This is a genomic window from Phaeobacter piscinae (genome assembly GCF_002407245.1).
Classification (GTDB): Bacteria; Pseudomonadota; Alphaproteobacteria; order Rhodobacterales; family Rhodobacteraceae; genus Phaeobacter; species Phaeobacter piscinae.
This window is the reverse complement of sequence record NZ_CP010681.1, coordinates 2,726,871-2,783,028: the sequence shown is the minus strand read 5'-3', so window position 1 is coordinate 2,783,028 and position 56,158 is coordinate 2,726,871. Positions and strand designations below refer to the sequence as shown.

52 protein-coding genes, 1 tRNA gene, 1 rRNA gene and 1 pseudogene (1 of these 55 running past the window's edge) are annotated in these 56,158 nt (G+C 60.9%); 31 read left to right on the top strand and 24 right to left on the bottom strand.

Features of this window, described 5'->3' with window-relative positions:
• The first annotated feature begins 30 nt into the window (after positions 1 to 30).
• Positions 31 to 145 (top strand): 5S ribosomal RNA (gene rrf / locus phaeop14_RS13055).
• A 145-nt stretch (positions 146 to 290) separates the two neighbouring features.
• Positions 291 to 367 (top strand) — tRNA-Met (locus tag phaeop14_RS13050).
• A 73-nt stretch (positions 368 to 440) separates the two neighbouring features.
• Here the strand turns inward: phaeop14_RS13050 and phaeop14_RS13045 are convergent.
• From phaeop14_RS13045 to phaeop14_RS13035, 5 genes are all read right to left on the bottom strand, one after another.
• Positions 441 to 1,511 carry a recombinase family protein gene (locus phaeop14_RS13045; RefSeq protein ID WP_244905771.1) on the bottom strand — a complete coding sequence of 357 codons (1,071 nt, stop codon included), beginning with the start codon at positions 1,509 to 1,511 and terminating at the stop codon, positions 441 to 443.
• A gap of 141 nt (positions 1,512 to 1,652) precedes the next feature.
• On the bottom strand, positions 1,653 to 2,039 hold the full coding sequence (locus tag phaeop14_RS19905) for a recombinase family protein (protein WP_244905770.1): 387 nt from the start codon (positions 2,037 to 2,039) through the stop codon (positions 1,653 to 1,655).
• A gap of 78 nt (positions 2,040 to 2,117) precedes the next feature.
• Entirely contained in the window at positions 2,118 to 2,276 is a 159-nt protein-coding gene (locus phaeop14_RS19695) for a hypothetical protein (RefSeq protein WP_158524515.1), read from the bottom strand.
• 186 nt (positions 2,277 to 2,462) lie between these two features.
• Entirely contained in the window at positions 2,463 to 2,903 is a 441-nt protein-coding gene (locus phaeop14_RS13040) for a hypothetical protein (protein WP_096789797.1), read from the bottom strand.
• 56 nt (positions 2,904 to 2,959) lie between these two features.
• The gene (locus phaeop14_RS13035; RefSeq protein WP_145957409.1) at positions 2,960 to 3,463 is read right to left on the bottom strand and encodes a type II toxin-antitoxin system PemK/MazF family toxin; all 504 of its coding nucleotides are present in this window, start codon (positions 3,461 to 3,463) and stop codon (positions 2,960 to 2,962) included.
• Between the two features lie 436 nt (positions 3,464 to 3,899).
• Here phaeop14_RS13035 and phaeop14_RS13030 point away from each other — a divergent pair, with 436 nt between their 5' ends.
• The 8 genes from phaeop14_RS13030 to phaeop14_RS13000 all read left to right on the top strand — a co-directional run bounded on the left by phaeop14_RS13030 (position 3,900) and on the right by phaeop14_RS13000 (position 10,395).
• Positions 3,900 to 4,760, top strand: a complete 861-nt coding sequence (locus tag phaeop14_RS13030; RefSeq protein ID WP_096789795.1) for a phosphoribosyltransferase-like protein — start codon at positions 3,900 to 3,902, stop codon at positions 4,758 to 4,760.
• Positions 4,750 to 5,118 (top strand): hypothetical protein, encoded by a 369-nt coding sequence (locus phaeop14_RS19645; protein ID WP_145957408.1) that lies wholly within the window; start codon positions 4,750 to 4,752, stop codon positions 5,116 to 5,118. Before phaeop14_RS13030 ends, phaeop14_RS19645 begins: the two co-directional genes overlap by 11 nt.
• 330 nt (positions 5,119 to 5,448) lie before the next feature.
• On the top strand, positions 5,449 to 6,405 hold the full coding sequence (locus tag phaeop14_RS20085; protein ID WP_096789794.1) for a reverse transcriptase family protein: 957 nt from the start codon (positions 5,449 to 5,451) through the stop codon (positions 6,403 to 6,405).
• Positions 6,406 to 6,714: 309 nt separating this feature from the next.
• On the top strand, positions 6,715 to 7,167 hold the full coding sequence (locus phaeop14_RS13020; RefSeq protein WP_158524514.1) for a YiiX/YebB-like N1pC/P60 family cysteine hydrolase: 453 nt from the start codon (positions 6,715 to 6,717) through the stop codon (positions 7,165 to 7,167).
• Between the two features lie 123 nt (positions 7,168 to 7,290).
• Positions 7,291 to 7,701: a hypothetical protein gene (locus phaeop14_RS13015; protein ID WP_096789792.1), complete on the top strand. Its 411-nt coding sequence runs from the start codon at positions 7,291 to 7,293 to the stop codon at positions 7,699 to 7,701.
• A 680-nt stretch (positions 7,702 to 8,381) separates the two neighbouring features.
• Positions 8,382 to 8,675, top strand: a complete 294-nt coding sequence (locus phaeop14_RS13010) for a hypothetical protein (protein ID WP_096789791.1) — start codon at positions 8,382 to 8,384, stop codon at positions 8,673 to 8,675.
• A 21-nt stretch (positions 8,676 to 8,696) separates the two neighbouring features.
• Positions 8,697 to 9,746 carry a plasmid recombination protein gene (locus phaeop14_RS13005; protein ID WP_096789790.1) on the top strand — a complete coding sequence of 350 codons (1,050 nt, stop codon included), beginning with the start codon at positions 8,697 to 8,699 and terminating at the stop codon, positions 9,744 to 9,746.
• Positions 9,747 to 9,903: 157 nt separating this feature from the next.
• Entirely contained in the window at positions 9,904 to 10,395 is a 492-nt protein-coding gene (locus phaeop14_RS13000) for a hypothetical protein (protein WP_096789789.1), read from the top strand.
• A 175-nt stretch (positions 10,396 to 10,570) separates the two neighbouring features.
• Here the strand turns inward: phaeop14_RS13000 and phaeop14_RS12995 are convergent, their stop codons facing one another.
• Positions 10,571 to 11,455, bottom strand: a complete 885-nt coding sequence (locus phaeop14_RS12995) for a LysR family transcriptional regulator (protein ID WP_096789788.1) — start codon at positions 11,453 to 11,455, stop codon at positions 10,571 to 10,573.
• A gap of 106 nt (positions 11,456 to 11,561) precedes the next feature.
• On the opposite strand from phaeop14_RS12995, the gene gstA reads away from it, so the two are divergent.
• Genes gstA through phaeop14_RS12980 form a run of 3 tightly spaced genes read left to right on the top strand, consistent with a single transcriptional unit; the run spans position 11,562 to position 12,775 of the window.
• Positions 11,562 to 12,173 (top strand): glutathione transferase GstA, encoded by a 612-nt coding sequence (gstA, locus tag phaeop14_RS12990; RefSeq protein WP_096789787.1) that lies wholly within the window; start codon positions 11,562 to 11,564, stop codon positions 12,171 to 12,173.
• Entirely contained in the window at positions 12,170 to 12,550 is a 381-nt protein-coding gene (locus tag phaeop14_RS12985) for a nuclear transport factor 2 family protein (protein ID WP_096789786.1), read from the top strand. Before gstA ends, phaeop14_RS12985 begins: the two co-directional genes overlap by 4 nt.
• A 3-nt stretch (positions 12,551 to 12,553) precedes the next feature.
• Positions 12,554 to 12,775, top strand: a complete 222-nt coding sequence (locus tag phaeop14_RS12980; protein ID WP_096789785.1) for a tautomerase family protein — start codon at positions 12,554 to 12,556, stop codon at positions 12,773 to 12,775.
• 62 nt (positions 12,776 to 12,837) lie between these two features.
• Here the strand turns inward: phaeop14_RS12980 and phaeop14_RS12975 are convergent, their stop codons facing one another.
• Positions 12,838 to 13,704: an NADP-dependent oxidoreductase gene (locus tag phaeop14_RS12975; protein ID WP_096789784.1), complete on the bottom strand. Its 867-nt coding sequence runs from the start codon at positions 13,702 to 13,704 to the stop codon at positions 12,838 to 12,840.
• 97 nt (positions 13,705 to 13,801) lie between these two features.
• Here phaeop14_RS12975 and phaeop14_RS12970 point away from each other — a divergent pair, with 97 nt between their 5' ends.
• Complete coding sequence (locus phaeop14_RS12970) at positions 13,802 to 14,392, top strand: TetR/AcrR family transcriptional regulator (RefSeq protein WP_244905769.1); 591 nt, start codon at positions 13,802 to 13,804, stop codon at positions 14,390 to 14,392.
• Between the two features lie 71 nt (positions 14,393 to 14,463).
• On the opposite strand, the gene phaeop14_RS12965 is transcribed toward phaeop14_RS12970, so the two are convergent.
• Together phaeop14_RS12965 and phaeop14_RS12960 are read right to left on the bottom strand one after the other, a co-directional pair.
• On the bottom strand, positions 14,464 to 14,841 hold the full coding sequence (locus phaeop14_RS12965) for a nuclear transport factor 2 family protein (protein ID WP_052465747.1): 378 nt from the start codon (positions 14,839 to 14,841) through the stop codon (positions 14,464 to 14,466).
• 48 nt (positions 14,842 to 14,889) lie between these two features.
• Positions 14,890 to 15,846 (bottom strand): glutathione S-transferase family protein, encoded by a 957-nt coding sequence (locus tag phaeop14_RS12960; protein ID WP_096789782.1) that lies wholly within the window; start codon positions 15,844 to 15,846, stop codon positions 14,890 to 14,892.
• A gap of 114 nt (positions 15,847 to 15,960) precedes the next feature.
• On the opposite strand from phaeop14_RS12960, the gene phaeop14_RS12955 reads away from it, so the two are divergent.
• Positions 15,961 to 16,884, top strand: coding sequence for a LysR family transcriptional regulator (locus tag phaeop14_RS12955; protein ID WP_096789781.1), 924 nt, complete (start codon positions 15,961 to 15,963; stop codon positions 16,882 to 16,884).
• A 718-nt stretch (positions 16,885 to 17,602) separates the two neighbouring features.
• On the opposite strand, the gene phaeop14_RS12950 is transcribed toward phaeop14_RS12955, so the two are convergent.
• Complete coding sequence (locus phaeop14_RS12950; RefSeq protein ID WP_096789780.1) at positions 17,603 to 20,737, bottom strand: transporter substrate-binding domain-containing protein; 3,135 nt, start codon at positions 20,735 to 20,737, stop codon at positions 17,603 to 17,605.
• Positions 20,738 to 20,972: 235 nt separating this feature from the next.
• Here phaeop14_RS12950 and phaeop14_RS12945 point away from each other — a divergent pair, with 235 nt between their 5' ends.
• On the top strand, positions 20,973 to 21,380 hold the full coding sequence (locus phaeop14_RS12945; protein WP_096790313.1) for a response regulator transcription factor: 408 nt from the start codon (positions 20,973 to 20,975) through the stop codon (positions 21,378 to 21,380).
• Between the two features lie 112 nt (positions 21,381 to 21,492).
• On the opposite strand, the gene phaeop14_RS12940 is transcribed toward phaeop14_RS12945, so the two are convergent.
• The 3 genes from phaeop14_RS12940 to phaeop14_RS12930 form a co-directional block, all read right to left on the bottom strand.
• Positions 21,493 to 22,593: a M24 family metallopeptidase gene (locus phaeop14_RS12940; RefSeq protein ID WP_096790312.1), complete on the bottom strand. Its 1,101-nt coding sequence runs from the start codon at positions 22,591 to 22,593 to the stop codon at positions 21,493 to 21,495.
• A 150-nt stretch (positions 22,594 to 22,743) separates the two neighbouring features.
• Positions 22,744 to 24,330, bottom strand: a complete 1,587-nt coding sequence (locus tag phaeop14_RS12935) for an ABC transporter substrate-binding protein (RefSeq protein WP_096789779.1) — start codon at positions 24,328 to 24,330, stop codon at positions 22,744 to 22,746.
• Between the two features lie 78 nt (positions 24,331 to 24,408).
• Positions 24,409 to 25,026, bottom strand: coding sequence for a helix-turn-helix domain-containing protein (locus phaeop14_RS12930; protein WP_040175608.1), 618 nt, complete (start codon positions 25,024 to 25,026; stop codon positions 24,409 to 24,411).
• Between the two features lie 166 nt (positions 25,027 to 25,192).
• Between phaeop14_RS12930 and phaeop14_RS12925 the strand changes: the two genes are divergently transcribed.
• From phaeop14_RS12925 to phaeop14_RS12905, 5 genes are read left to right on the top strand one after another with little or no spacing between them, the layout of a single operon-like run.
• Positions 25,193 to 26,236, top strand: a complete 1,044-nt coding sequence (locus phaeop14_RS12925) for an ABC transporter permease (RefSeq protein ID WP_096789778.1) — start codon at positions 25,193 to 25,195, stop codon at positions 26,234 to 26,236.
• On the top strand, positions 26,236 to 27,138 hold the full coding sequence (locus phaeop14_RS12920; RefSeq protein ID WP_040175607.1) for an ABC transporter permease: 903 nt from the start codon (positions 26,236 to 26,238) through the stop codon (positions 27,136 to 27,138). The genes phaeop14_RS12925 and phaeop14_RS12920 overlap by 1 nt, the downstream gene beginning before the upstream one ends.
• On the top strand, positions 27,135 to 27,980 hold the full coding sequence (locus phaeop14_RS12915; protein WP_096789777.1) for an ABC transporter ATP-binding protein: 846 nt from the start codon (positions 27,135 to 27,137) through the stop codon (positions 27,978 to 27,980). Before phaeop14_RS12920 ends, phaeop14_RS12915 begins: the two co-directional genes overlap by 4 nt.
• Entirely contained in the window at positions 27,977 to 28,723 is a 747-nt protein-coding gene (locus phaeop14_RS12910) for an ABC transporter ATP-binding protein (protein WP_040182716.1), read from the top strand. The genes phaeop14_RS12915 and phaeop14_RS12910 overlap by 4 nt, the downstream gene beginning before the upstream one ends.
• Positions 28,724 to 28,752: 29 nt before the next feature.
• Positions 28,753 to 29,265: a GAF domain-containing protein gene (locus phaeop14_RS12905; RefSeq protein WP_096789776.1), complete on the top strand. Its 513-nt coding sequence runs from the start codon at positions 28,753 to 28,755 to the stop codon at positions 29,263 to 29,265.
• 108 nt (positions 29,266 to 29,373) lie between these two features.
• Here phaeop14_RS12905 and phaeop14_RS12900 read toward each other — a convergent pair.
• Positions 29,374 to 29,843: pseudogene (locus phaeop14_RS12900) on the bottom strand (hemerythrin domain-containing protein).
• Positions 29,844 to 30,051: 208 nt separating this feature from the next.
• On the opposite strand from phaeop14_RS12900, the gene phaeop14_RS12895 reads away from it, so the two are divergent.
• From phaeop14_RS12895 to phaeop14_RS12885, 3 genes are all read left to right on the top strand, one after another.
• Positions 30,052 to 30,666, top strand: coding sequence for a LysE family translocator (locus tag phaeop14_RS12895; RefSeq protein WP_096789775.1), 615 nt, complete (start codon positions 30,052 to 30,054; stop codon positions 30,664 to 30,666).
• Between the two features lie 126 nt (positions 30,667 to 30,792).
• A complete protein-coding gene (locus phaeop14_RS12890) occupies positions 30,793 to 31,812 on the top strand; it encodes an amidoligase family protein (RefSeq protein WP_096789774.1) in 1,020 nt (339 codons plus the stop codon).
• A complete protein-coding gene (locus phaeop14_RS12885; protein ID WP_096789773.1) occupies positions 31,809 to 32,507 on the top strand; it encodes a gamma-glutamyl-gamma-aminobutyrate hydrolase family protein in 699 nt (232 codons plus the stop codon). Before phaeop14_RS12890 ends, phaeop14_RS12885 begins: the two co-directional genes overlap by 4 nt.
• Before the next feature lie 108 nt (positions 32,508 to 32,615).
• Here phaeop14_RS12885 and phaeop14_RS12880 read toward each other — a convergent pair whose 3' ends face one another.
• From phaeop14_RS12880 to phaeop14_RS12860, 5 genes are all read right to left on the bottom strand, one after another.
• Positions 32,616 to 34,832 carry an NADP-dependent isocitrate dehydrogenase gene (locus phaeop14_RS12880; protein ID WP_193438275.1) on the bottom strand — a complete coding sequence of 739 codons (2,217 nt, stop codon included), beginning with the start codon at positions 34,830 to 34,832 and terminating at the stop codon, positions 32,616 to 32,618.
• A gap of 338 nt (positions 34,833 to 35,170) precedes the next feature.
• Complete coding sequence (locus phaeop14_RS12875) at positions 35,171 to 36,022, bottom strand: ABC transporter permease (protein WP_096789771.1); 852 nt, start codon at positions 36,020 to 36,022, stop codon at positions 35,171 to 35,173.
• On the bottom strand, positions 36,015 to 36,782 hold the full coding sequence (locus tag phaeop14_RS12870; protein ID WP_096789770.1) for an ABC transporter ATP-binding protein: 768 nt from the start codon (positions 36,780 to 36,782) through the stop codon (positions 36,015 to 36,017). The genes phaeop14_RS12875 and phaeop14_RS12870 overlap by 8 nt, the downstream gene beginning before the upstream one ends.
• 51 nt (positions 36,783 to 36,833) lie before the next feature.
• Complete coding sequence (locus tag phaeop14_RS12865; RefSeq protein ID WP_096789769.1) at positions 36,834 to 37,853, bottom strand: ABC transporter substrate-binding protein; 1,020 nt, start codon at positions 37,851 to 37,853, stop codon at positions 36,834 to 36,836.
• 77 nt (positions 37,854 to 37,930) lie between these two features.
• Positions 37,931 to 38,611 (bottom strand): GntR family transcriptional regulator, encoded by a 681-nt coding sequence (locus phaeop14_RS12860; protein ID WP_096789768.1) that lies wholly within the window; start codon positions 38,609 to 38,611, stop codon positions 37,931 to 37,933.
• A gap of 191 nt (positions 38,612 to 38,802) precedes the next feature.
• Here phaeop14_RS12860 and phaeop14_RS12855 point away from each other — a divergent pair, with 191 nt between their 5' ends.
• Together phaeop14_RS12855 and phaeop14_RS12850 are read left to right on the top strand one after the other, a co-directional pair.
• Positions 38,803 to 39,936: a metallophosphoesterase family protein gene (locus phaeop14_RS12855; protein WP_096789767.1), complete on the top strand. Its 1,134-nt coding sequence runs from the start codon at positions 38,803 to 38,805 to the stop codon at positions 39,934 to 39,936.
• Entirely contained in the window at positions 39,933 to 42,545 is a 2,613-nt protein-coding gene (locus phaeop14_RS12850; protein ID WP_096789766.1) for an AAA family ATPase, read from the top strand. The genes phaeop14_RS12855 and phaeop14_RS12850 overlap by 4 nt, the downstream gene beginning before the upstream one ends.
• Positions 42,546 to 42,557: 12 nt before the next feature.
• Here phaeop14_RS12850 and phaeop14_RS12845 read toward each other — a convergent pair whose 3' ends face one another.
• On the bottom strand, positions 42,558 to 43,043 hold the full coding sequence (locus tag phaeop14_RS12845) for an SH3 domain-containing protein (protein WP_241770631.1): 486 nt from the start codon (positions 43,041 to 43,043) through the stop codon (positions 42,558 to 42,560).
• Between the two features lie 272 nt (positions 43,044 to 43,315).
• Between phaeop14_RS12845 and phaeop14_RS12840 the strand changes: the two genes are divergently transcribed.
• The 4 genes from phaeop14_RS12840 (at position 43,316) to phaeop14_RS12825 (ending at position 50,811) form a co-directional block, all read left to right on the top strand.
• On the top strand, positions 43,316 to 44,302 hold the full coding sequence (locus tag phaeop14_RS12840; protein WP_040175585.1) for a 2-hydroxyacid dehydrogenase: 987 nt from the start codon (positions 43,316 to 43,318) through the stop codon (positions 44,300 to 44,302).
• Between the two features lie 41 nt (positions 44,303 to 44,343).
• Positions 44,344 to 46,134: a gamma-glutamyltransferase gene (ggt, locus tag phaeop14_RS12835; RefSeq protein ID WP_096789765.1), complete on the top strand. Its 1,791-nt coding sequence runs from the start codon at positions 44,344 to 44,346 to the stop codon at positions 46,132 to 46,134.
• 119 nt (positions 46,135 to 46,253) lie between these two features.
• Positions 46,254 to 47,657: an FAD-binding oxidoreductase gene (locus phaeop14_RS12830; protein WP_096789764.1), complete on the top strand. Its 1,404-nt coding sequence runs from the start codon at positions 46,254 to 46,256 to the stop codon at positions 47,655 to 47,657.
• Between the two features lie 643 nt (positions 47,658 to 48,300).
• Positions 48,301 to 50,811 (top strand): GcvT family protein, encoded by a 2,511-nt coding sequence (locus tag phaeop14_RS12825; protein ID WP_096789763.1) that lies wholly within the window; start codon positions 48,301 to 48,303, stop codon positions 50,809 to 50,811.
• Positions 50,812 to 51,538: 727 nt separating this feature from the next.
• Here phaeop14_RS12825 and phaeop14_RS12820 read toward each other — a convergent pair.
• The 3 genes from phaeop14_RS12820 to phaeop14_RS12810 are packed head-to-tail and all read right to left on the bottom strand — an operon-like array spanning position 51,539 to position 54,290.
• A complete protein-coding gene (locus phaeop14_RS12820; protein ID WP_096789762.1) occupies positions 51,539 to 52,216 on the bottom strand; it encodes a DUF938 domain-containing protein in 678 nt (225 codons plus the stop codon).
• The gene (locus phaeop14_RS12815) at positions 52,216 to 53,328 is read right to left on the bottom strand and encodes an NAD(P)/FAD-dependent oxidoreductase (protein ID WP_096789761.1); all 1,113 of its coding nucleotides are present in this window, start codon (positions 53,326 to 53,328) and stop codon (positions 52,216 to 52,218) included. The genes phaeop14_RS12820 and phaeop14_RS12815 overlap by 1 nt, the downstream gene beginning before the upstream one ends.
• Positions 53,325 to 54,290, bottom strand: coding sequence for an aldo/keto reductase (locus tag phaeop14_RS12810; RefSeq protein WP_096789760.1), 966 nt, complete (start codon positions 54,288 to 54,290; stop codon positions 53,325 to 53,327). Before phaeop14_RS12810 ends, phaeop14_RS12815 begins: the two co-directional genes overlap by 4 nt.
• Positions 54,291 to 54,431: 141 nt before the next feature.
• On the opposite strand from phaeop14_RS12810, the gene phaeop14_RS12805 reads away from it, so the two are divergent.
• A complete protein-coding gene (locus phaeop14_RS12805; protein ID WP_096789759.1) occupies positions 54,432 to 55,043 on the top strand; it encodes a CDP-alcohol phosphatidyltransferase family protein in 612 nt (203 codons plus the stop codon).
• 175 nt (positions 55,044 to 55,218) lie between these two features.
• Here the strand turns inward: phaeop14_RS12805 and phaeop14_RS12800 are convergent, their stop codons facing one another.
• Positions 55,219 to 56,158: the 3' portion of a BMP family ABC transporter substrate-binding protein gene (locus tag phaeop14_RS12800; RefSeq protein WP_040175572.1), read on the bottom strand. Its footprint extends 137 nt past the window's final position; 940 of the gene's 1,077 nt are visible here — the last part of the coding sequence; the start codon falls outside the window, past its right edge; the stop codon is at positions 55,219 to 55,221.

Sequence of the window (56,158 nt, the reverse complement as noted above, 5' to 3'; positions counted from 1 at the left end):
CGAAACGTCGCGAATATGGATTTTCCTCGGTTTGGTGGTCATAGCGCAAGTGAAACACCCGGTCCCATCCCGAACCCGGAAGTTAAGCACTGTTGCGCCGATGGTACTGCGTCTTAAGGCGTGGGAGAGTAGGTCACCGCCAAACCTAGAAAAATCCATAAACATAAACGATACCAATAAAATATACCTTCAGACAAAAACATCTGAAGAAAAAACGCCCAGTCACAACACGCGTGATCAAGCAGCGGCAGCCTCAAGCAACAAAACGCAATGAGGCAAAACAAAAATGTCGCGGGATGGAGCAGCCCGGTAGCTCGTCAGGCTCATAACCTGAAGGTCGTAGGTTCAAATCCTACTCCCGCAACCAGCTTTAGCGAACAGGCCGCAGTCGAAAGACTCTCGGCCTTTTTGCTGTCTGCAATACTCAACAGTTCCAAAAGCTAACCTTGAATCTCAAGCTCATTATGTTCCTTCTGCTCATCCCAGCTCACCACCACCGTGTCGATCAATGAGTGAAGTTCGTCAGCCGCCGGACCTGCCACCGCCTCATCCGATAGCGTTCTTGCAAGGTCAGCCACGTAGGTTTTGTAAAGACCGGGCAGGTCGTCCGGCAGGACGATCGGAGTGGGAACAAGGGCCTCCCGTTCGGCCTGCAGGGCCTTCAGCTCGGTATCCACCGCATTCAGCCGCTCGATCAGCGCCTCTGAGAAGGTACCACCCTCGACCGCGCGCATGAGGTTGGCGTGGGTCTTCTCTGTTTCCTGGATCCGCTCATCGTGGCGACGCAGGGTCTCGCCAGTCTCGTGCTCTTTGGCTCGCATCTTCTCGACAAACTTCTTCCGAAAATCCTCATAGGCGGCGTCTTGCATCAGGCCTGTGCGAAGACCGCTCAGGATGCTCTCGGCGGCGTCGGTCTCGGCCAGGCCGGGCATGCCGGAGCAGACGGCCTTGCCCTTCTCTTTATGGTTGGCACAGTAATAGCGTCGGCGCGCGCCTTTGCCCGCGACAGTAAGGTTGCCGCCGCATTGGCCGCAGCTCAGCAGCCCTGAGAGCAGATACTTCCGTCTTCGCGCGCTCTGCGCGGCTCCAGCTCCGGAGCGGCCCCCGGCTTCGGCTCGGGTGCGTTGGCTGTCTATTCCCTCTTGGCGCTCCTTCACCTTGCTCCAGAGGGTCTCATCGATGATCCGCAGCTCCGGCTTCTCAGTGATCAGCCAGTCTTCGGGCGGATTGGGCTTCGAGACCCGTTTGCCGGTCTCGGGGTGTTTGGAATAGCGTTGCCGGTTCCAGACGTGGCGCCCGGCGTAGAGTTCGTTGTTGAGAATACCTGTGCCGCGGGCCCGGTGGCCGTAGATCGTGTTGGCCTTCCAGTGACCGCTGCCTGCGCCGCGCCCGCGCGGGGCAGGGACGGAAGCCGCATTGAGGTCGGCCGCGATCTGGCGCGGGGATTTGCCTGCGGCGTATTCCGTGAAGATGCGGCGCACGATGGTGGCCTCTTCGGGATGTATCTCCATGACGCTGCCGTCTGACTTTCCGTCGCGCTCAGGAAGCGCTTTCGAGCGATAGCCGTAGGCCCGTCCTCCAGTGTTCTTGCCCGCCTCCACACGGCCGATGAGGCCACGACGGGTCTTGTGTGACAGTTCTTCCAGAAACAGTTATGCGAAGGTGCCGAGAATCCCGATGTCAAAGATCCCCAGCTTGCCACGATGGGGCTGGTGCATCTCGACATCGGCGTGGCGGGCCTTCTTGTAGAAGAGCATCAACACTTCAAGATCGCGCGCCAACCTGTCGAGGTGCTCGAATAGGACGATGTCGCAACCGCCATCAGCGATGAAGTCCTGCAAAGCGTCAAAGCCCGGACGGCCGCGTGTCGCGCCGCTGATCGCCACATCCTGGAAGACCTTCACCACGGTCCAGCCGTCCTGTAGGTCCGCGTGTTGGCGGCACAGGCGCACCTGGTCATCGATCGATGTCGGGTTCTGCAGGTCTGTCGAGTAGCGCGCATAGATCGCAACGCGGAGGGGCTTGGCGGCGTGCAGCATTCAATACTTTCCAAAAAGGCGGGCGCGTCGAAGTCTTGCGCCTGGTAGCGGTTTTGTCCAGCCTCGCCCAAAACACGGTTACCGTGACCAAAGGCGGTGCAGGTTCCTTTTTTTGGCCAAAATCAGGGTCCAGTGTGATCTGACCTCGTCCGGAGTGTCCGCCTTTGCCTTGGCCTCCCGGGCCGCCCGCTTGGCGGCAACTTCGGCGATGAGATCGATCAAGTTCGTGAGGGCCATGGGCTTCTCCTTCGGCTGTGGACACCGAAAACCGACAGACCGGCGAGACCGTGCTCTCGCGTGTGATTGATGAGCCCGTGCGGGGATGACCTGCACGGGCTTCTTCTTTGCGGGCGCGCCGACATCTGTAGCAGCAGAAGGTTCGTCGGCGCGCCCTGACGCGGGTGTTCCGGCCCGCGTGTTCTGTCAGGCCGGACTGCGCAGCGCTTCCAAGGCCTTCTCGGCCTTCAGGATGTCGTGCACCGCCGCGAGGGTTGCATAGAGCTCGAAGAGAACCGCCACAGCATTGGCCAGGCGGTCGGCTTCCGGCGTCAGCCGCTCCTTGCTCCAGCTGGCGTCGTCTGAGACATTCTCGGGGCTGTGGTCGTAGTGGGTCTCCACATAGGTTCCTTCGAGGACCTGGACATCCAGAACGCTCACCAGCCCGTGCAGCATCGCAAGGACGCCCTTCTCGACGATTGCACCACGACGCAGGACGGCCAGAAGGGCTTTGGCCTCACGTTTTGCCTTTGGGGCAACGAGTTCGAGCACGTCCTGTTCGATCCCGGTCGCAGCGGCCCGTGCAAGTGGGAAGCAGGACGCGGCCATAGCGGTGATCTCGTTGGCGGATTTGAATGGCATTTCCATTGGTCTTTTCCTTGTGTTGGTTTGAGATGGTGTGTGGGACGCGAAAGCGCGGTTCCTTACCGGAAACCGCGCGCTTCGTGTTCCCATCCCACCTGTTCTGCGCGCTGTTCTTCGCGGTGGTGCGCAGCGGTGTCCGCCTCAGCCTGGATCCGGGCCCGGACAGCGTTCAGTCGCTCCAAAAGAGGCGCGTCCAGCTTCCCGATGATCTCCGGGCCATCGGTCTGGCCATCAAAGCCGCTGTGATCGACGTGCACGATGATGCGCCGTGCGCCGACAAACCGCGTGGGCTTCGACAATCCGGCCGTATCGCGCGAGGCGGGGTGATTGACGATGACCTCGTAGCCGCGGTTGGCGCGGGTGTCTGCCGAGGTGCCATAGGCGATCTCGACAAAGCGATCGTCGCCGCTGCTCAGGGTATTGAGCACCAGGCACGGCCGCCGCTTGGGGATACCGGGTTCGGTGTTCTCCTCGTTGAGAGGAAAGCGGAACAGCACGACATCGCCGCGTTGAAGCGATGACTGATCTCCCGCTGCGGAAAAAGGGTGGGGATGGTGATACAAAGTGGCCTCCTGTGGCGTGGGACAACGACGCCAGCGGGAAAAGCCAAAGCAAAAGGCTTCAGCTCAGCTGCGCGTCACATCGAACGCGCGGCTGAGCCGAAGCCGAAAAACGGGAGAGCGCCGAGAGGGTGTCCCTCTCGGCGAAATCCGCCCTGAGGGCACTGAGGGGGCGCTCGTTTGGGGGCGGAGAAGTGCGGTTGACGCAGAAGCCGGACGAAGTCTGGCCAACATGCCCTCAACGCCAAAGGGCCGGAGCCAGCCCTTAGCCATCTTGGCGTAACACTACGCAGCTTCTGCTAACCAGCCGTCCCCATTCAAATCGATGGTCTTGGCTTCGGAAACCTATCGACGACGACCTTGTTATAACTTGCTACTCGTTGCAACTTAGATCAGAAATGGAAGAACCGCTATTTGCACTATGACATAGGCCCATATCTTGCGTGAGAAGAAGCAATTCAATCGAGATCTGTTCGAACTTTACTTCGAGCAGACTTGGCTGCAGAGGCACGAAGCGAAGATAGAACGGCTTCTTGAGCTCGCGCATACAAAAGACGAACGTGAGCTCATCCTAGACTTGTTAAAGCACTTCAATTATATAGGCGAGGACAGGCTGCAATTGTTGCTTGGGGCGATGGCGAACCGAATTTGTCATGAACTCGCAGTGCCGGAAGAAAAAACGCAAGTAGTAACAACGGCAATAGACAACGAGCCCGACAGTTCGCAAATGCTACTACAAATGTTAAAAAACCGCCTTACAGAGAATGGTTTCACAAAAATTGCAAAACGATCTCGAGGTCATGAGGCAATAAAATATTGCCACGAGCGTCCGAATATAATTGTCGTAGAGGAGTTTTCCGGCACTGGCGGTACGATAATTTCGCGCGTGACTGAACTGAATCGAAGAATTCAAGACAAGGCAAAGAGCAAGGGCTTGACGATCAATCCGAGAATTGTAGTTTGTTTGCTTGCGACTATGCGTAGCGCACTTGAACGGATTAAGGATGCTGACATTGAAGTTTATGCTGAGTTTGAAATGGCGGCGGGGATCTCTCAGCGCATCGACCCAGAAAATATCATGCAAAAAAAGCGCCTGATGGTGAATATCGAAACGCGACTAGACCAAGCGCGAATGCAGCCGTTCCCCTCTCTAGGTTACGGTCAGGCGGAGGCTCTTTTTTTTATTCAGAACGGAAACCCGCCGAACAACAATTTTCCTGTGTTTTGGTGGAAGCATCTAAAAGATGGGGGTAGTTTTTTTCCGTTGCTGGAAAGGGATGAGCCGAATTATGATTACTAAATTACCCTCCGAATATGTTCGTATGTTAATCCGCGTTGCACGCGCTGAAGACGGGGTAGATGTAACTACACTGATGCACACCTTTCGCCAAACTCCGGCGGTAGTCGCCCACTTTAGTAGAAAATTGGCGGCCATTGGTTTCCTAACGGTTGAGAGGAGCAAACTTCGTGCGACGCGAGAAGGTCGAGACGCCGCTGCACGCTTTGCGGCTGAACAGGCGGCAAGGCATTCGAAGTCGTGGAGAAAAGTGCCGAGCCAACGAACAAAGTACGCGTTGAATCCTTTCGAACCTTATCTGCCGAAACGATCAGAGGTCGATCCAGATCTTCTATTTCAGGCTGGACAAAAAGATGTTTAGAGTGATATCTAGATTTAAGGCTGGCGCTCGGCTAGTGTTTCGAAGCGAAGTCGCTTCGGCAGCTAAGGCTGAGTTTAACCTCCAGCAGGGAGGATTGAACTCGTTCCGACTTCAATCCTCCCCGCGTGACACGGGTTCATCTTCTTTGAATCTGAATCCGCGCCATAACAAAATCTTGCATACGCAAGACCTTGTTACGGAGCGTCTTTCAGACGAGAATGGGAAGTAGTAGTCGTGCGTCAGCCAAGATACCGTGCCGAGTCTCATTTAAATGATTGGCGCAAACTTTTCGAAGACTACGGAATAAATCCCGATTTATCTTCGGATTACATGAAATATGTTGAGCCGCTCGTTCGAAATCGAGTGCCTGTAATTTTTGGACTTAAAAGCTTATCAGATCTACTTGGAATCCAAGAGGATACGCTATCCTCAATCATAAACTCTAGCTCTTCATTCTACAGAAGTTTCAAAATACCAAAGAGATCTGGCGGCCGCCGCCAAATTGATGCACCATATCCATCTTTGCTCCATTGCCAGCGCTGGATTGCGCAAACAATACTCCCCTCTTGCAAAGTCAGTACAGTCGCCCACGCCTACCTCCCCGGACGCTCAATTCTAACAAATGCGAAAGTTCATTGCGGAGCTAATTTTTTACTAAAGATGGACTTTAAAGATTTTTTCCCCTCCATTTCAGATAGGAGGCTAGTCGGCTTATTCTTATCTATGGGGTACTCCAAACAAGTTTCGGTCTACCTTGCGAAGATTTGCAGCTTGAAAGGAACTACACCCCAGGGAAGTCCAGCTAGCCCTGCGCTATCAAATGCAATTGCACGCCGATTTGATTTGCGGTTATTGGGGTACGCAAGATCACGGGGGCTCAAATACACGCGATATGCCGATGATATCGCCATATCTGGAGAAATGGACGCGGACGAAGCTCAAAGTTTTACTATTGCCTGCGCGATTTCTGAGGGGTTTCAAATAAATCATAAGAAAACTCGCTATGTTGAGGCAGGGCAAAAAATGGTCGTTACTGGCCTGGACATCTCTACAGGAAGACCTCGGCCAACTAGACAGTTCCGACGCGAGGTTGAAAAGGAGGTTTTCTACATTTGGCGCTATGGAGTAGCTAGTCACGTGAACGCTGAAAAGATCTACGATCCAAGTTACATTTTAAGACTGAAAGGTAAACTTGATTTTTGGCGTCAAATCGAGCCGGACCATCCCCGCTTTCTTCGTTGTTCTGAAAGATTTCGGTCCGCAGCTCCAGACTACCTCCGATCATAGAAATCGAGGTTACATCGTGTCCGGCGAATTAGTTTCTAAGAAAAACGATGTCGTTTACCTGCCATTACTTCCAGTAGGGGTGCCTAAGATTACGGCAGAATGGGTTCTGTATAGCTCTGAGGGATGATTGGGGGCGCACGACGTTTTATTGCTTCTACGGACAACTTTGGGCTGGTGTCGCCAACTAGCGGCCGAGACCACGTTAGATATCGCTGCAACCGGGCTGCCGCAACGAGCGCCAGTGGCGGCTTTGCAGTTTCAATTTACGCCATCAAAGTTGTAGAAAGTTGTGCAGAAAAGGGGGTAGCGATGAAAAAACGACTAAACGAGAAAGCACTGAAGCGTGGGGATGTAATCCTGACCACATCCGACGAAAAGATCAGTAAATTCATACGTGCCACCACCGTCAGCCCGATTTCACACGCCATGCTGTATGTCGATCACTGCTCAGTCATTGATGCGACTGGAGATGGAGTGCATTCGGCGAACACTCAGCGACTGTTCTTCGAGCAGCACAACGCCGTATTTGCCTTACGTTTACAGGACGGGATGTCCACCTCCACCTCAATCAAAATTTGCAACTATGTCCGAGAGCGCGTCGGAAGCGAATACGCAACTCTGGAAGCTGGTAGGGCTTGGAAGGGCCTAGGAAAAAAGGGTTCGCCCAAACAGTTTTTAGCCGCCTCGTCGCGCAAGCTTATGCTGCCAATGGCGTCAATCTCGTCAGGAACCCCAATTTTTGTACGCCAGAGGAATTACTGAAGAGCGCAAAGCTTGTCGAAGTTGATAATGCTACCGTGGACGTTACCGACGAAGAGTATCAAGCTTGGCAGACGCATCCCAGCGGACTAGACCAGATGCGGCAGTCTACAAACCATATTCTAGATGGTGCTCGAAAAAATTGATAAGTCAATTCAGAATCTTAGCGACGTTGATAAACTTGTGCTGGAACATCCCGAGTATGACGAGACGATCATGCAGCTTTATGTCGAGTCCGGAGTCCTTGACGTTTGGAAAATCGACCACGCGATTAATCCATGGCACTACGACGCGAAGTTCCTGGAGGATGTAGGCAATCGGCAGCCTGACGATGTTAGATGGTATTGCAAGAGCACGCTTTTGGAAGGATCTCGTACAGAAAATCGGTACGTGGAGAATGCGAAAGTCTACCAATACTATTATTCTATGAGACCAAGGCAGACGATAGCGATGCTCATTGAGTTCTATCAGATGTTGGCGAATAATCATGCCACTCGACTCGACATTGCAGAAGATTGGCTGATGCGTCATCCATGACAACTACTGATGCGGCCATTGGTTGAGCCCCAGCGAAAGCCCGCTTCGCCCTGCTGTGCGGTTGTTCAACCTTCGGAAATGCTGCGCGATCCACGAACGGCTGCAATGCCGAAGCTGCGCCGCGGCGTTCGACCAAGTTTAGGGCGACAACCAAGTGTGCTTTGCACGATTTTGCAAAGGTCACTATCTGTGCAGAGCTGCCGTTTGTGATGGTTGGCGTAAACCTCTTCGTGCTGCGTTTGTGAATTTTCGCGACAGCAGGAATCCAAGACGGGGACGCTCCATTAAGCGTCCCCGTCTTGGCTTCGGGTGAAACGGCGCTTCGGGCAAGGGCCAAGGGGTGCAGGGGCGTGGCGAACGGCCCCTGCGAGCAGGCGGGGGTTTGGGGGAGGAGTGCGGAACGACCTCTCCCGGGAGCAGAGGTTGCAAGGAGAGTGCGGAACGTCCTCCTTGCCGCCCTCCGCGCAGGAGTGCCCGCTGCACAAGCGCCCCCGGCGGGCGGGGTTCCGGGGCAGCGCCCCGGGCGAGCGGGTAGACCGAACATAGGCACCATAGGTGCCGGAGTGCGGTCTACTTAGTGAGTACTTTCTCCCGCACTTCCATTCATGCCAGCTTCACCTGATTTCTCCGGCCCGCCAAAACATCGACCCATTTTCTGATCTCAACCTCTGGAGATCAAAATGGCGACCAACAACCATCCAATCGTTCTGCGTTTTGAGGGCCTGCGCCCGGAGCAGCTGTCCCGTTTCGAACCTCATCGCCTTCGAAGGCAGATGGATCGGAACGAGTTCGAGCCACGCCGAACTCGTTTCAATAAGCTCCTGATCGGTAGCGATACTTGGGCTGTGGATACCCTCGCGGAGATCGACGACATGCGGATGGAGAACTTTGCCAACGAGTTGACGAAGCTTAAGAAAAGGAAGCGTGTAAGTGAAATCGAAAAGCGCATGATAGAAGGGCCGAAGGATCCATAGCGGCCCTCGAAACATGGCCCGATGCGCGAAGTCATCATCACCGCCCATGCTGATTGGTTCGAGTCTGCCGGGGATCAGTCGACCTGGCGCGGCATGATGGCAAAGCGTCGACGTGAGAAGCAGTTTGAGGATCTCGCCATCGGCTGGCTGACCTACAATTTCGGGGAGGACGTGGTGCATCCCCGCGCTGACCGTGATGAGAAGGCCTATCACATCCATGCCGTGATCCTGCCCCGCGGCAAAGATCAGCATGGTCGGCAAATGCTGATCCCATCCAAACACGACGCGATCCGGTCCTATGAGCACGCCCAAGACATTGCGGGAATTTGGTTCGCTCAGGCCGGGTTGGTGCGAGGAGAAGCGCGGGCCTTCGCCGCGCGGCAAGCGAGAACTGCGGGTATGAAAGGGCCAGACCCGGTCAACCATAAGCCGACATGGAAATGGCGGCAGGAGGTTGCAACCGAGTTATGGTCTGAACGCGTTGAGCTGAATGCGCGGGCATCGAAGCTCGATGCGCGCGAGGAGGCTATCGAGGCGGAGGCCGCTGAGGTGGAGGGGCGCTCGGTGGCGCTGGCAGAGCGTGAAGCTGCCGCGCAGAGGACGGCGGATGAAGCCGATGCGGTGCTCGCAGTCGCAGAAGGCCTCGCCTCGAATTACTTCGAGGTGAAGGATGCTTCCGGCCCCCCGCGCTTGGCCGTGACAGAAGCTGGTAAGGCCTCCGACCACGCCAAACCGATTATCCAACGCGTCGCCAAGTCGCGGAAGGGGCGGCAGCGCGCAGAGAGCCTTCTCGGTCGTGCCTGGTCTGCAATGCGAGCGCTTGCGCGAAATGAGGCCGAGGAGCGCCTGAGGGACGAGTTCGCAGAGATCGAAACCACGCGGGAGGCGCTCTTGGACGTAGTGAAGGACCTTCCACCGACCATTCGTGAGGGCCTGGGAACGACATGGAGGACCGTGAGCAAGCAGGTTGTGGGGTTGCGGAGATTGTTGCTCAAGCATGGGTATTTGGGCGAGGAGGCAGGCCGCTCAGACGCAGCAAAGCCCAAAGGGGATGCCCCGGATGAAAAATGAATCGATTTATTACAGTGGCTTACGCAATTCTTCCGAAGAAAATCCTGATTTTGGCGACCACATCGCCGGAAAGATTGCGAGATAATTTTTAGCCGCAGTTGTTTCCAAGATGCAACGTCAGCGGTTGCCCCAAACTGGACCAAAAAAGGAGATCCTCATGTCCAAGCCCAACCACAAAGATCTGCACCGCCAATTCCTCGGAGCCGTGGAGACGAAGACCACGCAACCTGCCGCCGCCGCCGTCTCAACTGACCCGCGTCGCACCATCCAGGCGATTCAATCCGGCGTCGTGGCAAAGGCCGCAGTGAATGAGTTGAACCGCGCCTTGTCTTTCGCCAATGCCGTTGGTCAGAACTTTGTGGCGGTACTGCCGACGCTCGGCGAACAGACCCGCATTGAGGTCGTCGCTGCCCTGGCCTGTGCTGCATCTTCTAAGGACCGCTGCTCCATCATGGAGCATCCGCAGTGCCCTCCGGAAGTTGAGGCCATCGTAGAAGCCTACGATGCGGCCAAGGCGGAAGCCTCGGACGCCCGCAAGGCTGAGCGGGCGGCGGAGCGCGAAGCAAAGGAGCGCGCGAAGTTCGAAGAACTGCGGCGGAAATTCGAGGTCGGCAAAGCAACTACTGACAATCCCGCCGCCGCTGAATGACCCTCTGCAATCCGGCTACCGCCACTTAACGGTCTCTTCCGTTCGCTAAAGGCCAAATCCTACTCCCGCAACCAAATATTCCCAACATAACAAATACTTACAGCCGCCTCCGGGCGGTGCTTTGCGGTTGGGCTGGCGGCCAGACGGAAATACGCTGCACCAAACGCGGTCTGCCTTATGACGGGGCGAGGCCCCCGATCCGGTTCCAAAGCTCCTCGGCAACCACACCGATCGCCTGGTCCCTGCGCCTCATTTTGAAGAGCGTGGTCCGGCGCAGCGGGAAGCCTTCAAGATCGAGTGGAAGCAAGACCCCGGAGCGACGCTCCTGGTGTGTCATGTGGTCGGGTAAGCCGCCCCAGCCAAGGCCTGCGAGGATCACCTTTTTCTTGGCGGCGAGATCGGACACGGTCCATTTCAGCCCGCCTGCCAGCAGGTCGCGACTTTGTTCATGCGCCGCACCACCGGAGTCGGCAGTGACCACCTGCACGTGGCCCTGCATCTCGCTGGCTGCCAGGGCGCGGCATGTGGCGGGCAGGTCCAGATCTGGGCTGGCCACCGGTCGGATTGTGACCTCGCCAACTGGCGCGGCCTCGACAGTGTCGAGGGGCACCCCGTCCAGCGACGCAACTGCGATATCAGCCTTGCCCTCCAGCAACCGCGCAATCGGGCCACCCATCATCTCCATCCGCAACCGCAAATGGGTTGCTGGGTAACGCCGCCCGGTCTCTGCAAGGGGCGGCAAAAGCAGGTCCAAATCCATCGTGGCGCTGACGGCGATGGTCAATTCCGGCTCTTCGCGGGCGCGCAGCCGGGCCGCGGTGGTGCGCAGCCCTTGCATCTGACGCAGCACTCTGGAGGCCTCACGGTAAAATACTTCCCCCGCCGGGGTGAGAACCGGGCGGTAGGCCTCGCGGCTGAACAGCTCCAGCTCCAGTTGGTCTTCCAATTGGCGGATTGTGTGGCTGATGGCGGATTGCGACTTATGCAGACGCTCAGCGGCGCCGCGGAAGGTGCCGGTTGAGACGATTGCGTCGAGAGCGATGAGCTGGTCGTGTTTCATGGGTTCACAGACGATCCATTTTTTTAATCGTTATGATGAGAACACAATATTATCAATCAATCATATCAGGCGGTAGCCAGGGGGCATCACACCACAGGAGACTGTCATGAAACTCTACTACAAACCCGGTGCCTGCTCGCTGGCCAGTCATATCGCCCTGCACGAGTCTGGCCGCCCCTTTGATATTGAGGCTGTCGATACCGTCGCGGGCCGAACCGAAGGCGGTGCGGACTACCGTGCTATGAATCCCAAAGGATACGTTCCGGCCTTGCGCCTGGAAGACGGCAGCATCCTCACCGAAGGGCCCGCGATCTTGCAGTATATCGCAGATCGCCACCCGGAGGCAGGTCTGGCACCGGTGCCGGGAACCTTGGCCCGCACCCGGATGCAGGAGCAGCTGAACTGGATCGGGACTGAGCTGCACAAGGCATTCGGTCCGCTGTTTCGTGAGGGCAGCACCGAGGCTGATAAGGCCAAAGCACGCATCAATGTCGCGGGCAAATTCGATCTGATTGAGGCGCAGCTGGGAGATGGCCCCGCGTGGCTGGTTGCGGATCAGTTTTCGGTTGCGGACGCCTATTTGTTCGTGGTCGCGAACTGGGCGAATTTCACCGGCATCGACCTGGTCGGCTGGCCCCGGCTGGCTGCCTTTGTAGACCGCAGTGCCGCGCACCCCTCCGCTCAGGCCGCGATGCGCGCAGAGGGGCTGATCCAATGACGCCTACGAATCGCAAACAGGTCCGCGCGCTGATGGAGGCCTATTTCGAGGGGCTTCATCAAGCCAACAGCACCATGCTGCGTGATGTCTTTCACCCGCAGCTGGCCTATGTCTGCGCCACCGAAGGCGACGAGCTGTATCTCGATCTTGAGACTTACATGACCCGCGTGGACGGTCGTGAACCGCCTGCCCGGCGCGGCGAACCACGCGAGGAGGAGATCCTGGAGATCGCTTTTGCCAGCGACCGGATGGCCCGCGTTGACGCCCGGATGACCATGATGGGACGTGATTTTTATGACCTGCTGACCCTTGTCCGCTACGGTGCCGAATGGCGTATCGTTGCAAAGGTGTTCTCCTATGTGCCGAAAAAGGATTGAGCAATGCCTTATGTGAATATCAAGGTGACCCGCGAAGGTGGCCCCGATGGCACTGGCCCGAGCGCTGAGCAGAAGGCGCAGTTGATCAGCGGCGTTACTGATCTTTTGCAGAAGGTTCTGGGCAAATCCCCGGCGACCACATTTGTGGTGATCAATGAGGTCCCGCTGGAGGATTGGGGCGTCGGCGGCCTACCGGTGCAGGAGTACAGAAGGCAGGCGCGGTGAAAACGCAGCCGACAGAGGCGGTCGCAGGCGGGGGTAACTCCGCCTGCCTTTTGCGGTCGGCTTCAGAGGCGCGTGTGATCCATGACCAGTTTGCCGGTATGTCCGGGGGCTTCCAGTCTGCGGTGTGCCTCTGATATTTGGTCAAGTGGCAAGATCTCTTCGATGTCCGGGAGCAGATCTCCCTGTGCCAGCCAATCGGCCAACGGGGCCAGAACGTCTCGATTGGCGGGGTTTTGAACCGTCACCGGGGTGATCCCGCGAGCGGGGGTAAAAACCCCTCCCGGCTTCCACCATTCTGGAACGACGGTCACATAGGCGCCGCCATCCTTGACAGCGGCGAATGCTTTTTGCGCGTGCTCGCGACCGCGCACATCAACGGCACCATCGACACCCTGCGTGTCTGGGTCGGCCAGTTCGAACCCCAGCAAGGGGGCAATTTTCGCAGCCATTGCGCCAACTGCCCCTTTGGGATTGTTGATCAGAACACGGGCGCCCGGTGCCAGGTCCAGCGCCTGAAGTGCGGCCAGGGCCGTGCTGCCGATCAGCGGCACCGCGGCGGCGGTGGTGAAGGAAACCGCATCCGCGATTTTCACAACCTGGCTCGCTGGCAGCGCGGCAAACTGCGCGTGGGTGCCGACCAGTGATCCCGGCTGCGGTGATATCGCCATCACCCGGTCGCCGGGCGCAAAACCGTCGGTTTCAGGACCAAGCGCCTCGACCGTGCCCGCCGCATCCCAGCCCAGGATCATTGGGAAATTGGCCGCCTCATCAGGCAGGATATTGCCCGCGCGGACACCGACATCCACCGGATTCACACTGGATGCTTGGATGCGGATCAACAGCTCCCCGGGCTTGGGCTCCGGGCGCGGCAGCTCTGCCATCCGGAAGTGATCAGGTCCGCCATAGGTTTCGATAATTGCAGCTTTCATCCGTACCTCCAATATTTTGTAATGATCGTTAAACAACTTGCGGCTTGCCGGGTCAAGCACATTTCTGTAGTGATTGATAAATAAAATGGAGACGACCTTGGGACGACACCGATCCTTTGACACTGATGACGCAATTGAACAGGCGATGCTGCTGTTTTGGGAGCGAGGCTACGAGGCTGCCTCCATGGCCGATCTCAGTGCTGCGATGGGGGTGAACCCTCCCAGCATCTATGCGGCCTTCGGCAACAAGCAGGCGCTATTCGAACGATGCGCCGCCCATTACGCGCAGAGTGTTGCCGCCTACGCCCCCCGCGCCCTTGGCGCGGAAGCAACCGCCGAGACGGCCCTGCGCCGCTTTGTTTCTGACGCCATTGAGGCATTCTGCACGAAAGACAGACCCAAGGGCTGTTTGCTTGTCAGCGCGGCAACCAATTGCGGCAAGGACAGCGCGGGCGCTCAGGATCTGCTGACAGGATATCGGCAGGCCAGCGAGACGATGATTGCAGACCGCATTCGGCGCGGAATGGAAGCAGGGGACATGCCAGCATCCACCAAACCTGATCTGCTGGCGAAATACGTGGCGGTCCTGATCCAGGGACTGGCCGCGCAGGCTCGCGACGGGGCGTCAGCGGGTGACTTGCATGAGGTGGCCGAGCTCGCGCTCAGCCAGCTACCTGTGTCATCCTAGCATCCGGCCTGCGGCCAGCGGCCTGCGACCTGTGTCCGCCTTGGACGGCGACCACAGGCCCGCGATCCCGGTCACAGTCCCGAGATATCAGCATAGACATTGTATGTGGCGATCTTGTCGTCGCGAAGGCCAAGGCGCGTTGCAAAGGGCACCTTATGTTCGCTTTGGTCCGTGCGGGTATAGTGAACGTCCCCTTCGCAGAAGACCGCATTACCGCTTGTCCATATGCCGGTAATCGTGTGGCCCATCGCGCGGATCGTGGCGAAGAAGGACGCGTTGGCGTCCTCAACCGCTTTGCGTCCCGTGATGGCGTCGAAATTGCCCAGGCGGAAGGTCACGTCATCGGTCAGAAAGCTGGCGACGGCTTCGGCATTCATCGCGTCAACGGCAGAGTACAGACCCTCGATCAATGCGGTATGTGGCGTGGTTTCTTTGGCTGAAATCTGCATGGGGGTTCTCCTGTTTTGTGGTTGAGCAGTGGAAGCTGGAGCCGGGCATCACGCGGCTCCCTGCGGCGCGGGCATCTCCGCAAAGGGGCTGTCCGGTCCGATCGAGATGATGCCCGCCGGGTTGATATGCCGGTGGCTTTGGAAGTAATGCGCGCGGATATGGGGCAGGTCGATGGTTTCGCGAACACCGGGCAGCCCGCCGATATCGCAAAGATAGCGGGACAGGGCGGCGTAGTCGGCAATCCGCTTTCGATCTGTCTTGAAATGCGTGACGTAGACGGGATCAAACCGCACAAGGGTCGCAAAGAGCTTCAGATCAATGCCGGTAATCTCCTCCCCGGCCAGATAGCGCCTTTGCTCCAGTACCGTCTCGACCTCATCCAGCGCAGTAAAGAGCCGGGTCACCGCTTCGTCATAGGCGGGTTGCGCCGTCGCGAATCCGGCACGGTAAACGCCGTTGCAAACCGGCGCATGGATCATGGCGGTCAGACGGCTGATCTCATCCGACAGCGCGCCGGGATAGAGGTCCGGCCCGGTTGCGCCCGCTCCGGCAAAGGCGGTGTTGAGCATCTGCAGAATGCTTGCGGACTCGGTGCTGACGATCCTGCCGCTTTGCTTGTCCAGCAAGAGGGGCACAGTGATCGGACCGGTAAAATCCGGTGCGGCCCGCTGGTAGACCTCATAAAGATAACGGTCGCGCGGCACGCCCGCAGTCTCCTCGAAGCCGGGCTGGTCGATGACCCAGCCGTCCTCCGACATGACCGGGTCCATCCATGTGATGCTGACGGCATCGCGGAGACCTTTGAACGTCAGCATCAGGTCGACGCTGTGGCACCAGGGGCAGGCCTTGGACAAATACAGATGATAGCGGCCTGATACGGCCGGAAACGCGGCACCGGGGCTGGCTTCGATCCAGGACCGGAACGCGCTTGGCATCCGCTGAAACTGCCCGTCCGCAGTGACAGGCTTGTCGCGAAGAATTCCATTGATGAGCATTCTGGACATGGCGGCCTCCGGCAAGCTGAGTGATGGGAATGATCTAACTGGTTCCCGTAGATGCGATAATTCGCTATTCGGGAAACTTGAGGGTGAGTAGAAGTTGACAATGGAAAGAGCAGCATGATTGAGATTGGCGCCATTCCGGTCTTTGTGGCGGTCGCGGAAACCGGCGGGTTTGCCGCCGCTGCCCGGCAGCTGGGGATCACAAAATCCGCTGTCAGCAAGCGGATCGGCAACTTGGAAGCGCATCTGGGCATGCAGCTGTTTCACCGCTCGACACGCAGCATGTCCCTGACCGAGGCCGGTGAGATCTACCTGTCCCATGCGGTGCAGGCGCTTGGGTCGGCCAGGGAAGCGGAGGATGCCGTCACTGCCATGCGGGGGCAGCCCGCCGGCCGGCTCAGGGTCAACGCGCCGATGTCCTTCGGCTGGCTGCATGTTGCGCCGTTGATAAAGGATTTTCTCGAGCACCACCCGGGGATCACGCTGGATCTGACCATGGATGACCGGGTTGCGGATCTGGTCGAAGCCGGGTTCGACATGGCTATCCGGGCGGGCACCCTGCCGGATTCTGCCCTGATCGCCCGCAGGCTGGCGCCGATTCACAGTGTCCTCGCCGCGGCACCAGAGTATTTGGCGCAGGCCGGAACGCCAAAGCATCCCGAAGACCTGCTGCACCACAGCTGCCTGCATTACAGCTATTCGCGCGACCCGCGGGAATGGCTCCTGCACGGTGCCGAGGGGGAAATACGTGTGCGCACAAAAGGAAGACTGCGGGTCAACAACAGCGAGGCGCTATGTACTGCCTTGATAGACGGGCTTGGGATCGGACGCCTGCCGACCTTTGTGGCGGGCGCTCATCTGGCAGCGGGCCGCCTGGTGCAGGTGCTTCCAGCTTATGCGCTGCCCGAGCAATCCTTATACGCGGTCTTCCCCGAGCGGCGCCACATGCCAGCAAAAGTTCGCGCCTTTGCTGATTTTCTGGCGGACCGGATCGGCCGCGAAACCCCTTTCTGGGACATCGAGGCTGGCCTGGGCGGGTGATGGGTCATCAGGTCAGTGGACTGCTCGGGGTCAAACAATGCCCTGCCTGCTCAGTGGGTTGGTCGGCTGCCCGCCGCAAAAAATTACTACTCTCAGAGCGCGCGTCACCTCGGAGTGGCAAGCCCGATTGGTTTGGTGTCTGGTCTGGAGCTATGGGGCGAAAGCCGATTTGTTGGTCGAGCGGCCAGTTTAGAGTGAATGACGAGCATATTGCGGTCATGGCTAAACCTGAGCAGTTTGCACGAAGGTGCACCACAACCACTCCGCAGAAGGGTACTCACCAATTGTTGGCGGTCGCCTTCGGACAGTTGTCTATCCTCACACACCCCATGATTTCCCATCCGAATGGCAGCTGCAAACAAACTCCAGCAGCATGCTGCAGAGAATTGTCCAACGTATAAGTCAGCAAGGCAAATATTATGCGTGCTTCCACCAGCAATGGCTTGCTGCTGTTCTCGGTGCTGCACGCAGGCTGGGAAACCCATGGCAAACTGCGTGTGGGCCGCGTTCGGCCGCACGTGCCTGACATGGTGCCTTGATCCCCCAGACTGAAGGCGCGGATCTTGTCCAGAAGATCCTCCACTCGCTCACTCCTTCTGTTGGAGGTATCTCGCAAGCGGGTCAGCCGTGTGATGAAAGGATGTGGTCGGGTGTGCGACTAGAGGCAGTAGCTCGCCCTGGTGTTCGGTAATTCACAAGGAGCCCGAGCTTGATAAAATCAATCGCGCAGGGCTTTTGCAATCGCGGCTGCCAGATCCTTCGGGTGGACAGGTTTGTGAAGCAGGGGGCGCGCGGCGGGGCCGGTCTTAGCGGGAGTGATACCGGTATATCCCGAGGTATAGACCACGGGCATTGCCGGGTGGATTTCGCGAACTCGGTCGGCCAGCTCGAAGCCGCCTAGGGGACCAGGCATCACCACATCGGTCAGCAGCAGATCAAATCTCGTCCTGTGATCCAGCATATCCAGGGCTTGCTGCACCGATCCAACGGGAAGCACACGGTAGCCAAGCTCGGTTAACATATCACAGGTTATCTCCCGTAGGTCGGGTTCATCCTCGGCCAACAGAATGATTTCACCTCCACCTTTCTCAGCAGGCGCGTCGGTTGCAGAGGTGTTCGGGGGGCTAAGGTCAGAGCCCCGCGGAAGGGTTAGAAGCACTGTAGTACCGCTGCCTGGCTGGGAGCAAATCTGCAAATCTCCACTGGAATGGCGGGCAAATCCATAGACCATCGAAAGCCCCAGTCCGGTACCGGAATTGCTGTCCTTGGTTGTGAAGAAGGGATCTGTACAGCGGTCCCGCGTGGTCTCGTTCATGCCGGGCCCGTCATCTGAGACCGACAGTTCAACGTAGTGGTAGTTGGCGGTGCCGTCCCGAGCGTCCTGCTTGCCAAACCCGTCGCCTGAATCCCCACCTGGACCGTCCCAAGGGGAGGGGGCAGGCTGGGCCTTCAGAGTAATACGCGTACCATGGCCGCTGCTCATAATTGCATCGCGACTGTTCAGAACCAGGTTCATCAGCGCGGTTTCCAGCTGCGCAGGGTCGCAATGCACCAGCAGATCACGGTCAGCCTTTTCCATCAGAATTTCGATGCGTTTCTCGAGCATCGGGCGGATCAGTTCGTGAAACTCAGTTAGAACCTCATGGACCGGTTTGGTGATGGCAACACCGGGTTGCCGTTTGGCAAAGGCCAGAAGCCGCGTGGTCAGCTGGCGCCCGCGGTTGATCGTGGCTGCTGCGATGCCGAGAAACCGTGCCCGACTATCGGCAGTGGATGCCGAGTCCGCCAGATCCACAGCATATAGCAGGGAAGCCAGTAGATTGTTGATGTCATGGGCGATACCGCCGGTCAGCTCACCAAGCGCATCAAGTCTGCTTTTGCGTTCGACGACCTGCCGGTTGCGTTCCTCTTCGGTGACATCATCCATTACCAGGACAAGGGCAACACCATGTTGTTCGTTTTCCAATGCCGCACTTCTGACCCGGACATGCCGGTAATCATCCCCGCTGGCGCTGCGCTGCAACAAATGGGTTTCCCCTGACAGAACATCGCCTGCGCGTGCGCGCTGTAGCGGATCGGCGCCGACACTATGTGGGGTGAGGTTCTCGCTGTTCAAAAAGTTGATCCCCTCCGGCCAGAGAAACGGCGTCTCAGCGGATACCCCACCCAGCATAAGGCGCGCCCGGCTGTTGATCCGGATGATCTGACCAGAACGGTCCAAAGCGATAATTCCGCTGGTCGCGGCGTTCAGTACGGTTTCCAACTCATCGCGGATTTCGGCGATTTCGCGGGCGCGTCTGACCTTGTCTGCCGCGATGCGACGGCGCGCGCGCAGCTGGCCGATGCCCTGCACTCCCAATAGAGCCAATAGCCCGCCCGCTGCTGCGAGGCCCAAAAGGGTCAGTCGGCCAGAGGTCCAGAACACAGGCGCCCCAAGATATTTTCTGCGCAGCTCAGCATATTCGGCAGAGATCAAATACTGTGGTAACGCCAAGTTCAGTTTGTCGCGCACTTCCCCCAGGCCAAATCGCAATGCGGGCGCACGTTCATAGCTCAGGATCGCAGGCAGCACCTCGTTTAGATTGCCTGCTGCGCTGCGACCGGTTGCTGCTGCCATTATGATATCAGGTTGATCTATCACGGCATCAACGTGTTCGGCCTCCAGCGCTGTCAGCAGCTCCGGCACGCTGGTCATGGGAACCATCTGCCAGTTCAATCTCGCACCCATGTCCAGCGCGGCGGCGTTTTCTGCATGCACGCCTACCCGCAGCCCCCTAAGGTCTGCCAACCGCGAGATCACTTCTGTCCCTGCGGCCATGGTAAAGACAGATTGATCTGCAGCCAAAATGGGATCTGCGAAATCCATCTTTGTGCGCCGCTTGCTTGTGACCTGAACCGCAGGAAGAATGTCGTAGGTGTCCGACTGTGGCCCGAGCAGCCACTCTTCTTCGCTGATGTGCTGAAAGTCCAGCTGCAGACCTGTGCGTTGGGCCAGGCTGCGCAACGCTTCGACCGCGAAACCGGAAAATTCGCCATCAGCATCGATCAGCTGATAGGGCGGTGCATGACGCACACCCACCCGCAGAACCTCCGGTACAGGCAGGGGGATATCCAGAAAATACTTCAGCAGCAGGTCGTCCAGGCGTCGGTCTTGTCTCATTCGGCGCAAGGCGACTTCGATTTTAGGCATCAGATCGGCGCGGCTCCGATGCAGGGCAATATAGCGGTCGAACTCGCGCAGTGGAGGGTTAAGGAACCGTATCCGGTTATCAACTCCCGCGGATTTTGCGATATTGAAAGCCACTGGCTCCGGGATCATCACCGCATCGACGGTTGTGGAGAGCAGCGCCAATACAGCAGCCTCGGGTGTGGAGAAATTCACGGTGGTATTGCGTGCGAGAAACGCTTCCTGATCGGAGCCAACCGCGGGTGGCACAACACCCACGCGCGCGCCGCTCATCGTTGCAGTCGACTGGCTGAGAGCCATATCGATCCTAACCACGGGGCGCAGGGTTTCTCTGGAAATCGGCGTAGAAAACAGATTGCTGTCACGCAGTGCCGGCAGCTGAGCGATGCCAGCGATCAGATCGGTACGGCCCTCGACCTGCGCCTGCACGAATTCGCGGCTCGACGTCACCGGCACCAATGTGATGCTGGTGCCCAACTCGGTTGCGAGCTGCTGCGCCAACTCCACCAGAAATCCAGTTTCCTCACCTTGAATGTTGCGCTGCGCAAAGGGGGGGACCGACAGAAAACCGATGCGCAGCGGGGCAGGGCCGTCCTGCGACCAGCCGGGCAAGGCTACAATCACCAGCAGAAAGAACGAGAACAGGAACCGGATTGGTCTTACCATGTCGAAGGCTCCGTTGCGTGCTGGCTTGGGTCAGTGTTTTGGGTTGATGCAATGTTATAGTTGAGCGACCGGGAATGTCAGGCGAAACCAACCGCCGCTCCGGATCAGCAGTCTTTGAGCAGCGTCAGCGATTGTATAAGCCCCGAGTGCCAGGTAAAAAGCTCGCGAAAAAAATGACAGTGCATCAGCGTCTGGTCCGGTGGTTGCATTACTGCGCCGGAGAGGGGAGATGGAAATGGCCAACATACTGGTTCTGGAGGATGATGAGATTTTTGCAAGCCTGTTGCAGGTCTCTCTGGAGCAGGCCGGTCATTTCCCCATCATCTGTGAAAACGCGACCGAAACGATTGCCCAGTACAAAGAATACGACTTTGATCTGGTCATCACCGATCTGATCGTAAAGAAAAACAACCGCGCCATACCAGATGGCGGCGTGATGGTTATCTCCTTCCTACAGGGGCGTGCACGCGACGGGCATACAATTCCGCCGATTATAGCGATGTCCGGGGCCACGCAGCGTCCGGGGCTGGAGCAGCTGCTGGTCACGTCCAAGGATCTTGGTGCGACGGCGACGCTGACGAAACCGTTTGAACCGGCAGAGCTGCTGGCCCTCATTGATCAGCTGCTGCAACCTCTGACCTGATCACCCGCCCGGGTGGCCGCTTCAAGGAGGTAACCCAGATGCCGGGAAATATGAAAAGGCGCAGCCCGGATGCGGGGTGCGCCTGATTTTTTGGTTGGCAGATGATCTGGTCTCAGCGCCGTTGCATGTCGCGCGGCATCTCCGACAGGATCTCGGCGCCGGTTTCGCGCAGGATCACAATCTCTTCCAGCCGCACGCCAAACCGGTCTTTGAGGTAGATCCCCGGTTCGATCGAGAACACATTGCCAGCGCGCAGCTCAATATCAGAGGTGGCGGTGATATAAGGCGGTTCATGCACATCAATACCCAGCCCGTGGCCGGTGCGGTGCAGGAACTGCGGACCATATCCGGCGGCAGCAATGGTGTCGCGGGCGGCACGGTCGACCTCGCTGGCGCGCACGCCGGGTTTCGCGGCTTGGACTGCGGCTTTTACTGCGGCTTCGACCACCTCAAACACCTGCTCATATTCGGCCTCCGGCGTGCCGAACCAGCCGCAGCGGGTCATGTCCGAGGGGTAGCCGTTCAACCGGCACCCGGTGTCGATCAACACCGCCATGTCGCGGGTCAGCCTGGTGTCGCCGGTGTGGTGATGCGGGAAGGCGCCATTGGCACCAAAACCGACGATGGTGAATTCCGCGCTGGCGCCGTGGGCCTTGTAATGGGCATGCAGGATCGCTTGCACATCCAGCTCGCTCATACCCTCTTCAAGGCGGGAAAACGCCTCGGTCACGGCGGCATCATTCAACAGATGTGCAGCCTTCAGCGCGGCATATTCGGCGTCGTCCTTCATCGCCCGCAGGAGGCCCACGGTATCATCGGTAAAGCGCCGCTTTGGCGCGTCCATCGCGTCCAGAACCCGCAGCGCAAAATCAGCGCGCATGGTTTCATCCAGTACCACCGACAGGCCAGCAGCCGTGGCGCCGCAGTCATTGAGCAGCGCGGTCAGCGCGGCATCCGGCCCGTCATCATCCGACCAGCAGCGAAATGGCAGATCGGTGGATGTGCGCGCCGCATCGGCGTTCAACCCCGGCATCAGAAAGCCTGCGTGGCTCTGACTGACCATCAGCAGCACGGGCCGCTCGTCGCCGTGGGGGTTCACACCCGACAGCCACATCATATGGCTGGAGGGGCCAAGCACCACCAGATCGGTGGCGGTCTCAGTCATGCGGTGGCGCAGCCGGGTCAGCCGGTCTGCATAGGGAGGCGTGGTCATGGTCATATGTCCTGTAGCGCGGGCGGCCCCATCGGTGGCGGCAGATCGGGCCGGAAGATGAAAAGAAGGGCCGGCTCATGTCAGCGCCGGCCCCAGATGCCCGCCCCCGGATAAGGGGAGCAGGCGAAAGCGCCACGTGGCGCCGGGGGATCAGTTCTTCTCCACCAGACGGTAGAAGACAAAATCGGAGGTCGCGCCATTCACATAGCCAGAGACATCCGCATCCATTGCCACCTGATAGGCGGCCTGGAACATGATCACGATGGGAGAGGTTTTCTGCACCTCTGCCTGCAATTCACGGTACATCTCCAGCCGTTTTTCAGGATCCGCCTCGGTGAGAGCAGCCTTGGTCTTGGCGTTCATCGCGTCCGGCACAGCCCAGGCATTGCGCCATGTGGTGGTGGCCGCATAGTTGTCGTCCGAGTTGTCGGAGTTATACGCGAAAGCCTTGGCATTGGAATGCGGATCCATGAAATCCGGACCCCAATAGAGCAGCATCGCCTCATGGCTGCGCTCACGGTATTTGGTGATCACCTGGCTGCCGGTGCCGGGCAGGATTTCAAAGTTGATCCCTGCGTCGGCAAAGCTGGCCTGCAAGGACTGCGCCATATCGGTAAAGGGGGCGGCATTGATCACATCCAGCGACACGGTGATCGGGGTCTCAATCCCGGCCTCGCTGAGGATGGATTTTGCGCGTTCCGGGTCATAACCGAATGGTGTTTCGTCGTAGGAACCGGGGAAGCCCTTGGGCCAGAACGCCTGATGGATCTCCATCTGGCCGTTGATGATGGTGTCGGTCATGCCCTTGTAATCCACCAGATAGCGGGCAGCCTCCCAGACGGCGGGGTCGGTCAGGCTGTCGGTTTTCTGGTTGAAGGACAGGAAATGCACCGCCGCCTGCGGGTAGGTCTCCACCTTGATGGCGTCGCTGTCAAAGCCACGGATCTGATCGGGTGTCAGATTGCGGGCCATGTCGATATCGCCGGATTCGAGCAGCAGCTCCTGCGTGGCGGCTTCGGCTACATGGCGGATGATGACGCTTTCCATCTTGGGTGCGCCCTTGAAATAATCCGCATTGGCCGCCAACCGGACCATCTGCGCCGGACGATAGCCCTGCAGCTTGAACGGGCCGGAGCCGGCGGCGTTTTCATTCAGCCAGCCATTGCCCATGTCGCCGTCCACGGCATTCGCCATCACCACCTCTTTGTCCACCACCGAGGCGGGGCGGGCGGCCAGCACGTTCATCACAAAGGCGGGGGAAAACTCCCCTTCGTATTTGATAGTGACGTTGTTGCCGTCGGCGGTCACCATCTGATCGACATTCTCAGCCGTCCAGCCCAGCTGCGCCAGAATAAAGGCCGGGGTCAGGTTCAGTTTGATCACTCGAGCCAGTGAGAACACGACATCCTCACCGCGCACCGGGTTGCCGGAATGAAACACCGCATCGTCGCGCAGGGTAAAGCGGATGGTCTTGGCGTCCGCGTCGACTTCCCAGTCGCTGGCAAGACCCGCCGCCAGCGCGGTGGGATCCTCGGCGTCATATTGCACTAAGCGATCATAAAGGTTGGTGACCAGTTCACCGGAGGTGAATTCATAGGCCTGGGCGGGGTCAATGGCGACGATATCGTCGATATTCTGCGCCACGATCAGCGCATTGGCGGGCGTGTCAGCGATAGCGCCGCTCGCCAGAGGCAGCGCCATCACGCTGGCCAGCAAGGCGGATTTCACGAGGTTCATGTCAGTCTCCCTGTTTGGTTCATTGGTATCCATCGGCCACGACCGCCCCCGCAGGACCGGCCTGCCGCAGCTGCCCGGTCAGGGCAGGTTGGGGGTGTTGGTGCTGTGCAAAACGCTGAGTGTGCCGGTCCACAACAGCCGCGCCGGCTGGTCGGTGGGATTGCTCCAGGAATGGGAGGTCAGGCCGCTGTAGTGCAGGCTGTCCCCAACCCGCAGACGGAACACCTGTCCATCCAGTGATTGATCAATCTCCCCCTCCAGCACATAGAGCATCTCTTCGCCCTCGTGGCTGACCTCCTCAGAGACATATCCGGGCGGCACATGCAGAATATAACTGGACAGCTCCGCGCCCGGAAACTGGGCGCCAAGCGCCTCATAGGTAATGGAGGAGCCCGCCAGCGAGAATTGCGTCCGCGTCATCGCCCGTGTCACCGCGTCCGAGGGTTTCGGCGTGGCGATGAAATACTCCAGCCCCACCTCCAGCGCTGACGCGATCTGTGCCAGCGTGCCCAGCGTTGGGGTGGCATTGTCGCGCTCCACCTGGCTCAGATAGCCCACTGAGACGCCGGACACATCACAAAGCGCCTGAAGCGTCAGCCCCATCTGCTTGCGCCGCTTGCGGATCAACGCGCCCAGCATCGGACCTGCGCTGCTGCGGGTCTTCGCCGTTTTCTGGGGGGCGGTGGTCTGGGGCATCGGCGGCTCTCATTCTGGATGGCTTTTAATCAGCTTAGGAAAAAAATTATTGTGAAGCAAAAAATTTTTGCTTTTACGAAAAAAAATATTTATGCCCGTAGGCAAGGTGCCGGTGTGTCTGCGGTCGTGAATCGTCGGCTTCGGCTATGTGAAAGGGCAGGGTATCTTGACCAGCACAGGAACAACGAGACGCGCAGTTCTGCGCTGGGGACGAGGGCTTGCGGGCTTTGCCATCGTGTCGACGCTGACCTTTCTCGGCCTTCTGGCAATCACGTTTTTTATTGGCCGTGTGGTGCCGATTGACCCGGTTCTGTCAGTGGTCGGAGATCGCGCCACTCAGGACCAATACGAGGCGGCGCGGGTTGCCATGGGGTTGGATCGTCCGCTGGTGGTGCAGTTTTTCGCCTATGTGGCGGACGTCTTTCAGGGCGATCTGGGGCGCTCTGTTTCCACCAACCGGCCCGTCGTGTCCGATCTTGCGCGGGTGTTTCCCGCCACGCTGGAAATGGCCACGCTCGGCATCATGATTGGTGTGCTTATGGGGGTTCCCATGGGTGTCTGGGCTGCCGCGCGGCAGGGCACTTGGGTCGATCAGATCATCCGGGTCTTTGCGCTTCTGGGCTATTCGGTGCCCGCGTTCTGGCTGGGGCTGGTTGGTCTGGCGGTGTTCTACGCGGGTCTGGGCTGGGTCGCCGGGCCGGGGCGGGTCGACATCTTTTATGATGGGTTGATTGATCCGATCACTGGCCTGTTGCTGGTCGACAGCCTGCTGGTTGGCGACACAGAGGTGTTCTGGAACGCGCTTTCGCATCTGGTGTTGCCTGCGGCCATCCTCGGGTTTTTCAGCCTCGCTTATATCGCCCGGATGACCCGCAGTTTCATGCTGGACCAGCTGAGCCAGGAATTCATCACCACCGCCCGCGTCAAAGGCGTGCCGGAATGGAAGGTGATCTGGGTGCATGGATTCAAACCGATCCGGGTGCCGTTGATCACGGTGATTGGCCTTTCCTATGCGGCGCTGCTGGAAGGTTCGGTGATGATTGAAACGGTGTTCAGCTGGCCCGGCATCGGCAATTATCTCACTGTGGCGCTGCTCAATGCGGATATGAATGCCGTTCTTGGCTCAACACTGGTGATCGGCGCGGTCTTCATCTTCATCAACAAGATCTCGGATGTGCTGTACCGGGTTCTCGACCCAAGGAGCCTGTGATGCTGAGCCGCGACTGGTTGCTGGACGACTCGCCCGCCACACGGACCCAGGCCACCGCAGGGCGCGCCTATCGCATGATCCTTGCGCTGATGCGCAACCCGCTGGCGGTGCTGGGGGCTGTGATCATCACCGTCCTTATCCTGGCAGCGGCTTTTGCGCCCTGGATCGCGCCGCAAAGCCCGGTGGGGCAGGACCTGACCTCCCGTCTGTTGCCGCCCTCCTGGGCCAACTGGATGGGCACGGATGAGCTGGGGCGCGATATCTTTTCCCGCGTGGTGTACGGCGCGCGCATCACGCTGATGATTGTCGCTCTGGTGGCGGTGATTTCGGCGCCGCTGGGGCTGATCATCGGGGCGGTTTCGGGCTACTTCGGGGGCTGGACCGACCGGATCCTGATGGGCGTCACCGATGTGTTCCTGTCCATGCCCAAGCTTATTCTGGCGCTGGCCTTCGTTGCGGCGCTGGGGCCGGGGATCGAAAACGCGATCATTGCCATCGCCATCACCGCGTGGCCCGCCTATGCCCGCATTGCACGGGCCGAAACGCTGACCTTCCGAAACGCAGAATTCATTGCGGCCACCCGCCTACTGGGGGCCTCGCACAGCCGCGTTATCCTGCAGCATGTGCTGCCACTGTGTACGTCGTCGATGATTGTGCGGGTGACGCTGGACATGGCGGGAATCATTCTGACAGCGGCAGGGCTTGGGTTTCTGGGCCTCGGCGCGCAGCCGCCGCTGCCGGAATGGGGCGCGATGATTTCGCGCGGGCGGGTGTTTATTCTGGACCAATGGTGGGTCGCGACCATGCCCGGTATCGCGATCATCGTGGTCAGCCTCGGCTTTTGTTTCCTTGGCGATGGCTTGCGCGATGTGCTGGACCCGAAACAGGGGGGCAAATCATGAGCAATGTGCGCGCGCCACTGCTGGAGCTGGAAAACCTCCGCGTCAGTTTTCCGACCCCCAAGGGTCGGGTTGAGGTGGTCAAGGGGTTAAGCCTGACCCTGGGCCGCGAGCGCCTTGGTATCGTGGGCGAGAGTGGTTCCGGCAAATCCATGACCGGTCGCGCCATCCTGCGGCTGATCCGCAATCCGGGTCGGATGACGGCGGATCGGCTGACGCTGGAGGGGCAGGACCTGCAAACCCTTAGCGAGCGCCAGATGCGCGGCGTGCGCGGCGCACGGATTTCGATGATCATGCAGGACCCGAAATTCTCGCTCAATCCGGTGATGACCATCGGTGCACAGATCGCTGAGGCGCTGGATGTTCACGAGCGGCTGAACCGCCGCGACACCCGCGCCCGCGTGCTGGAGATGCTGGAGGCGGTGCGCATCAATGACCCGGAGGCCGTCGCCCAGATGTATCCGCATCAGGTGTCCGGTGGCATGGGGCAGCGGGTGATGATCGCAATGATGCTGATCCCGCGCCCGGATCTGTTGATCGCGGATGAGCCGACTTCGGCACTGGATGTGTCGGTGCAAGCGCAGGTACTGGATCTGATTGATGATCTGGTGCGCGACAAGGGGATGGGCCTCATCCTGATCAGCCATGACCTCAATCTGGTGGCGCGCTATTGTGACCGGATCATGGTGATGAATGCCGGCCGCGTGGTGGAGAGCTGCGCCGCCGCGGACCTGCATAAGGCCAGCCACCCCTACACCCAAGGGCTGCTGGCGGCGGTGCCCCGCATGAAAGAGACCCGCGACACGCTGCCGGTGCTCGACCGACAAGGCTGGAGTGGCACATGACCGCGATCTCTCTGCGAAACCTCGATATTTCTTATGGCGACACCAAGGTGGTGCGGGACGTCAGTTTCGACGTCGCCGAAGGGGAAAGCTTTGCCCTGGTGGGGGAAAGCGGTTCCGGAAAATCCACCGTGCTGAAAGCCATCGCGGGGCTCGCCCCTGATTGGACAGGGGACATCTCGGTGCTGGGCCAGCCACGCAGCCACGGTATTGACCGCGCGTTTTCGCGAACCTGCCAGATGGTGTTTCAGGACCCCTATGGCTCATTGCACCCGCGCAAACCGGTCGACTGGGTGCTGCGGGAGCCCTTGCGGGTGCATGGGATCGGGGCGCGCGACGCCCGCGTCGCAGAGATGCTGGCGGCAGTTGGCCTCGACCAGCGGTTCCGGTTCCGCTATCCGCATCAGCTGTCTGGTGGGCAGCGTCAGCGGGTCGCCATCGCGCGCGCCCTGATGCTGGATCCCAAGGTAATGCTGCTGGATGAGCCGACCTCGGCGCTGGATGTCTCGGTGCAGGCGGAAATCCTGAACCTGCTGAAGACGCTGCGCCGCGATCAGGGGCTGACCTATCTGATGGTCACGCATAACTTGCCGGTCGTCAGCTTCATGTGTGACCGAATGGCTGTGATGAACAAGGGGCGTATTGTTGAGATCGCCCCGGCTGAGGCGCTGCATGACGGTGCCTTCAGCGATGCCTATACGCAGCAGCTTTATGCTGCCAGCGGTGGCGCGGAGCCGTGCGCGTGACACTAACCCGAGAGAAGGGATCGACCCGAATGCCCGACGACAGACTGCCGGAAGATTTTGCAGAGGCGCTGCGCCAGTTCACCGACACGCTCGCTGCTGCCACCGACCCCGAGGCGGCCTATGACGCGCTCTGCGCGCTGACCAAAGCCACGGTTGGGGCCAAGCTGTTCACGGTCATGACCGTGGATATGGCAGCCATGCTGGCCTGCCGCACCTATACCGATGATCCCGAGAACTATCCGACCTCCGGCACCAAGCCGATTGAGCTGAATGACTGGTTCGAGATCGTCCATGGCCAGCACCGCTGTTTTGTTGCCAATACGCTGGAAGAGATCGATCAGGTCTTCCCAGATGCGGAGTTGATCGGGGAGCTGGGCTGCGGATCGGTGATCAACCTGCCGGTGCTGATCGGGGGTGAACTTGCCGCGACCATCAATATTCTGCATGAGCCGGAGTATTACACAGAGGCACGGGTGGAAGCGGCAAAGGCCCTGTTGACCCTGCCTGCAATGGCGACGCTGGCCTTGGCCCGGCAGCTGTAACCTCTCCCCTGCGCAACAAACAAAAAAAGAGGTCGCGCGTCGGCGGCCTCTCTATGGTCTGTTGTCCCATACGCGCAGGGTGCAGAAAGCGGGTTCCCGGTCGGCGGGTCAGTCTTCCAGACTGTCTTCGCGTTTCTCGTCGATCAATCCGCGTTCCTCGTCCTTGCGCTGTTGGAAGCGGTTACCGTAGCCCTCAAGATCCTCGTCAGAAATCACCTCTTTGGCGCGGGTGAAGACCTCGTTTTCTTCCTCATCCATGTGATGCTCGTACTCATGCTTCAGCTGTTCGAATTTGGTCATCCAGAGGTCGGAGGACATCTTCATCACATTCAGCTCCTCCATCAGATCATCAAGCTGCTGATGCTCATGTACGGAATGGCGGGCCGCGTCCTGACCCCAGGTTTGGCTGATCAGTTTGGAATAGAACGTCTCCTCCTCAGCGGCCGCGTGGCTTTTGACGTCTTCGTAAAACCGTTTCCACAGGGCTCCACGCGCCTCGACCTTGCTGTCTTGAATGGAGGTCAGCAGTTGCGGTGGGTATCATGGTCGTCCTTAATCGCATCGTAAATTGTCGGCATTGGAAGCTCCAGTCTGGCGGGATCAGTTGAACAGCGCGGCGGCCTTGCCGGAGCAAGGTTCGGCGGCTCTCTGATGAACAAACGCCGCAACCGGACAGAGTGTTCCTGATGCGGTCAATCGCGCCGCAGGATTGCGCAGGTTCCGGGTCGCGCGCGCTGCAGGGTTTGCCCTATTTGGGACCGGCAGGCTGGCAGAGGACCCACAAAGATGACACTGGATATGGTATTGGCGCTGTTGTTGTTTTTGTTCCCGCTCGCCTATAGCCCCGGACCGGGCAATCTGTTTTTTGCGGCCAATGGTGCGCGGTTTGGCTTTCGCGCGACCTTGCCTGCGACAACGGGTTACCATATCGCCACGGCTGCGGTGACGCTGCTGATTGGATCCGGCGCACTGGCGGCTCAGGCGGTGGCGCAGGAGGCGTTCACCTGGCTGAAGATGGCAGGCGCGGGGTATGTGCTGTGGATCGCATGTGGCCTGTGGCGCGCCGGTGGGCTGCAGGCGGAGCTTCAGGCCCGTCCGGCCCGCTTTCGAGATGGTGTCGTCCTGCTGCTGCTCAACCCCAAAGCCTATGTGATTATCACAGTGATGTTCAGCCAGTTTCTCACACCTCCGGGGGCGGTGAGCCTTGATAGGGACGCGCTGGCGCCGGTGCTGGCCGTCACGCTGATTTTCACTCTCAACAATCTGGTGGCATTCTCGATCTGGACCTGGATCGGCGACGGGCTGGCGCGACAGTTTTCCCGCGATCTGCGCGCACGGCAACTCAACCGGGGATTTGCGCTTTTGCTGGCCGGTGTTGCCTTGTGGATGTTGCTGCTGTGAGGTGCGGCGCGCTCAGCCGCCCCGGTAGGGTCATATAAGGAGACCTCGCCGGTCGGGGCACATGGCGCAATCCGGAACATTTTCAGAGCGGTGACGTTGAGCCAGAGAGCGACAACGGAGCCAAACATGGGTGAAAGCGAGTTGAAAGGCGAGATGGGCTGTGCCGCTGGTGGCGCATCGGACGTGATCGCAGCCCCCCTGCCGCAGGCGCCGCAGGCGCGCAGATCTGCAGCGGCCCGCAAGGTGGGCGTCGAGATTGAGTTCGGCGGCCTTTCCGCTACGCACGCCCAAAAAATCGTGCAGCGTGAACTTGGCGGCGAGATCCGAGCTCAGGACCGCGCTGACGGGCCAAACCCGCATGTCGCAGCTACGGCGCTGGGCAATGTAGAGGTCTATCTCGACAGCCGTTATCGCAGCAAACCGGGCCTCGGCAAAACGCTGGTCGCCATGGCGGAACCGCTGATCCCGGTCGAAATCGTCACCCCGCCGCTGAAACAGTCGCAGCTGTCGCAGCTGGATCAGCTGTGCGTCAGATTGGCAGAGGCCGGGGCCACGGGTACGCAGGACGGTGTGCTGAACGGCTTTGGCGTGCATCTGAATGTGGAAGTTGCCGATATGACGGCTGAGCATATCGGGCCGGTGCTGACGTCCTTTGCGCTGCTGGAACCGCTGCTACGCCGAATGCCGGGGATCGACCTGTCGCGCCGTGTGCAGCCGTTCATCGCGCCCTATCCCAGGGCCTTGGTAGACGCGCTATGTGCGTCCCCTCCGCAGACCATGGACGACCTTCTCCGCCTCTATCTTGAACATGCCGCCGATCGCAATCACGCGCTGGATTTGCTGCCGCTGCTTGCGGATTATGCCCCGGAACGCGTGCGTGCAGCCTTGGGGGAGGGAGACAAAACCGCCGCGCGGCCTGCCTACCATTACAGATTGCCTGATTGCCGTCTGGGGGATCCCGACTGGTCGATCACCCGTGAGTGGAACCGCTGGGCCGAGGTAGAACAGATCGCCCGCGATGGGCGGCTAAAAGCACTGATTGAGGGCTGGCAGGCGCGACCGCGCAGCGAACAGTTGATGAGCCGGGAATGGGCCAAACACGCGGCAGATATCCTCGGCATTTCAGGCCGGGAGGGCATTGCATGAAACCGCGGATTGCCGTGACAGTCTCGCGCCGCAGCGGATGGCGGATTTTTCCACTGATGGCTCTCAATATCTGGCTGTCAGGTGGCCACGCTGTCCGCTGGCAAAGCAACCGTGAGGCGGATCTCTCTACAGTGGATGCCGTGGTCATTGGCGGAGGTGATGACATTGCGCCAACACTGTATGATGGTCAGATCATGCCTGAGGTCCGGCTGGATCCTGACCGCGACGCGCTGGAGGCAGCCATCGTGCGCGAGGCGACGCGTCAGGATGTACCCCTCTTGGGGATCTGTCGCGGCGCGCAGATGTTGAACGTGGCGCGCGGCGGGCGGCTCTATCAGGACGCCTACGCCTTCTATGGTCAGCAGAATTACAAAACGGTTCTGCCTCGCAAAGAGGTCACCATTACCAACAACAGCGTGTTGCGCCGGGTGTTGGGCGTGCCCAGGCTCAAAGTCAACGCATTGCACAGCCAGTCCGTCAGCGATTTGGGGCAGGGGCTGCGGGTCACCGGGCGCGATCAGTCCGGCATGGTGCAGGCGGTTGAGGATCCGGGGCGACGTTTTGCGATTGGTGTGCAGTGGCACCCGGAGCATCTGTTCTACCGCGCGGCACATCTCAATCTGTTTCGCGCCTTGGTTGCTGCCGCCAGATCCAAACGGGATACACCAGCAGATCAGATGCGCTGTGCGGGCTGATGTCTGACACGGGCTTAACAGCCTGATGACAAAAGAAAACGCCCGGATCGCTCCGGGCGTTTTTTATGGTTTAGGGGCAGTATGTCGCCCGGTCACGCAGCCACGTGGTCAGCCGATGATGCCGTTCAGCGTGGCGCTGGGGCGCATGACAGCGGCGGTTTTCACCGGATCGGTGTGGAAATAACCGCCCAGATCCGCAGCCTGACCTTGCACCTCTGCCAGTTCGGCAAGGATCTCCTCTTCCTTGGCGGCCAGCTCAGCGGCGATTGGAGCGAAATGCGCGGCCAGCTCGGCGTCATCCCCCTGTGCGGCCAGCGCCTCGGCCCAGTAACGGGCGAACCAGTAGTGGCTGGCGCGGTTGTCCGGCTCACCCACCTTGCGCGAGGGCGAGTGGTTGTGATCCAGAATGCCCTGTGTCGCGGCCTCGGCGGCGGCACCCAGCACGCCCGCCTTGGCGTTGCCTTTGCTGTCGGCGAGGAAGTTCAGTGATTCACCCAAGGCGCAGAACTCACCCATGGAGTCCCAGCGCAGGTGGTTTTCTTCCACCAGCTGCTGCACATGCTTGGGCGCAGAGCCACCGGCCCCGGTTTCAAACAACCCGCCACCGTTCATCAGTTTCACAATCGACAGCATCTTGGCCGAGGTGCCCAGTTCCAGGATCGGGAACAGATCGGTCAGGTAGTCGCGCAGCACGTTGCCGGTGATGGCGATGCTGTCCTTGCCTGCTGTGATGGTCTTCAGCGACTGGGCGGTCGCCTCACGCGGGGCCATGATCTGGAACAGGTCGGATTTGCCAGCCGCATCCAGTGCGGGCTTCACATATTTGATCAGCTCAGCGTCATGGGCGCGGTTTTCGTCCAGCCAGAAGATCGCCTCGGAACCGGTCAGACGCTGACGATCCATCGCCAGTTCGATCCAGTTCTCGATCGGGGCTTTCTTCACGGTGCAGGAGCGCCAGATATCTCCGGCCTCAACCTCGTGTGAATGCAGCGTCTCGCCGTTGGCCAGCACGATGCGGATGGTACCATCGGCAGGCGCTTCAAAGGTGGTCGGGTGGGAGCCGTATTCTTCGGCCTTCTGCGCCATCAGGCCAACATTGGCGACGGAGCCTGCGGTGGTCACATCCAGCGCGCCATTGGCTTTGAAGAAGTTGATGGTCTCGTCATAGACGGTGGAATAGCAGCGATCGGGGATCACGCAGTTGGTGTCGCCCTTGGCGCCGGTCTCATCCCAGCCCTTGCCGCCGGCGCGGATCACCGCTGGCATGGAGGCGTCGATGATCACATCGGACGGCACATGCAGGTTGGTGATGCCCTTGTCACTGTCGACCATATACATCGACGGACGGTCCAATGCGGCGATCTCAGCCTTGATGGCGTCCGCATTGGGCAGGCCATCAATGGTCGCCAGTACCGCGCCAAGGCCGGAATTGGCGGAGCCGCCAGCCGCTTCGATTTCAGCGCCGTATTTGTCCCAGACCGGACCCAGCCATGCCTTCACCGCGTGGCCAAAGATGATCGGGTCAGAGACCTTCATCATGGTGGCCTTCATGTGCAGCGATAACATGGTGCCGTCGGCTTTGGTGTCTTCAATCGCGTCCTTCAGGAAGGAGGACAGCGCCTTGGCCGACATGAAGGTGGCATCAGCAACGGTGCCTTCTTCCAACGGCCAGCTGTCCTTCAGCACGGTGACCGCGCCGTCCTTGCCGACGAATTCGATCTTCGCGGTACCCGCCTGTGCGGCAGAGATGGTGGCGGAGACTTCGTTGGCATAGAAATCATTGCCCGGCATCGACGACACTTTGGTCTTGCTGTCTGCGGACCATTTTCCCATCGAATGCGGGTTGTTCTGGGCGAAGTTTTTCACCGCTTTGGCTGCGCGACGGTCAGAGTTGCCTTCGCGCAGCACCGGGTTCACAGCCGAACCCTTGATGGTGTCATAGCGCGCGCGGATTTCTTTTTCCGCATCGGTTGCAGGATCTGCCGGGTAGTCCGGAACCGCAAAGCCCTGGGCCTGCAATTCGGCAATCGCGGCGGTCAGCTGCGGTACAGAAGCCGAGATGTTGGGCAGCTTGATGACATTGGCCTCAGGCGTTTTCACCAGTTGGCCCAGTTCGGCCAGATCATTGCTCTGACGCTGGGTGTCGCTCAGCGCTTCGGGGAAGGTCGCAAGGATACGGCCTGCCAGCGAAATGTCCTTGGTCCCGACGGAGACGCCTGCCGCCGCGGCAAAGCTGCGGATGATCGGCAGCAGCGAGGCGCTGGCCAGCTCGGGGGCTTCGTCTACGATGGTATACAAAATGTCGGGGGTCGAATTTTCTGCCATATTCCACAACCTTTTTTCAGCGATATCGGAAACTTGGGTGAGCGGTTGGCGCTGCACCGGATGGACGGGGTGCTGCAGTCCAGCTTGGATGCGGGGGCGGTCATTCTGTGTCAGATCTGCTCTGACAGACCGGCGGCCCGCAAGGACAACAGCCATTCATATGGCCCCCCGTGTAAATCAGCTGGCGCGCGGGCGCAATTGCCAGCAGCGCCTTTGTAGGGTGCAGATTGCCGCGCTTTTGAGATTATTGGGGTGTTTTGCTGCCTATAGTGGCAGTTTTTCCGGTTTTGGAGCCGCAACAAGCACGGGCCTGCCGCGACTCGAAAACGGGGACCTGCTCAGCTGCGCCAGCGCAGCAGGCGGCGTTCAATCAGGCCGATCAGGCTGCTGACCACCACGCCGAGCACCGACAGGATCGCAACCCCGGCAAACAACCGTTCCAGATCATAGAGCGATCCGGCCTCCAGAATATACGCGCCGATGCCATGTTCCGCGCCCAGCATTTCAGCGGCCACCAGCAGGATAATGGCAATCGCCAGGCTAATGCGCAGTCCGGACAGGATACCCGGCATCGCACCCGGCAGCACGATCTTGCGCACAATCGACAGCCACGACAGGTTAAAACTCTGCCCCATGCGGATCAGCGACCGGTCGACATTGTCCACAGCGCCATAGGTTGCCACCACGGTGGGGGTGAACGTGCCAAAGGCGATCAGCGCATATTTCGACCCCTCATCAATGCCGAACCAGATCACAAACAGCGGCAGCAGTGCGATTTTCGGGATCGGGAACAGCGCAGCCACCAGTGGCACCAGCCCTGCGCGGACATAGGAAAACAGGCCGATCATCAGCCCGACCCCAATGCCGACACTGGCCCCAAGGGCGGCGCCAACCACCAGCCGCGACAGCGAGACACTGACATGGGTCCACAGCAGGCCGGAGGCATAAAGCTCCCCCAATGTGGCCAGCACGTCACTTGGGCGCGGCAGGGTCAGGTTGGAGATCCAGCCCTGACGGGTGCCCAGTTCTGCCAGCACCAGCAACAGCACGAAAACGAGCGCGCCCACCCAGCGGGCCCCACGCGGGGCAAAGCCGCCGCCGCGAAACTGCACTGGGCGCACCGGCGCATGCTGGTGGGGCGCTTCCGTGCTGGGGGCAGGCTGGACTGCGGCTATCCGGGTGTCAGACATTCATCAGCTCCGCATCTGCCGCCCGCGCCTCGTCACGCATCAGCTGCCACAGGTATTTCTGTTTTTGTTCAAGATCCGCATCGCCGAACGCGCGTTCGGCCAACGGAGTGTCCAGGTGCACTATCTCGCGGATCTGGCCGGGGCGGCGGGACAGCACCACGATGGCATGGCCCAGCCGCACCGCTTCGGCCAGGTTATGGGTGACATAGACCGCAGTGAAGGGCGTGCGTGTCCACAGCGCCACCAGATCATCCATCAGCAATTCACGGGTTTGACTGTCCAGTGCCGACAGCGGCTCATCCATCAGCATCACTGCCGGGTTCACCGCCAGCGCCCGCGCAATCGCCACCCGCTGCTTCATACCACCCGACAGCTGCTTGGGCAGCGCCCCGGCGAATTCGCTTAGCTTGGTGCGCGCCAGCACATCGTCGATGATCCGCGCCGCTGCCGTGCCGCGAATGCCGTGATCCTCCAGCACCAGACTGATGTTGCCCCTGACCGTGCGCCAGGGCAGCAGGGCAAAGTCCTGAAACACATATGTCAGCGGATTGAGACAGCCCTCCGGCGGTTGCCCCACCTGCAACACCTCGCCCGCCGCGGGCCGCTCCAGCCCGCCGATAAACCGCAAGAGGGTGGATTTGCCACAGCCCGAGGGGCCGACGATGCAGACGATCTTGCCGCTGGGAATATCCAGCGTGATGTCGCTGAGCACCGCGACATTGTCATAGGCATGACCCACCGCTGACAGGCGAATATCCATGATGTTGCTCCGCAAGAGGATTCGCCGGGGCAGGGCGCCCCGGCCGCAGAATTAGCCGATACTGTCGACGTAGCTGGGGTCGATGATCGTCTCCAGCGAGATATCGGCATCCACCAGCTTCTCCGCCTGGAACCAGGCCAGCTGATCCGCCAGCGATTTGGTGTTCATCGCGGCGCCTTCGTTCAGGCGCATAGTGCCGTTGATGATCGACTTGGCCGCTTTGTCACGGGGGCGGTCGGCATAGACATATTTGTGGATCAGATCGACCATCTGATCGACGCCCGCATCACCGCTGGCCCGGTCGATCATGGTGGCGTTGTAGTCGGCCACCCCGCGGCTGTAGGCGCTCAGGAAATCGTGGGTCATCTGCTGTTCCCCGCTGGCGTTCTGGGCCGAGGTAAACACCGTCGTCACCTGATAGTCGGGCAGATAGTCCGCCACATCGCCAATGATATGCACCGCACCCGATCCCGCCAGGGGTTTCGCGATATGCGGCACGATGGACCAGGCATCAATCTGGCCGGATTTCAGCGCGCCGATGATGGCCCCGACTTTTTGCAGCGGCTTGAAGGACAGCGACACGCCTTCCTTCTGCGCCATACGTGATCCCATGTAATGGAAGGATGATCCGGCCGTGGTCATGCCGAAGCTCTTACCCTCCAGCGCCGCCGGGCTGGTGATGCCCGCCTGATAGGCCGCATCGGAGACCAGGATTTTCTGCCCGTCAATGCCCGGCTCTTCCGAGAGGGCGCCGCCGATCACCTTGATCGCGCCGCGATTGGCAAGGGAGATCAGACCGCCCGACATCGCTGTGATCGCATAGTCCACATCGCCAGAGGCAATTGCCACCGACATCGGCGAGGCCGCCTGGAAAAACCGCAGTTCCACATCCAGCCCGGCATCGGCGAAATAGCCACGTTCCTGCGCGATAAAGCTCGCCGAATGGCTGGTGAAGCGCAATGCCCCCAGCACGATTTTCCGCTTGCTCGCCAGCGCCGGTGTGGCCAGCCCCGCAACGGCGCCCGCACTGCCAAGGGCCGCAAGCGTGCGGCGGCGTGTCCAATGGGTCATGTCTTAATCCTCCCTCTTCGTGATTGTCGTTCCGGACCAATCCGGCCCGTAGCGTTCGCGGTTCCTTTGTGGCAGCGTCAGACGCCCCTCGTCCCTGTCATCATGTCACCCGTCACATAGGTCTCCAGCGCCGCCACGGCGGCCTCTGTGTCGCGCGCCAGAATCGCTTCGACCAGCGCCTGTTGTTGCTCTGCACGGGTGGCGAAATCCAACCGTCCCTCCCGCAGAAGCGCCAGACGGAACCGGCGCGACTGGTCGTAGAATTTCAGTTGCATATCCGACAGCCGGGGCGAGTGCGCGGCCTCCACCAGCACTGCGGCAAAGCTCCGGCAGGCCATATCCCAGTCCAGCGCCAGCGCATCATTGGCTTCGTTCAGCAGGGCCTCTTCGGTGCGGCGCAGCGCATGGTGGGCGGCCAGTACCCGGCCCTCCCATTGTACATCGCTGCGCGCCAGACCCAGCCGCAGACCCAGCCGCTCCACCTCCAGCCGCATGAACAGAATGTCCCGCAGATCATCCTCGGTGGCCGAGGTCACGCGAAAGCCGCGCTGGGCGGTGGCCTCCACCAGCCCCTCGGCGCTGAGCATCCGCAGGGTTTCGCGCATGGAGTGGTTGGAACCGCCGTAACTCTGACGCAGCGCCTCAATCTTCAGCTTCTGATCCGGTCGCAGCACACCAAAGGAAATGTCCCGCCGCAGCGCTGCGGCCAGCACAGCAACAACCGTGTCTTCCTCCGACTGTGCGCGCCGACCAAACATGCTTTGATCCCTATTTTGCAAAATATCCAACATTTTTGCCGTGCCAGCCACCCTCTGTCAATGGGGGCGCCCGCCCCTTTGTGCGCGCGCCTGCGACGCTTGCGCCGGGTCGGCGTTGACGCCCCGGCGCGGCTCTGTCACTCCTGCAATCCACCCAACTCAACCGACCGCTTCAAAGGATCTTGCCCCGCATGACCAGCCTGCGCCTGCTGCACACCTCTGATCTGCATCTGGGCAAGCGGTTTGGCCAGTTCGATGAGGAAACCCGCGCCGCGCTGCAACAGGCTCGGATGGGCATCCTGTCCCGGCTGGTCGGGATCGCGACAACAGAAGGCGCGGGCCATGTGCTGATCGCGGGGGATCTGTTTGATACCGAAACCCCGTCGGCGCGGGTGATCCGGCAGGCGCTGGCGGCGATGGCGGCAGCGGATCCGGTGCAATGGTGGATCATTCCCGGCAACCACGACAGCGGCGCGGCAGAGCCGCTTTGGGCGGAAATGGCGCGCCACGCGCCGCAGAACGTGCATCTGCTGATGCAGCCCACGCCGGTTGAAATCGCGCCCGGGGTCACGCTGCTGCCCGCGCCCTGCGAACGTCGTTTCGCCGGACAGGATCGCACCATCTGGATGGACAGCGCCGAGACGCCGGAGGGACATCTGCGGATCGGTCTGGCCCATGGGGCCGTGCTGGATTTCGACCGAGATCAGAACGGGGCCGAGACAATTGCCACCAACCGCGCCAGCAGCGCTCGGCTGGATTATCTGGCGCTGGGGGATTGGCACGGTGATTTCACCCTGAATGGCCACAGCCGCTACCCCGGCACGCCGGAACGGGATCGGTTCAAACATCCGGGGCGCGGCAGCTGCTTGCTGGTGGACCTGCCGGGACCGGGCCAGCCGCCACAGCTGCGCCCGGTTGAGGTGGGACAATACCACTGGCAGGATCTCACGCTTGAGCTGGCGCCGGGGCAGGATATCGGCGCCCTCATCAGAGAGGCGCTGCCGGATGATCCGCAGGACTGGCCCAATTGTCTGATCCGCATCCGCGCGCGCGGCTGGGTCACCGCAGATCAACACATGCAGCTGTCGGGTTTTGTGGCAGAGCAGGCTCCGGCGTTTTGCCACCTCAGCCTTGATGGGGATGACTTGCGCATTGAACACCGGGCCGAGGATCTGGATCAGATTGCCACCACCGGCGCGCTGCGCGCTGCGGCTGAGCTCCTGATGGCTGAGAGTCAGAACAGCGCCCTCGCCGAGGAGGCCCGCGATGTGGCCGCCGCCGCGCTGAACCGGCTCTATACCGCCGTGCGGGAGGGCGCGGAATGAAGCTCACCTCCATTCGCATGACCAATGTGCGCCGCTTTGTCGATCCGGTGGAAATCACCGGCATCGGCCCCGGTCTCAACCTGCTCAGCGCGCCGAATGAGCAGGGCAAATCCACCATCTTTGACGCTCTGCATGCGCTGTTCTTCAAGGATGCGAAATCGTGGGACAAAGAGGTACGCGCGCTGGCCCCGCATGCGGGTGGCGATCCTGAGATCGAGGTTGAGCTGACCCATCAGGGCAGTCATTTTCGTATCGCCAAGAGCTTTACCAAATCCGCAGGCAAAGGCACCGCGCGCATTTGGCGCGAGGGGGGGCTCCTGCATCAGGCCGACGCGGCGGAAGCCTGGCTGCGCGACCTCATTGCCCCGCCCAGGGACGGGCCGGTCGGCATGCTCTGGCTGCGGCAGGGGCTGACGGATTTTGCCGATGCCAAGGACACGCTGGAGGCGCGGCGCGATCTGATGTCCTCCCTCAGCGGTGAGGTCGAGGCCGTGACTGGCGGGCAGCAGATAGAACGCCTGCGCCGCCGCCTGCGCAGCGATCTGGATCGCATGGTTACCAGCCGTGGCACGCGCAAGGGTGGCCCGCTCGCCGAGGTGGAGGGCCGCGTGGCCGCGCTCTCTGAACAGCGCGATGCCTTGGCCGGGCAGGTCGCTGATTTGCGTCAGCTGCTGGACCAGCGGCACCTCCTGCGGCGCGAACAGGCGGAGCTTGCTGCGCCGGAGGAAACTACCGCCCGCCAGTCCCGGCTGAACCAGGCCGAAACCGCGCTGGCCGCTGCTGAACGTCACCGCGAGAAATGTGAACAGGCCCGCCGCGCGCTTGATCTCGCTGTTTTGCAACGCGACGGGCAGGCGGCGCGGATCGAGACACAGGCCGAACGCCTTGCCGATCACGCCCGCGCCACCACCGCGCTAACGCAGGCGGCAGAACGGCGCGACAGTACCGCAGAGCAGGCCGCGCAGGCGGCCCAAGAGTTGAAAGAGGCGGAGAGCAGGGCAGGGCAGGCCCGCGAAAGCGTCGCCCAGGCGCGGAAATCCGTGGCCGCCGCCCTGCGGTCTGAGGCCGCAGAACAGGCGCAGTTGCGACGCACGGAGCTGAGCGAACGTCTGGCACAGTTTGATGCGCTTCAGGCACGTCTTGCCAAGGATCGCCAGCAGGCCGGGCAGGGTGTTGATGCGGATGCACTCGTCCGGTTGGAGGATCTGGCCCAGGCTGTCACCCTGGCGCAGCACGCCCGCACCGCCTCTGCGGCGGCACTCAGCGTCCGCTACCTGCCGGGCAACACCACAACGCTGCGCCTCAACGGTGAGACCTTCGATGAGGGGGATGAGATTGCCTTGCCGGACGGTGGTGAGCTGGAGGTTCCGGGCCTTGCCACAGTCACGCTGCATCCTGCCCGCAGTGAGGCGGCAGGGGCGGTATCTGAGGCCGAAACCGCGCTGGCAACGGCCCTTGATCAGCTGGAATTTGAGACATTGGCACAGGCCCGTGCCGCCCATCAGGCGCGCCTTGCCGCCACCGCCCGGCTGAAGGAAGGCGAAGCCACCCAGCGCGCACTTGCCTCCGAGGGGCGCGAGGCGCTGGTTGCGGCGATTGCGGCCCTGCCCGGTGATGCAGACCCGCAGCCCCCCTGCGATCCGCTGCCGGATCGCACCACGCTGGAGGCCGCACTGGCGGAGGCGGAGGCCGGTCAGACACAGGCGGAGGCCGATCTCGCCAAAGCCCGCATCGAGGAGGGCGCCGCCCAGCAATCCGCACATGGCGCCCTGGCCGAGGCCAAAGCGGCGGAGGCCGATCTCGACCGCGCCACGCAGGCCCTCGGAGAGACGGAAGCCGCCACAACAGAGTTGGCCGCCCTGAGGGCCGAGATGCCTGCCTTGGATCAGACCGTTGCTGAGGCTCGGGCCGAAGATGCCCGCCTGATCGCTGCCGCCCCGGATCTGGAACAGGCCCGCGCCGCCTGTCAGCGGGCCCGCTCGGTTGTAGAGGCCTCACAGACCCGATTGCAGGATCTGGCGCGCGATCTGGCCGTCTTGGACGCGCGCATCAGCGCCCATGCCAGCCACGCGGTTGAGGAAGAGCTGGCCGAGGTGACCGACCAGCTGGCCGTCGCGGAGGCCCGACAGAAGGCTCTGCAGTTCGAGGTTGCCACCCTGCGTCGTCTCGATCAGGCGCTGGAGGCCGCGCAGGCGGGCGCGCAGGCGCAATATCTGGGACCTCTGATGGCCGAGCTGACGCCGCTGCTGCGTCGCCTCTGGCCTGAGGCGGAGGTGCAGGTCGATGCCGACAGCGTGCTGCCCAGTCAGTTGGCGCGCGGCGCGGCAGAGGAGCAGCTGACCCAGCTGTCAGGCGGCACGCAGGAACAATTGGCGCTGATGGTGCGGCTGGCCTTTGCCCGGTTGCTGGCCAAATCCGGCCAAGGCATCCCGGTCATACTGGATGACGCGCTTGTTTATACCGATGATGCCCGCATTGAGGCGCTGTTTGATGCGCTGACGCTTCAGGCCAATGATCTGCAAATTCTGGTGTTTTCCTGTCGGCAGAAAAGCTTTCGCGATCTTGGCGGCACCAGCCTTGCAATCCGCCCCGCCGACGATCGCGGCTGATGGCCGAATGGCTCAGTCGCGCAGCTCCTCCGGGGCCACGCCCCAGAGCTTCTCCTTGGGCGCCCAGCCGCGATAGCCGCCGGCCGAAATCGAACACCAGCTGACCTCGCATTTGCCCAGTCGGGCCACCACGCCCAGTTCAAAGGCGGCCGTGACCGGCGCGCCGCTGTCGGGGCGGGCGTGCACCGTCAGCATGTCCTCTTCGATCAGCACGGTCCGGGCACCGGACAGCAGCGCATAATGCACCCAGCCACCGGCGCCATCGCGATCACGCACCCGACGCCAATGGCCATATTCGGCGGTGATCTCCAGCGGCATGCCACGCCGTTTGAACACCCAGTCGATCTTGTGGGTCAGGGAAGGGCCACGGCGCACATTGCCCTCAGCGGCCTTCATTGACACGAAACGCGGCAGCGGCAGATTGGTCACCGGGCCGCGCTCATCTCGCGCGGCGCCTTCATGCGGGATCATCGCACCGGTTGTTGCAATCATGATCATGGCGACCACGGCCAGCCGGGACCGCAGATAAGATGCCGAAATGTTCACTGCCTGCTCGCTTCTTCTTTTTGCTGCCTGTTACCTGCCTGACCAACCTGAACGCACTGCATTTTCTGCCGACCCGCCCCTGATCTGATGTCCGGGTGCGATGAGGTCTGAAAAAGAAAGCCGCGTCAGATGGGCCGAGGCGCGGGATGGTTCTTGTGCCTGCCCGCGTCCTGAGCCACGATGCCATGAGGCCAGAGAGATTGCAAAGCCGAGGGAGAGCAGCAGTGGCAAGAGAACGTCTGAGTGTTGTCGTAACGCGACGGTTGCCGGAGCCGGTTGAAACCCGGTTGAGCGAATTGTTCGATGTGCGCTTGCGCGAGGACGACACACCGATGAGCCGGGCCGAGCTGGCCACAGCGCTGAAGGATGCCGATGTGCTGGTGCCGACGGTGACCGACAGCATCGATGCCGCCTTGCTGGCACAGGCCGGAGACCGGTTGAAACTGATTGCCAACTACGGTGCCGGGGTCGATCACATCGATGTGGCAACGGCGCGCCAGCGTGGCATTCTGGTGTCCAACACGCCGGGTGTCCTGACCGATGACACGGCGGATATGGCCATGGCCCTGATCATGGCCGTGGTGCGCCGCATCCCCGAAGGTCTGGCAATCATGCAGAAAGGGGACTGGCAGGGCTGGTCGCCCACCGCTCTTCTGGGCGGGCGTCTGGCCGGGCGGCGTCTGGGGATTCTCGGCATGGGCAGCATCGGGCAAGCGGTCGCCAAACGGGCCGGTGCCTTTGGCATGCAGGTCCATTACCACAACCGTCGCCGCCTGCGCCCCGAGATTGAGGACCGGTTTGAGGCCACCTATTGGGAAAGCCTTGACCAGATGGTGGCGCGGATGGATGTGCTGTCCATCAATTGCCCCTCCACGCCCTCGACCTTCCATCTGATGAACGCCCGGCGGTTGAAGCTGATGAAACCCGATGCGGTGATCGTCAACACTTCGCGCGGCGAGGTGATCGACGAACATGCGCTGACGCGGATGCTGCGCGCCGGTGAGATCGCCGGGGCAGGTCTCGATGTTTATGAGCATGGCACCGACATCAACCCGCGCCTGCGCGAGTTGGAAAACGTCGTGCTGCTGCCGCATATGGGGTCTGCCACACTCGAAGGTCGCCTGGAGATGGGCGAAAAAGTTCTTTTGAATATCAAGACATTCGAGGACGGCCACCGGCCACCGGATCAGGTCGTGCCGTCCATGCTCTAGGGTTGCTGACGCAGCCCGTCATTTTTGAGGGAGGCGACGTTATGAAACATCTGTTCTGGGCCGGCATATTGCTGGCAGCAACACCCGCTTGGGCACAGGAGGCGGCAGATGCCGTGGCACCTGAGGGCGCGGCAGAAACCGCAGATGCCGGGTTTGCGGCGATCAGCGACGCGGTCGCTGCAGCCATTCAGGCCAAATCCGATGGCACCCCGGTCGAGGCTGAGAACTGGATGGTTGCCGCCGCCAATCCACATGCGGTTGCAGCCGGCGCCGAGGTTCTGCGCGCGGGCGGGACTGCGGCGGATGCCATGGTGGCAGTGCAAACCGTTCTGGGATTGGTGGAGCCGCAATCCTCAGGCCTGGGCGGCGGGGCATTTCTGGTCTGGTATGACGCAGCCACGGGCGAGGTGACAACGTTGGATGGCCGTGAAACCGCGCCGCTGGCAGCCACGCCGACACTGTTTCAGGATGACGCAGGCGAGCCGCTCAAGTTCTACGATGCCGTCGTCGGTGGCCGCTCTGTCGGGACCCCCGGAACACCTGCCCTGCTAGAAGCGGCGCACCGGCGCTGGGGGCGCGCCGCCTGGCCCGGCCTGTTCACCGCAGCCATTGACTTGGCGGAAGATGGCTTTGCCGTCTCGCCCCGGCTGGCCGGTCTGATCGAAAAAGATGCCGACCGCCTGTCGCGCTGGTCAGAGACCGCCGATTACTTCCTGCCCGGTGGCACGCCGCTGGCGGTGGGCAGCACGCTGAAGAACCTCGCCTACGCCGACACCTTGCGCCGCCTCGCAGCAGAGGGCGCGCGCGGGTTCTATGCCGGTCCCGTAGCGGAGGCGATCACCAGTGCGGTGCGCCAGGCCGAGGGCAACCCCGGCGTCCTATCCGCGATGGATCTGGCGCTTTATCAGGTGAAGGAACGCCCCGCCGTCTGCGTCACCTATCGCGCCTATGAGGCCTGCGGCATGGGACCGCCGTCCTCCGGTGCGCTGACGGTTGGGCAGATCCTCGGTATGCTCGGCAATTACGATCTGGCGGAATTGGGCGCAGAGAACCCCGATGCCTGGCGGTTGATCGGCGATGCCTCGCGCCTCGCCTTTGCCGACCGGGGGCGGTACATGGCCGACAGCGACTTTGTGCCGATGCCGACACAGGGGCTGGTGGCGCAGGATTACCTCGACACCCGCGCGACGCTGCTCAGCGGCGATGACGCCCTGCCGGAGGTGAACGCAGGCGCGCCGGAGTTCGACCATGCGCTGCTGTTCAGCGATGATGAGTCGATTGAACTGCCCTCGACCTCGCATATCTCCATCGTCGATCAATATGGCAACGTGCTGTCGATGACGACCACCATCGAAAACGGCTTTGGCTCGCGGCTGATGGCGGCTGGGTTCCTTTTGAACAATGAGCTGACAGATTTCTCCTTCCGCACCCATCGCGACGGGGTGCCGATTGCCAACCGGCTGGAACCGGGCAAACGTCCACGCTCCTCCATGGCGCCCACCATTGTGCTGAAGGATGGCAAACCAGCGCTGGCTGTTGGCTCCCCGGGTGGCAGCCGCATCATCGGCTATGTCGCCAAGACCATCATCGCCTGGGCCGACTGGGGCATGGATGTGCAAGAGGCCGTGGCGCTGCCCCATGCGGTGAACCGCTTTGGCACCTATGATGTGGAGGCAGGCACAAGCGCCGAGGATATGACCCAGCCGCTCACTGATATGGGGTTTGAGGTCAATGCCCGCGACCTGACCTCCGGTCTGCATGTGATCGAGATCGGGGACGGGCTGAAAGGCGGCGCAGATCCCCGCCGCGAAGGCATCGCCCTGGGCGGATAACATCTGCTGCTGTCCGGTCCGATGGCCGGGCAGCACCAGCGCTACGGGGTTCTGGGTATTGCTGACCTCGGGGCGCGATGCCTATGGTTGCCGGGTGAATTTTCCAGAGGGAGGCTGCCATGGTTCAGGCCACAACATTGCCGCGCAACGAGGCCGGTATCAACGCGGCGATTGACGTGTTGAAACAACGCTTTGGTGAGCAGCTGCAAACGGGGCAGGCGATCCGCGAACAGCATGGCCACACCACCACCTGGATCACCAATCAGCCGCCGGATGCGGTGGTCTTTCCGACCTCCACCGAAGACGTGGCGGAAATCGTCAGAACCTGTGCCGACTACGGCGTTCCGGTGATACCCTATGGCACCGGTACCTCGCTGGAGGGCCATGTGAACGCCCCCGCCGGTGGGATTTGCGTTGATATGATGCGGATGGACAAGATCCTTGCCGTTCATGCCGAAGACCTTGATGTGGTGGTGCAGCCGGGGGTGACCCGCGAGCAGCTCAATACATTCCTGCGCGATCAGGGCCTGTTCTTCCCGATTGATCCCGGCGCCAATGCCTCGCTCGGCGGTATGGCCGCGACCCGCGCCTCCGGCACCAATGCGGTGCGCTATGGCACGATGAAGGACAATGTGCTGGCGCTTGAGGCGGTGATGGCGGACGGCGGGGTGATCCGCACCGCGCAGCGGGCCAAGAAATCCTCCGCCGGCTACGATATGACCCGCCTGCTGGTCGGCAGCGAAGGCACGCTGGGTCTGATCACCGAGCTGACCCTGCGCCTGCAGGGCATCCCGGAGGCGATCCGCTCCGCGCGCTGTGCCTTTCGCAGCGTGGATGACGCCTGCCGCGCGGTGATGATGACCATCCAATACGGTATTCCGGTGGCCCGGATCGAACTTCTGGATGCCATGAGCGTGCGCGCCGCCAACGCCTATTCCGGCCTTGATCTGCCGGAAATGCCGCTCCTGCTGCTGGAGTTCCACGGCTCGGATGCCGGCGTGGTGGAACAGACGGAGATCTTTGCCCAGATCGCGGAGGAGTTCGGTGGCTTTGATATCGCGGCGACCTCCACCGCAGAGGAGCGCAGCAAGCTCTGGCAGGCGCGCCATGATATGTATTGGGCCAGCCTGCAGCTGCGGCCCGGTGCCAAGGGGATTTCCACCGACGTCTGTGTGCCGATCTCCAAACTGGCCGACTGTGTCAGCGCCGCGCGCGCGAAAGCCGAAGAGATGGGTCTCCTTGCGCCTATGGTCGGCCATGTCGGCGATGGCAATTTCCACGCGTTGCTGCTGATCGACATGGACAGCGACGCAGAACGGGCGGCCGCCGATGTCTATGTCGGCTGGCTGAATGAGTTGGCGATCTCAATGGAGGGCACCTGCACTGGGGAACATGGTATCGGTCAGGGCAAACGCCCCTATCTCAAGCAGGAGTTGGGCGAGACCACCCGCTATATGGCCGCGATCAAGGCGGCACTGGATCCTGAGAATATCCTCAATCCCGGTAAGATCCTGGAGATTTGAGGTCTGCCTGCCGACAGCACAGCGCGCCAGTCTGACGTCGGAATTTGAGTATTTAGAGAAAGGTGACAGGACGGACCTCGCTCTGTCACCTTTCCTGAAATACTCACGGCGCTGCCCTTGCAGGAGCAGAAGGCGGCCCGTTGCGAAGCCGCCGCACGGTGGGCTTACCTTTGTCCAATCTGAAACTGTCATGATCTGAGCTGATCGCGATCACCGCCGGGACTGACATCCCCGGCACTTTGGAACAGGGCCCTTGGCAGGGGCACGCACAACCGACGTTCAGCGTGCGGGGTCGACAGCCCCGTCCCACCTCCGCTTCCGGCGGCGCCGCCACTTCTTATGGCTTGGAATTCTGGCTGGATATCAGCCCCGAGCAATCGGCTGCAGCAGAGCCAAAGAGACCGATACTCCGGCAGGGCAGTGCCCCGACCGGACCAAAGCCATGCGCAGCGTTGTCTGTGCAAACCCGAGCTGCAAATCGCGGTCATGACCGCGAAAACCGACAGGGGGCGGGCAGAAACCTGCATTCCGGGCGACGCTAGGTCGGTTTTGTCATGTTTTGGGTCGGATGGATTTGGCGCAAAATCTGCAGGCGGGGCATAACTCCCTGCAAACGAGTCATCATTTTCCGGAGAGCGGGCCCATGAAAACCCAAGTCAAAGCATTGGTCGTCGGCGGCGGCGCTGTCGGCACCTCGATTGCCTATCACCTTGCCAAAGCAGGCTGGGACGACGTCATGCTGATTGAGCGTGATGAGCTGACCTCCGGTTCGACATGGCACGCGGCGGGTCTCCTGCCGCTGTTCAACATGTCCTATGCGACCACCCATATTCACAAATACTCGGTCGATTTCTACAAGACCCTTGAGGAAGAAACCGGCCTCAACGCAGGCTTTGCCGTGGTGGGCAACCTGCGGATGGCGCAGACTCAGGATCGCATGGATGAATATATGCTCTATGCCTCCACCGCCGAGACCTGCGATGTCGACTACGAATGGCTGACCCCGGATCAGATCAAGGAACGCTGGCCGCTCATTGAGACTGGCGACCTGAAAGGTGCGATCTACCACACCGAAGATGGCTATATTAACCCCGCCGATGTGACCCAGGCGATGGCCAAGGGCGCCCGTCAGCGCGGCGTTGAGATCCACCGCAAGCTGCAGGCCGACGACTTCCACTGGAATGGCACCCATTGGGAAGTCACCTGCACCAAGATGGTTGAGAAGGGCGGCAACCTCATTGAGAGCGACGAGAAAGTCGTGATCACCGCCGAGCATGTCGTCACCGCCTCTGGTAACCACGCGCAGCGCACCGCCAAAATGCTGGGCATCAAAATGCCAGCGATCCCGGTTGAGCACACCTTCATCGTCATGGACAAGGACCCCGAGCTGGTCAAATGGCGCGAAGCCGGCAACCCTGAACACCCCGTTATCCGCGACGCCGACAACGAATCCTATGCCCGTGAGGAGCGCGGCGGCTGGATCCTTGGCATCTATGAGCATGGCGCACCTGCACGCTTTGAGCACGGCGTGCCAGACAGCTTCCGCGCCGACCTGTTCCCGCTGGATCTGGACCGGATTGCCGATCAGTATATGGCGATGGCCGAGCGTGTGCCCTCCTGCGCCGAATCCGGCCTCAAGGACGATTTCAACGGCCCGATCTGCTACACCCCCGACGGCAACCCGCTGGTTGGCCCGGCTCCCGGCCTGCGCAATATGTGGCTGGCAGAAGGTTTCTCCTTCGGCATCACGGCGGCGGGCGGCACCGGCTACTATCTGGCGCAGATGATGGTGGACGGCGAGGCCGAGATCGACATGGCGTCGCTCGATCCGAAACGCTACTCCTCCAACTGGATGACCACCGAATTTGCGGCGCGCAAGAACGAAGAGTGCTATGAGCACGTCTACATCCTGCACCACCCGGATGAAGAGCGCCCGGCAGCCCGCCCGCTGCGCACCGCACCTGCGTTTGACCGCCAGAAAGCCCGCGGCGCACAGTTTGGCTGGGTCAACGGCTGGGAACGCCCGAACTATTTCGGCCCTGTCGATGCCCCCGACAACTTCGACGAAGAGAGCCGCTCCTTCCGCCGCGGCGGCTGGTGGCAGCACGCCGTGGATGAAGCCAAGGCGATCCGCGAAGGTGTGGGTCTGGTGGATGCCACCGCCTTCACCAAACACGTCGTCAAAGGCCCCGGTGCGACCCAATTCCTGGACTGGTTCACCTGCAACAAACTGCCGAAGGTCGGCCGCATCAACCTGACCTACGCGCTGACCGCCTTTGGCACCACCCGCACCGAATACACCATCGTGCGCAATGGCGAGAACAACTACTACCTCGTCTCCGCCGGTGCCTGGACCGAGTATGACGCCGACTTCCTGCGCAAGGCCGCCGAGGACAAGATGGAGGAGTTCGGCTATATCGAGATCCAGGATGTCACCACCCAGTGGGGCGTCTTCGCCATCGCAGGCCCCAAGTCCCGCGATGTGCTGAAAGAGGTGATCGTCGACGCCGATCCGGAAACCGCACTGTCGAACAAGCGCTTCCCCTGGCTGTCTGCGCGTCAGATCGAACTGGGCATGTGCCCGGTCAATGCGATCCGCGTGGCCTACACCGGTGAACTGGGCTGGGAACTGCATCACCCGATCGAGATGCAGAACTACCTCTTTGACCTGTTGGAAAAAGCCGGCGAGAAGCACGGTATGAAGCTGGTGGGCGCACGCGCCCAGAACTGGCTGCGTCAGGAAAAATCCTACCGCGCGTTTGGCAACGAGTTGGGCCGCGACGCGACCCCGCTGGAAGCCGACCTGCCGCGCTTTGTTGATCTGGAGAAAGACTTCCACGGCAAGGACAAGCTGGTTGAGACCGGCGTCCGCGTGAAGTGCTGCACCCTGCTGATCGACGGTCCGTCGGACGCTGACCCCTGGGGCCACGAGGCGCTTTATGCTGAAGACGGCATAACCCGCGTTGGCCGCCTGACCTCCGGCGGTTATTCGGTGGCCTTCGAAAAATCCATCGGCATGGGCTATGTACAGCCCGACGTCGCGGTGGAAGGCACCAAGCTGAAGGTCAAGATGCAGGACAAGCTGTGGGATGCGGTCGTCACCTGCGACAGCCCCTATGATCCGAAGAACGAAACCATCCGCCAGAACGGGTGACCTCTCGGTTCTCTTGCGCAGACTAAAACAACAAAGCCCCGGCCAATGTGCCGGGGCTTTTCCTTGGAGGAAAGATCGCATCTAAGGCAGCTACAACAGTATCGTGTGTTGCACGCGTAGGTCGGTGGTGAATTGATCGCTGGGCGATGCATGGCAGTGGAGAAGACGGTGCCAACTGGCAGGCTCGCCTCCTCAATCTGTCCTTGTCGAGGGCCTGCTCGCCCCAAGGGGGACAAATAGCCGGCGCCGCGCATCCATATGCCCCCCCTTGTAACAAAGGGTGTCAAAACCTGGTTTGAGACTCCCGATCCCTCAGGGATACCAGCTCTCACCTGATCGGCCCTCGTGATGGTACACCAGCGAGAAACACCCAACAAATCGGCCCCAACTTGGGGAATGGGTCCCAGCCAGTTTCTGACGTTGTCACGCCGTATGGGAAGATGCTGAGTCTGTTGAGCCGGGTATTATGGCTGGGCTAGTGGATCATTACTGACCACGGCTGCATCAAAACGCTGTTCTTCAACGGGAAGGTCGAGAGAGACACAAGGGCGTGTGGAGAAAAGGTGAAGCTGAGCGCCAGGGCGTTTAAACCGGAGGACGGTTAGGCTTTGTCGGTTTCAGTGGGTCAGGGCGTAGAATGGACGATTGGGCCCGGCCAAACCCCTGTGGCCTGCGGCACTATCTGACCTCGAAACTAAGCGAACGAATTGGGCCACTCGCGGTCTGACTAGCTGCTGCGTCTGGCCACCAGCGCCAGATTGTTGGCAGGCATCTCGATGACCTCAGCCATCTCCAGACCGCTGGCCTGTAGCCAGTCCATCACATCGAAATCATCCTTATAGCCCACCTCCGGGTCATGGCTGCTCAGTTTGGTGTGAAAGGCGCGATCGCCCTCGCTGGTCAACTCACCTGCGCGCATGAACGGCCCATAGATCACGAAACGCCCGCCCGGTGCCAGATGATCGGCGGCCCCTCGGATCAGCGCTTTGGCTTCCGACGTGCTGATCAGATGCAGCAGGTTGCACAGGACGATCAGATCAAAGGCAGCCATATCCTCGGGCCAGGGCCCTTCGGTGGCGTCCAGCTGGCGGGCCGGGGCGATGTTTGTGCACCCGCTCTCGGCGCTGTAGGCGGTGATGCTGGCCAATCGTGCCGGGTCCACGTCACTGGGGTACCAGTCCAGGTGCGGGCAGCGGCGGGCGAAGCCGACAATATGCTGGCCGGTGCCGCTGGCGATTTCCAGTGCGCGCGGGCGGGGGGCCTCCCCCCTGCCGGGCTGGGGGGCGATCTGGGCCAGAAGATCTGCAATCGGCTCCAGATTGCGCGCGGCAGAGGGGGCAAACAGCTTCTCACCCGCCTCAGGCAGCGCGACGGAGGCTTCTCCGGGGACGCTCCGCACAGCCATCAGCGCACCCGTCCGGGGCTGAGAGCGGCCAGCGTGGCCGCATCGATTTCCGGGGTCTCACCGGTGATCAGGTCGGCAATCAAGCGTCCGGCAGCGGGACTGGACTGCACGCCGTACCCCCCCTGACCCGCACACCAGACAAAGCTGGGCTGATCCGGGTCGGGCCCCATCACCGGCACACCGTCAGCGACAAAGCTGCGCAGACCCGCCCAGTTGTGCTCTACCCGCGTGACAGGCTCGCTGACCATCTCTTCGTACCGGGCCAGCCCCTCGGCCAGCACCATATCATCAGCATAGGCATCATGCGGCGCGACCGGATCGGCATCGGCGGGGGAGACCAGCAGCTTGCCTGCGTCCGGTTTTGCATACCAGCATTCGCCCACTCCCATGATCATCGGCCAGCGGGTGACATCGTGGCCACCGGGGGCAGGCAGCCGCGCCATGGAGCGACGTTTGGGTTGCAGGCCAATCGGGGGGAGACCCGCCAGCGCGGCGATCTCATCGGCCCAGGCACCGGCGGCATTGACGATATGGCGGCTGCGCAGGGTTTCGGTGGTTCTGCCAGTCCCCGTGCCGATGGTGACCTCAACCTCCCAAAGATCATCTGCAGCGCTGTGGCGGATGGCTGTCACCTGCGCATCGGTGCGGATCACCCCGCCGTGGCTGCGCGTGACCTTAGCGAAATCCTGCAGCAGCCGGTCGGCATCCAGATCCTCGGCGGTGTCGTGATAGGCGGCAAAGCCTACTGTGGCGGGGTTCAGCACCGGCACCATCTGCACCGCCTGTTCCATGGGAATCTCTGTCAGCGACAGGGCGGCGCAGTCAGCGGCAAATTCCTCTGCCTGATCGGGGCCTGCGACCAGCATCATGCCACGCGGGCTGAGATAGCCATTGATGCGATGATGGGCCTCGCTGGCCTGTGTCAGCACCTGCACCGGGCCGGGGCCGTAATGGGCCTCAAACATCGCCGCAGAGCGACCGGAGGAATGATAGCCAAGTGCGCTTTCGCTCTCCAGCACAAGGGTGCTGCGTCGGGGGCTGAGTGCGGCTGCGGCGCTAAGACCCGCAAGCCCGCCGCCGATGATCAGCACATCGGGGATCTGAGTGCTCATGCCTGTTCCTCCAGTCTGTCGGTGGCCGGCGCCGGACGTGGCGACAGCGCTGAGATGCGGTCATAAAGCGCGGGCGTCATCTCGATATCCAGTGCCGCGAGTGAGGGGCGCAGCTGCGCAAGCGTGCGGGCAGAGATGATCGGCGTCACCTGCGCGCCATAGCCTGCCGCCCAGGCCACAGCGAGGCTCGCAGGCTCCACCCCCAGCTCCGCAGCCAGTTCAGCAAGGGCGCTGGCACTGTCCAGCATCCAGCTCTGGCCGTAACGTTCGCGGTAGCGGGGATCCTCATCCAGTCGGCCCCGGCTGCCGCCATCGGTTGTTTCATCCGCAAGACCCGCAGCATATTTCCCGGTCAGCATCCCGCCGCCCAGCGGCGAATAGGGGGCAACGGCAATGCCCTGATCGGCGCACATCGGCAGAAGTTCCACTTCGGCCTGACGTTTGATGAGCGAATACATCGGCTGCAGGATCGCCGGGCGCAGATCAAACTCCTGTCCGATCATGATCACCTTCATCACCTGCCAGGCGGCAAAGTTCGACAGGCCGAGATAGCGAAACTGCCCGGCGGCGCGCAGCTCCGCCAGTGAGGCAAGCGTTTCGCGCAGATCCGTTTCTTCGTCGTAGCGGTGCAGATAAAGGATATCGACCATATCCTGCCCCAGACGCGCCCGTGACTGATCCAGCTGGCGGCGGATATTCTCGCGGCCTGCGCCACCGGTATAGGCGACCTTGGTGGCGATCAGCAGGCTGTCGCGGGCGTCCCGGATCAACTGGCCGAGGATCTCTTCGCTCTGGCCATCAGTATAGACCCAGGCGGTATCGAAATGGGTGATCCCGGCGGTGCGGCAGGCGTCATACATCGCAGCTGATTGCGCGGCATTGGCACGGCCGCCAAACTGCATGGTGCCAAAGGCAAGGGCGCTGGCGGGGGTGCCGTCTAGGCTGATCAGATTGGTGCTCATGCGCCGCAGCGTGGCACGAGTGCGCCGCAACCAAAAGCGCAAAATGTCAGATGTTGGCGCAAAGATATCTGCGGGAAATCCCGCATTCCGCCTATCATAATCGTGAGTGGCAAAGCCCCGGTGTGCGGGGTAGGGGAGAGTATGTTTGATTCAAAAATCCGCCCGCTGATTGATCCGATGCTGAACGCGCAGGGGCAGGTGATCGCCCGCGCCGGCATCAGCGCCAATCAGGTGACGCTGCTGGGGCTGGCGCTGGGGCTGCTGTCGGCCGTGATGATTGCCTGCGGTCTGTTTGCGCTGGCGCTGCTGCCGCTGCTGCTGTCGCGGCTGGCGGATGGTCTGGACGGTGCGGTGGCCCGCGCCAGTGAACCAAGTGATTTTGGCGGCTATCTCGATATCACCTGCGATTTCCTGTTCTACGGCGCGGTGCCGCTGGCCTTTGTGCTGGCGGATCCAAGCCAGAACGCGGTGGCGGGCGCCTTCCTGCTGATGACGTTCTATGTGAACGGCACCAGTTTTCTGGGCTATGCGGTGCTGGCGGAAAAACACAAGATGAAGAGCACGGCGCGCGGGGTGAAGACGCTCTATTTCACCGGCGGGCTGTTGGAGGGGGCGGAGACCATCGGTTTCTTTGTGCTCCTGTGCCTGCTGCCTGCGTGGTTTGCCCCCATGGCCTGGGTGTTTGGCGCGCTGTGTCTGGTGACCGCCAGTTCCCGTGTGCTGCTGGCGCTGCGGGTGTTTCATCGCGACTGAGGTCCTGAGCCGCGCCCTAGGATTTTGAGTATTTTGGGAAAGGTGACAGGCGGAGGTCGTTTGTCCCGGAGAGGCTTCCTCTCGCAGGTATCATTGACGTTCCTTGCGACAAAAAAAGGCCCGCCGGATGAGGCGGGCCTTTCGTGTCATTACATCGTTGAAGAGGCGCCGCAGCTTACTGCGGGATATCGCCCTGAATGCCCTCGACGAAGAAGTTCATGCCCGCCAGGGTGCCGTCATCCGCGGTCTCACCTTCTGCCAGCCAGTCGGATCCGTCCTGTTTTTTGATCGGACCGGTGAAGGCATGGTAGGAGCCATCGGCCAGCGAGGCCTTCAGCGCCAGCGCCTCTTCCTTCACGGCGGCAGGAACCGCATCGGTGATCTCGCCGATTTTCACCATGCCGGCGCCGATGCCGTCCCAGGTGTCGGTGCTTTCCCAGCTGCCATCCATGACCGCCTGGGTGCGGGCGATGTAATAGGGTGCCCAGTCATCAATGATGGAGGACACGCGCGGTTTCGGCGCGTATTCCGCCATGTCGGAAGCCTGCCCGAAGGTATAGACATTGCCAGCAGCCTGCGCGGCGGCCTGCGGTGCAGTGGAGTCGGTGTGCTGCAGGATCACGTCGGCGCCCTGTTCGATCAGAACCTTGGCGGCGTCGGCTTCTTTGGCAGGATCAAACCAAGTGAAGGCCCAGACGATTTTGAACTCCACATCGGGGTTCACCTTCTTGGCGTGCAGATAGGCCGAGTTGATACCCCGGATCACTTCGGGGATCGGATAGGAGCCGATATAGCCGACGATATTGCTCTCGGTGAGATTGCCCGCGATGTGGCCCTGTACCGCGCGGCCTTCGTAGAAACGGGCCGAGTAGGTGGAGACATTGTCGGCGCGCTTATAGCCGGTGGCGTGCTCGAACTTCACATTGGGGAATTTCTTGGCGACGTTGATGGTCGGATCCATGTAGCCAAAAGAGGTGGTGAAGATCAGATCCGCGCCTTCCAGCGCCATCTGGGTCATCACACGTTCGGCATCGGGGCCTTCTGCCACGTTTTCGACGTAGACGGTTTCGACCTTGTCGCCGAATTCCGCAACCACGGCCTTGCGGCCCTGATCA

Bases quoted from the DNA above. Each gene is read 5' to 3' on its own strand.
- phaeop14_RS13045 (WP_244905771.1), bottom strand. From the start codon at position 1,511: ATGGAGATACATCCCGAAGAGGCCACCATCGTGCGCCGCATCTTCACG.
- phaeop14_RS19905 (WP_244905770.1), bottom strand. From the start codon at position 2,039: ATGCTGCACGCCGCCAAGCCCCTCCGCGTTGCGATCTATGCGCGCTAC.
- phaeop14_RS19695 (WP_158524515.1), bottom strand. From the start codon at position 2,276: ATGGCCCTCACGAACTTGATCGATCTCATCGCCGAAGTTGCCGCCAAG.
- phaeop14_RS13040 (WP_096789797.1), bottom strand. From the start codon at position 2,903: ATGGAAATGCCATTCAAATCCGCCAACGAGATCACCGCTATGGCCGCG.
- phaeop14_RS19645 (WP_145957408.1), top strand. From the start codon at position 4,750: ATGATTACTAAATTACCCTCCGAATATGTTCGTATGTTAATCCGCGTT.
- phaeop14_RS20085 (WP_096789794.1), top strand. From the start codon at position 5,449: ATGAAATATGTTGAGCCGCTCGTTCGAAATCGAGTGCCTGTAATTTTT.
- phaeop14_RS13020 (WP_158524514.1), top strand. From the start codon at position 6,715: ATGAAAAAACGACTAAACGAGAAAGCACTGAAGCGTGGGGATGTAATC.
- phaeop14_RS13015 (WP_096789792.1), top strand. From the start codon at position 7,291: ATGGTGCTCGAAAAAATTGATAAGTCAATTCAGAATCTTAGCGACGTT.
- phaeop14_RS13010 (WP_096789791.1), top strand. From the start codon at position 8,382: ATGGCGACCAACAACCATCCAATCGTTCTGCGTTTTGAGGGCCTGCGC.
- phaeop14_RS13005 (WP_096789790.1), top strand. From the start codon at position 8,697: ATGCGCGAAGTCATCATCACCGCCCATGCTGATTGGTTCGAGTCTGCC.
- phaeop14_RS13000 (WP_096789789.1), top strand. From the start codon at position 9,904: ATGTCCAAGCCCAACCACAAAGATCTGCACCGCCAATTCCTCGGAGCC.
- phaeop14_RS12995 (WP_096789788.1), bottom strand. From the start codon at position 11,455: ATGAAACACGACCAGCTCATCGCTCTCGACGCAATCGTCTCAACCGGC.
- gstA (WP_096789787.1), top strand. From the start codon at position 11,562: ATGAAACTCTACTACAAACCCGGTGCCTGCTCGCTGGCCAGTCATATC.
- phaeop14_RS12985 (WP_096789786.1), top strand. From the start codon at position 12,170: ATGACGCCTACGAATCGCAAACAGGTCCGCGCGCTGATGGAGGCCTAT.
- phaeop14_RS12980 (WP_096789785.1), top strand. From the start codon at position 12,554: ATGCCTTATGTGAATATCAAGGTGACCCGCGAAGGTGGCCCCGATGGC.
- phaeop14_RS12975 (WP_096789784.1), bottom strand. From the start codon at position 13,704: ATGAAAGCTGCAATTATCGAAACCTATGGCGGACCTGATCACTTCCGG.
- phaeop14_RS12965 (WP_052465747.1), bottom strand. From the start codon at position 14,841: ATGCAGATTTCAGCCAAAGAAACCACGCCACATACCGCATTGATCGAG.
- phaeop14_RS12960 (WP_096789782.1), bottom strand. From the start codon at position 15,846: ATGTCCAGAATGCTCATCAATGGAATTCTTCGCGACAAGCCTGTCACT.
- phaeop14_RS12955 (WP_096789781.1), top strand. From the start codon at position 15,961: ATGATTGAGATTGGCGCCATTCCGGTCTTTGTGGCGGTCGCGGAAACC.
- phaeop14_RS12950 (WP_096789780.1), bottom strand. From the start codon at position 20,737: ATGGTAAGACCAATCCGGTTCCTGTTCTCGTTCTTTCTGCTGGTGATT.
- phaeop14_RS12945 (WP_096790313.1), top strand. From the start codon at position 20,973: ATGGCCAACATACTGGTTCTGGAGGATGATGAGATTTTTGCAAGCCTG.
- phaeop14_RS12940 (WP_096790312.1), bottom strand. From the start codon at position 22,593: ATGACCACGCCTCCCTATGCAGACCGGCTGACCCGGCTGCGCCACCGC.
- phaeop14_RS12935 (WP_096789779.1), bottom strand. From the start codon at position 24,330: ATGAACCTCGTGAAATCCGCCTTGCTGGCCAGCGTGATGGCGCTGCCT.
- phaeop14_RS12930 (WP_040175608.1), bottom strand. From the start codon at position 25,026: ATGCCCCAGACCACCGCCCCCCAGAAAACGGCGAAGACCCGCAGCAGC.
- phaeop14_RS12920 (WP_040175607.1), top strand. From the start codon at position 26,236: ATGCTGAGCCGCGACTGGTTGCTGGACGACTCGCCCGCCACACGGACC.
- phaeop14_RS12915 (WP_096789777.1), top strand. From the start codon at position 27,135: ATGAGCAATGTGCGCGCGCCACTGCTGGAGCTGGAAAACCTCCGCGTC.
- phaeop14_RS12910 (WP_040182716.1), top strand. From the start codon at position 27,977: ATGACCGCGATCTCTCTGCGAAACCTCGATATTTCTTATGGCGACACC.
- phaeop14_RS12905 (WP_096789776.1), top strand. From the start codon at position 28,753: ATGCCCGACGACAGACTGCCGGAAGATTTTGCAGAGGCGCTGCGCCAG.
- phaeop14_RS12895 (WP_096789775.1), top strand. From the start codon at position 30,052: ATGACACTGGATATGGTATTGGCGCTGTTGTTGTTTTTGTTCCCGCTC.
- phaeop14_RS12890 (WP_096789774.1), top strand. From the start codon at position 30,793: ATGGGTGAAAGCGAGTTGAAAGGCGAGATGGGCTGTGCCGCTGGTGGC.
- phaeop14_RS12885 (WP_096789773.1), top strand. From the start codon at position 31,809: ATGAAACCGCGGATTGCCGTGACAGTCTCGCGCCGCAGCGGATGGCGG.
- phaeop14_RS12880 (WP_193438275.1), bottom strand. From the start codon at position 34,832: ATGGCAGAAAATTCGACCCCCGACATTTTGTATACCATCGTAGACGAA.
- phaeop14_RS12875 (WP_096789771.1), bottom strand. From the start codon at position 36,022: ATGTCTGACACCCGGATAGCCGCAGTCCAGCCTGCCCCCAGCACGGAA.
- phaeop14_RS12870 (WP_096789770.1), bottom strand. From the start codon at position 36,782: ATGGATATTCGCCTGTCAGCGGTGGGTCATGCCTATGACAATGTCGCG.
- phaeop14_RS12865 (WP_096789769.1), bottom strand. From the start codon at position 37,853: ATGACCCATTGGACACGCCGCCGCACGCTTGCGGCCCTTGGCAGTGCG.
- phaeop14_RS12860 (WP_096789768.1), bottom strand. From the start codon at position 38,611: ATGTTTGGTCGGCGCGCACAGTCGGAGGAAGACACGGTTGTTGCTGTG.
- phaeop14_RS12855 (WP_096789767.1), top strand. From the start codon at position 38,803: ATGACCAGCCTGCGCCTGCTGCACACCTCTGATCTGCATCTGGGCAAG.
- phaeop14_RS12850 (WP_096789766.1), top strand. From the start codon at position 39,933: ATGAAGCTCACCTCCATTCGCATGACCAATGTGCGCCGCTTTGTCGAT.
- phaeop14_RS12845 (WP_241770631.1), bottom strand. From the start codon at position 43,043: ATGATCATGATTGCAACAACCGGTGCGATGATCCCGCATGAAGGCGCC.
- ggt (WP_096789765.1), top strand. From the start codon at position 44,344: ATGAAACATCTGTTCTGGGCCGGCATATTGCTGGCAGCAACACCCGCT.
- phaeop14_RS12830 (WP_096789764.1), top strand. From the start codon at position 46,254: ATGGTTCAGGCCACAACATTGCCGCGCAACGAGGCCGGTATCAACGCG.
- phaeop14_RS12825 (WP_096789763.1), top strand. From the start codon at position 48,301: ATGAAAACCCAAGTCAAAGCATTGGTCGTCGGCGGCGGCGCTGTCGGC.
- phaeop14_RS12820 (WP_096789762.1), bottom strand. From the start codon at position 52,216: ATGGCTGTGCGGAGCGTCCCCGGAGAAGCCTCCGTCGCGCTGCCTGAG.
- phaeop14_RS12815 (WP_096789761.1), bottom strand. From the start codon at position 53,328: ATGAGCACTCAGATCCCCGATGTGCTGATCATCGGCGGCGGGCTTGCG.
- phaeop14_RS12810 (WP_096789760.1), bottom strand. From the start codon at position 54,290: ATGAGCACCAATCTGATCAGCCTAGACGGCACCCCCGCCAGCGCCCTT.
- phaeop14_RS12805 (WP_096789759.1), top strand. From the start codon at position 54,432: ATGTTTGATTCAAAAATCCGCCCGCTGATTGATCCGATGCTGAACGCG.